Consider the following 55697-nt stretch of genomic DNA (forward strand, 5'->3'; position numbering starts at 1 on the left):
CGCGCAGGCCAGGATGTCGTCGGCTGTCGAGGAAACGTGAGTCATGGTCCCTAGCTACCTTCCAGTTGGTAGGGCGTCAAGAACGGGATGCTTCAACCATCCGTGAGTGCTAGGAGCTTGCATGACCATTCGCCCGATCGTCCGCTATCCCGACCGCCGGCTCGCGATGCCGGCTCACCCCGTCACCGCGTTCGACGATGCGCTCCGCGAGCTTGCAAATGATCTGCTCGAGACCATGCGCGCCGCGCCCGGCATCGGCATCACGGCGCCGCATTTCGGCGTGCCCTTGCGCGTCGTCGTGCTCGAGCTCGACGCCAGGGACGGTGCACAGACCTATGTCAATCCGGAGATCGAATGGGCCTCACCCGAGATGATCCTGCATCGCGAAGGCAGCGTCTCGATGCCCGGCGTCAACGACGAGGTCCAGCGCCACGCCCGCGTGCGGATCAGCTATCGGGATCTCGACGGCAGCATGCACAAAGAGGAGTCGGAAGCCTTGCGTGCTGTCTGCCACCAGCACGAGATCGACCAGCTCGACGGCATGTTCTGGATCCAGCGCCTGTCGCGGCTGAAGCGGGAGCGGCTGGTGAAGAGGTTCGAGAAGATGTCGCGCGAGTGAGCGGGCCGGCAAATATCCGGCTTGTGTGAAATCGCGCCGGCCCGTTGGGAGGGAGACGAATGACATATTCAGGTCGTTGTGCCTGCGGCGCGGTTTGTTACACCATTGCGTCCGCGCCGATCCGCGGCTTCCAATGCCAGTGCAGCGACTGTCAGCGCGATACCGGCAGCGGCCACAGCTCCATCTTCGTGTTCGCGCGCAGCGCAGTCGCGGTGACAGGCGAGGTGCGCGAAATCGAGCGCACTGCCGTCAGCGGCGCGGTCAAGCGCAAAGGGTTCTGTCCGAACTGCGGCTCGCCCATCTACAACAAGCCGGACGAGAAGCCGGACTTAATCAGCATCTATGTCGGCACGCTGGACGATGCCAGCACGTTCAAACCGTCCGTCGTGCTGTTCTGCTCGCGCGGATATGCCTGGGATCACCTCGATCCCGAGATTCCCAAACTCCCGGATGGCACCCGGGATCGCGCTGATTTCTTGCAGATTGGGGGACAGCCAATGGCGATGAGCTTCGAGCTATCGATGCTGCCCGCCGCAATCGTCTGGGGCTTTGTACAGCTTGTCGCCGCCGCGCAGGCCGCGAACCTGCAGTACGGCCTCAGATGGGCCGCCAGCCCGGGCGACACCGAGATGCCGCCGCTTAAGCCCATCCCCCGCCGGGCAAAGAACGGAAACGTCTCCATGAGGCGTGGCCGCGATGCCTTCACGCCCGCTTCCCGCTCCGCTTGCTCATTGGCGCGTTACGACGCTCGCGTTTGCCGCGCGCGATTTCCGTCGCCAGCGCATCCAGCTTCGGCTCCCAGAAATTGCGGAACTGACCGATCCATGCATCCACCGCTTGGAGGCCCGCAGCATCGACCGAATAGAGCCGTCTTTGCGCCTCCGCCCGAACCGTCGCGAAGCCGCTCTCGCGCAGCACCTTGAGGTGCTGCGACACGGCGGCCTGCGTGATCCCGAACTCCGCTCCGATCACTTCGACGACCTCGCCGGACGCCATCTCGCCGGGCGCAAGCAGCTCGAGGATGCGACGGCGGACGGGGTCGGCAAGGACCTCGAAGATTTGCATCAGCTTCCTGTGCCCGGATGCGCCACGTCGGGCGGCGTCTCGCCGCGATAGAAAGCGATGGTACGGTCCGACCGCTGTTTCGCGGACGCAGGATCCACGCCGCTTGCGACATGCGCTGCGCGCCAATACTCGCCGCTGCTCGTCATGAATTCCTTGCCCGCGGGAGAGCCCATCCATGCCTCGGCCGTCTCATGGTCGACCGATGCCCCGGTCGCAACATATCGCTCCAGCCCGGCAATGGCGAGATCCCAGCCGATCCCGACTGCCCCTGGACCGAACTGATTCCAATGATCCTCGATCATCGCGGTGTGCTCGAGCGTCAGCCGCGCCTGGCTTCGTTCTGCCGTCAGCTTGACGTCGATCCAGCTCATCGCGCCGCCGAATTCCCAGGTCGCCGCAAAATGGGTCGGCGGCGTACATGCCGTGATGGTCCCGCCTGCATTCCCCTTGAGCTGGTATTTTCCGCCGAGCCGGAGATCTCCCTCGACCGGCAAGAACCAGCGCGGAATGCGTTGCTCGCTGGTCACTGCGTCCCAGAGATCGTCGACGCTGGTCTCGTAAAGCCGCGTCAGTGTCACCGCACTGGCTGCCTTCCCGTCCTTCTCGAAATTCCTCACCGAACGCGTAACCAGCCCTAATACCCTGACGACGTCGATCTCCATGGCGCTCCTCCTTGTCGTTTCGTGCCAGGATTAATATCGGTCGAAGCTATGCATGGTTTCACGAGTACGACAGCAGCCGGGCTGCAACGCGTGGTCCGCACGCAAGCGGGGGCCGTGCGTGGCGGCCCGCGCGATGCAAGCGGCGTGATCACTGACGTGGGCGTCATCCCAATATTTCGTAACCGTCGGTGAACTCTGCGTAACATCTCTCAGATAGCGGGCGAGAGATTTGTTGTCTTCCGAAACCGCCATGGCTCCTCACGTCAAAAATCCAAGGTCGTCGGCAGGCATATCTTCAACACCATGACTGCGAGCATACGATCGCCGCTCTGGCCTGTCGTGGGACCTCGGTATAGACGGGGCCGGCGGTCATATCCATGACCACGTTCTGGCGCGCGGTGGACTTCCTCGGCCAGGCACAATTCCATCAAGATCTAGCAGACGCCGGAACGAAAAAGGGGAGCCCGCATGTCGCGGGCACCCCCTCCTGCATTCCGACGTGATGCGGCTGTTACCGGCCGGCAGGCTCCAATGCCTTTTGCACCATCGCGGTGTCGACATATTGGGTCATGCTGGCGATCTTGCCGTCCTTCACCAGATAGAGATGCGCGAAATTGGCGCGCATGGACTTGCCCGTCGCCTTGTAGGTCCCGGAGTAGACGCCGAAGGCGGCGACGCGGTCGCCGTCTTCGAGATAGGTGTGAACGTCGGCGCGGTAGCCGGTCCATTCGGTGGCGAGACGCCGGAACACGCCTGATATGATCGCGTCCGCCCCGACATAGGTGCCCGCGTATGGAAACCCTTCCGCTTCGGTCCATGCGGCATCGGGAGCGAGAGCGGCCAGCAAGTTGCGGCCGTTCTCTTCCGACGATGATCCCTCATAGGTGGCGCGGATCAGGTCGAGGTTCGCCCCCATCTCAACCCCACTTCATCTCGCCGGTGGCGACCTTGGCGCCGATGTCGAGCGCAACGCCCATGCCGAGGCCGGGGAAGCGCGCTTCCATCGCCGCCTTGAGCGCCGCCGAATCCTTGGTTTTGGCCAACTCTTCGTCGAACGCCTTGAGGTAGGCGATGGTGTGCTCGACACCGGACAGGTCGGTCTTCGCATCCGCCGACAAATGGCCGGGCACGACGATCGCCGGCTTGCGCGCCGCGATCTTTTCGAGATTGGCGATCCAGGCGGCACGCTGCTCCCTGGTCGGCGTGTCGGCGGTCCAGACATGGACGCCGGAGAAGATCAGGACGCCGCCGAACACCGCGTTGAGCGAGGGTACGAACAGATAGCGCCGGTTGGCCAGGCCGTCGGCGCTGACGATCTCGATGGTCTCGCCGTCGACGCTGAGCGTCTTGCCGTCGAACGCTTCGGGGATGACCACATCGGCCAGCACCTGCGGGCCGTTCGCCTTGAGCTGCGGGCCCCAGACGGCAAGCTTCTTTTCGACGCTGGCGTGAATGGCCGCCAATGTCGCTGGCGACGCGAGCACGCGGGCCTCGGGGAAGACAGCCTTGATCGCGCCGAGGCTGAAATAATAATCCGGGTCCGACTGGCTGATATAGATGGTGGTGAGCTTCTTGCCGGTGGCCTTGATGGCGTCGGCGACAGCCTTGCCATCGGACAGCGTGAAGCCGCCATCGATCAGCACGGCTTCGCTTGGTCCGGACACCAGAACGGGCGCCCGGAAGAAGCCGTTCTGTCCGGCCGGAAAATGCTTCCAGGCGAGCCCGCCCGCGGCATGGCCGAGGCCTGCGGGTGCGAAGACGGCGGCGGCGCCCGCGGCGAGAGTGGTTTTCATGATGGTTCTCCTTGTCGGCATGTTGGTCTCCTGGTGCTAGTCTGCGATTGGGAAATTCACACTGATCGTCGGGTCGTGTTGACCGCTGCGCTCAGGCCGCCTTCAGTCCGTCGATCAGGACGTTCAGGCCGCCGAACAGGGCGCTTGCCTGCACGAGGCGGCGGTCATCGCCGGCCCCTACGATCAGGGCCGGGACGCCGCTGACGCCGAACCGGCGCATCTCGGCACGCGCGGCCTCGAGGCGTGCGCGATACGCGGCGATCAACGCGGCGTCGGGGCTCGCCAGGCGCGCGGCAACCTCCGGCAAATTCATCGCGCGCAGCACATCCGACAGAACGGAGATGTCCGTGCTGTCGCGGCCCTCGACATAGCGGACGAGCTGGAAGGCCTTCAGCGCCGCGAACTCCCGATCAGGCGCCGTGAGCGCGACAGCCGTGAGCGCCAGTGTCGCCGGACCGGAATCGAACAGGCGCGTACGGTCGCCCAGCACATCGCGGCGATAGGCTTCGCTGAAGGGCTGGCCGCTCAAGCGCGAAATCCGCTGGTCGTTGCTCCAGGCATAAGCGGCAAAGCCGTCGTCCATCGGACGGGCGCCCTCGCCGGCGAACAGACCTGTCGGCGCAAGTTCGACAGCGAAATCCGGACGGGTCACGAGCTGTTCGAGCAGCGTGGCGGCGCCGTAGCACCAGCCGCAGAGCGGATCGAACAGGTAGGTGATTTGAATGGGCGCGGACATGGCGATCTCCTTGAACCGCAATGTGGCACGCGCACATTGGTAGATAAATATCAACAAAACAGACATAATGTATTGTATTGACTGACAATAAATCTGACCGGGCAGAACCCATGAACCTGAACCGACTGGCCTATTTCGCAGCCGTCGTGGACAGCGGATCGTTCACGCGGGCCTCCGAACGGCTCGGCATCACCAAGGCCGTGGTGAGCCAGCAGGTGGCGCAGCTGGAGCGCGATCTCGGCACCAGCCTGCTCGTGCGCACGACGCGCCGGGTTCATCCGACCGAGGCGGGCCGCATGTTTCATGCGCGCTGCGTCATGATCCTGCGCGAAGCGGAGGATGCCTTCGACGAGCTCGCTCAGGCAGCCGCCGCGCCGACCGGCACCTTGCGGATCACGGCGCCCAACGACTACGGCACCGCCGTCGTCGTCGCCGTCGTCACGGCCTACGCGGCACGCTATCCCCACTGCCGCGTGGAGTTGACGCTCGAAGATCAGACGGTCGACCTCGCCTCAGGCCAGATCGACATGGCGATCCGTGTGGGGTGGCTGGTCGATTCCAGCCTGCAGGCGCGCAAGATCGGATCGTTCCGGCAATGTCTGGTCGGCGCTCCCGCATTCGCGGATCGGATCGCCGCCGCGCGCGATCCCGACGAATTGGTGACGCTACCGTTCATCGCCAACATGGCGCTGCGCGAGCCGTTGCTGTGGCAGTTCTCGCGCGGTGATCTCGACCGACGCGCCGTGCGCCTGCAGGCGAGCATCGCCATCGACACGACGCCGGGGGTGCTCGCAGCGGTGCTCGCCGGCGGCGGCCTTTCGGTGCTGCCGGATTTCCTGGTGGCCGACGATCTCGCGGCGGGCCGCCTCATCCACATCCTGCCGCAATGGCAACTGCCCTCCGGCGGCATCCACACGGTCTACCCAGCGGCTCGCTTCCGTCCGCCCAAAGTGACGGCGTTTGTGGAGATGCTGATTGCGGCTCAGCGGCGGGCGGGTACGAGCGCATGAGCCGTATGGTTTTGCTTATTGCTTGAAACAATGCTCGCGGTGCCACTTTAAGAAGTGCGGATGTGGCCGATCTGACGCACGACGCGGCGCAAGAGCGCGCCCCGTCTTGTTGATGATCGATTGCACTCCCTCCAGATCGTTTGTCTGGCGCGAGATCAATATCTCCAGATCGTCCGCGAAGCTGATGAGACCACGATCAAACATCCAATGTGCGGTGCCCGAAAGAGCAACGCCATTGCTGATGATGTCCGGCCCGTTTGCCTCGACGGAGCGTATGTGAGCCGCCGCGACCTCCGCGCGCCCCATTCCATTGATGAGCTTGAGGCCGGTGACGGCGCAACGCTCTTCATAGGCACGCAGCACGATGCGACGGAAAACTCGATCACGCAGGACTTTCGAGATCGTTACGCTAACACGGTCGCGCTGCTGCTCAACCGCGAATGGCACCTGCGGCTGGTCGTTAAGATCGAGCGATGGAAGGTCGCCGTCGCGCCGCGGCAGCAGCGGCGCGTTCTCCGCGAAGCCAAGCTCGCATATTCTATTGAAATCGTCGGGAGAGATTGGGCGGACTGCGGACTGAGCGCGTCCTGAAATCCGCCCCTGTTCGTTAAGAACACCGCGCTCTACTGGACCCGTCGGTCCGTTGAATGGGACTGAATTGGCAAAATCGAGATAGCTTCCCGGTTCCATTAAAGCGAGATACATCCCGGAAGTACCGGGATCGGGAAGAACCTGCTGAACCCGAGCAATTGCAAAGTAACCGCGCGTTTCAGCAACCTTGCTCGGTTCGTAATATACTATCCAATCGCCGATGCAGGCTTCAACGCGATGAAGATATTGACTGGGAAATTGGTACTGCTCAGCGGGGCTGTCGTCGTAGATCGAGTCCAATCGATGGATGAATACCCCAAACCCCATGACCTAAGCGGCGCTGCCTCTCCAGGAAACAACACCCAGCGATGCTGGATCAATAGCAGTCACAACCCTACTCCCACTCGATTGTTTCGGAAGCACGATAACGCATTGATCTGTCGAGGCCAAGCTTTCCGCCCACGACCCGCCCCGCGTCACTCGCGCGCCACCGACAGCCCCGCCAGCAGCGGCGCGTACGCGGCGAGCCTGCGTGATACGAACTCCGTGAACAGCCGCACGCGCTTGGTCTTGCGCGTCTCTCCCTGCGTGAGGAGCCAGACCGTTCCGTACATGTGCAGGTCGGTCCCCGGCACCCGCACCAGCAGCGGGTCGGCATCGCCGACGAAGCACGGCAGTGTCGTGATCCCCAGCCCTTGCCGGACAGCAGCGATCTGCGCTCCGGCGTCACTGGTCCTGAATGGAACGTCCGTGGTGCGAACCTCGCCCGCGCTGGCCCAATCCGGGATGCCGTGCATGCTGATGACGATCCAGCGGAAGGGATCCGGCGCGCCCGCACGCCACGCGGCCAGTCGATCCCTGGACATGTAGACGGCGCCGAACAGCTCCGGTCCCTTCATGCCATGAAGATTTTGCGGCAGGGTTTTGCGCTCGTAGACGACGCGGATCGCGACGTCGGCCTCACGGTTGGTCAGATTTGCCAGTTCGCCGAACGACAGGACATCCATCTCGATATCGGGATGCAGACGCGCGAAATCGGCGAAATCAGGCATCAGCAAATGTGTCGCCATCGGCGGCGCCAGCGTCACCCGCAGACGCCCGCGCACGCTCTGATCGCGCCCGAACACGCGCGTCTCCAGCTGGTGTGACGAGGCTTCCATCTGGTCGGCGAATTCGAGGACCTCCTCGCCCGCAGCCGTCAGCCGGTAGCCCGAAGGCAGCTTTTCGAACATCTGGACCCCAAGGCGTTCCTCGAGCTGGGCGATGCGTCGCAGCACGGTCGCGTGGTTCACGCCGAGGTGCTCGGCGGCCGCCCGCACCGAGCCTCCCCGCGCGACGGCTAGAAAATAGCGAACATCGTCCCAGTCGATCATGGTGCAATCCCGCACCGCGCGGTGCGCCTTTCAAGCCGTATCTGATGCCTCCTACAGCAGTATGGGCGGTGATCATAGCCGGTTCCGGCCAGCAGGGCCCATTCTGAGCGACGGACACCGATCGTCGCCGTCGGCGTTAGTCGTCCGGCCGGATCGATTTCGCACCACCGATGTGCGCGCTTCCGCACTCAACGCCTAGGGCCGGCGGACCTATGTCGGGGTCCTCGGGGGCAGATGCTGCCCCGACACCACGACAGGAGACATTATGGGAAAGCTTGACGGCAAGGTTGCAGTCATCACGGGTGGCGCGACCGGCATCGGCCGCGCCGCGGCAAAGCGCTTCATCGAGGATGGCGCTTTCGTCTTCATCTTCGGCCGCCGACAGCAAGCCCTCGACGCTGCTGTCGCCGCCCTCGGGCCTAATGCACGCGCGGTGAAGGGCTCGGTCTCGGATGAGGCCGACCTCGACCGGCTCTACGCGGCGGTGAAGGCCGAGCGCGGAACCCTCGACATCGTCTTCGCCAATGCCGGCGCGGGAAGTCAGCTTGCGCTCGGCAAGATCACCGCCGCGCACATCGACGAAACCTTCGACACCAATGTGAAGGGTACGATTTTCACGGTGCAGAAGGCGCTGCCGCTGATGCGCCGGGGCGGTTCGATCATCCTGACGGGATCGAGCGCCGGCACCACGGGCGCCCCGGCCATGAGCGCCTACAGCGCGAGCAAGGCGGCCGTGCGCAACCTCGCGCGGACCTGGGCGGAGGACCTGAAAGGCAGCGGCATCCGGGTCAACGTGCTGTCGCCCGGAGCGACCGCGACCGAACTCGCGAAGGAAGCGCTGGGCGAAGAGGGACAGAAGGTGTTCGCCGCGATGACTCCGCTGCAGCGCATGGCCGATCCGGCGGAGATCGGGGCGGTGGCTGCCTTTCTCGCCTCCTCGGACAGCAGCTTCATGACCGCCAGCGAAGTCGCCGTCGACGGCGGCCTGGCGCAACTCTGATCCCGGCGCGGTCCCGCGCCTGGCCCACACACAATGAAAGATAAACATCATGAAAAAACTAGAAGGCAAGATCGCCGTCATCACCGGCGGCAGCAGCGGCATTGGATTGGCCACGGCCAAGCGCTTCGTGGACGAAGGTGCGCACGTCGTGATCACCGGGCGACGCGAGAAAGAGCTGAAGGAGGCCGCAGCCTTCATCGAGAGAAACGTGACGACGGTCGTGAGCGACGTGTCGCGCCTGGAAGATCTGGAGCGGCTCTATGCCGTCGTGAAGGAGAAACATGGTCACATCGACATTCTCTTCGCGAACGCAGGCGCGGGGACAATCGCGCCGCTCGCGCTAGCGACCAAGGCCCATTTCGACCAGACCTTCGATGTGAACGTGAAGGGCCTGTTCTTTACGGTGCAGAAAGCCCTCCCCCTCTTTAAGGACGGCGGTTCGATCATCCTGAACTCTTCGGTGTCGAACGTGAAGGGGCTGCCGGGGTTCAGCGTCTACGCCGCGAGCAAGGCGGCGGTGCGCAGCTTCTCGCGCGCTTGGACGCTGGAGCTGAAGGACCGCAAAATCCGCGTCAATACGATGAGCCCCGGGCCAACGGAGACCCCCGCCCTGGAGACGACGACGGGCTTGACCCGCGAGCAAGCCGAGCAAGCGGCCAGCCAATTTGCTTCACAGGTCCCGATGGGTCGCAGGGGCAAGCCGGAGGAAATCGCGGCTGCCGTCACGTTCCTCGCCTCCGATGAAAGTTCTTACATCACCGGCGTGGATCTCGCCGTCGATGGCGGCATGGCCCAGGTCTGACCGCGCCATCGACACAAGTTCGGAGAAACATCATGAGCTACGCAATCATCGGCTTCGGCCCTATCGGCCAAGCCCTGGCCAGCGCGTTTGCCCGCAACGGCATCGAAGTCTCCGTTGCAACCACGCGCGACCCGGAAAGCTTTACATCCGCCGCGGCCGTGATCGGACCCTCGATCATTCCCAAAAAGCTGGCGGACGCCGTCAAGGCGGAGATCGTCTTTTTGGCGGTCCGTTTCGAGTCGCACCAGGATGTCGCGAAAGCGCTGCCCACCTGGCAGGGCAAGACGATCGTCGATGTGACCAACGCCTACGGCGTGCCGCCTGAGAAACTGGGGGGACAACCTTCGTCCAAGGCCCTCGCGCAAGCCTTCACCGGCGGTCGACTGGTCAAGGGCTTCAACCATTTGGGTGCTGCCGTCCTTGCCCAGGATCCGGCCGTCCATGGTGGCAGGAGAGTCGTCGTTCCTGGCGAGCGACGATGACGCTGCCGCAGCGGCGATTGGCACGCTTGCGGAAACTCTCGGCTTCGCGCCGATCAAGCTCGGCGGGCTTTCGGAAGGCGGGCTGCTTGTGCAGGCGCGCGGAAACAGCTGGGGCCATCTGATCTTCAAGGATTTGGTCAAGTTCGACTGATGAACACGAGGACACGAAGCATGCGATCGGATCGAGCGCGATCCGATCGGAGCGAAATGGAGAAATTCCCATGAGTATCGAGACAAACATCCAGACCGTGAAGGACTTCTTCGCCGCGATCGGCCGAGGCGACAGGGAAACTCTGCTGGCGCTGATCGCCGACGACATCGAGTGGATCATCCCCGGTGAGGACTGGCCGCTGGCCGGAACGCATCGCGGGCACGACGGGGTGGCGGATTTGCTCGAGACGGCATCCAAGTCGATCGAAACGTCCACCGAACCCCGCGAGTTCGTGGCGCAAGGAGACCGGGTCCTGGTCGTCGGATTCGCAAAGGGAAAGATCAAAGCCACGAACAAGACGTTTAGGGACGACTGGGTCTTCGCCATCACCGTTCGCAACGGCAAACTGACGAACATCCGGGAGTACGTCGACACGCAGGCACTGGCACGAGCCGCGCGCGTGTCGAATGCCCAAGCCTAAAGGAAATCCAGATGTACGACCAATCCAAGCTGTCCGAGTTGATCCGGTTCGCACGTATCGATGCGGGCGCCACCGTGATCGACGTTTACCCAGGCGACGGCGACTGGACCCGTCTCTTTTCCGACATCGTGGGAAGCGAAGGACGGGTTGACAGCTTCGTGCCGGCTGAAGTCGCCCACTTCAAGAACGATCCGGTCGGCCGCATGCGGACGCTTGCGAAGGAGCCGGGCCGAGAGAACGTCGAAGCCGTCTCGGCGGACCTCCTGGCGATGCCGCAGGCCACGCAGGCAGCGGATGTGCTGTGGCTGCACCTGTTCTACCACGATCTCCACACCGCGCTGATCCAGGCCCGGGGCGCGAGGGCGGCCGACTTCAATCGCGCTGTCTACGAGCGGCTGAAGCCCGGCGGGTGCTACGTCATCGTCGACCACGCCGCCGCGCTCGGGGCGGGCACGACCGAGGCCCAATCGCTGCATCGGATTGAGCCTGCATCCGTTCGCAAGGAGGTGGAGGCGGCCGGCTTCGTGCTGGACGCGGAAAGCACCCTGCTCGCGAACAAGGACGATCCGCACACGATCAAGGTGTTCGATCCCGCGATCAAGGGAAAGACCGATCGCTTCGCCTATCGGTTCGTGAAGCCGTGACAGAGATCGTAGGGCGGATTAGCGAAGCGTAATCTGCCATCTTGCGCGCGACTCGGCGAGAGAGGCCGGATTTGCGGCTAATCCGCCCTACGCATCCGCTGCAGGTCAATTTCGGTTCTTGAGCTTTCGATGCAACCGGATCACTTTTTAGTCCTGCCGTCAGATGGCAGCTCCGCCGACCCGCCGATTTTGTTCGAGACCACGTAGATGTCGACGCCGCTCATCGAGCATTCCTCGCTTGATGCTTGGCTTTTCGTGATGACCTCGATCGTCTTGCCATCCTTGGTGTGAAACGTGATGTCGTAAACCTGCTGGTAGAGGTCTTTGCCGATCTTTTCGGATGCGAGACGAACGGCCTTGGTCTGCGCCTCGATCACTGATGGGATATCAATCAGGCCGGCGTTCTTGAGGTGCACGAGGGCCATGTTATTGGGCCAACTCGCGCAGTCCGGAGACTTCGCCAGAGCCACCGCAGCCGGCATGGCAAATATTGCGGCCATCACCACTTTCAACGCGGCGCGCATCAGCATGCCTCGGTCTCTAAAAACTACTCCCACTCAATCGTCCCAGGCGGCTTGCTGGTCACGTCATACACCACCCGGTTCACGCCCTTCACCTCGTTGATGATGCGCGTCGCGGTCTCGCCCAAGAACTTCATGTCGAACTGGTAGAAGTCCGCGGTCATGCCGTCGGTGGAGGTGACGGCGCGCAGGCCGACGACGAAGTCGTAGGTGCGGCCGTCGCCCATGACGCCCACGGTCTTCACAGGAAGCAGCACGGCAAAGGCCTGCCAGATGTCGTCGTAGAGACCGTGCTTCCTGATCTGGTCGATGTAGACCGCGTCCGCCTTGCGCAGGATCTCGAGCTTGTCGCGGGTGATCTCGCCGGGGCAGCGGATGGCGAGACCGGGGCCCGGGAACGGGTGGCGGCCGACGAAGATTTCGGGCAGGCCGAGCTCGCGGCCGAGCTTGCGCACCTCGTCCTTGAACAGCTCGCGCAGGGGCTCGACCAGCTTCATGTTCATGCGCTCGGGGAGACCGCCGACATTGTGGTGCGACTTGATCGTCACCGACGGGCCGCCGGTGAAGGAGACGCTCTCGATCACGTCAGGATAGAGCGTGCCTTGCGCCAGGAAGTCAGCGCCGCCGATCTTCTTGGCCTCCGCCTCGAACACCTCGATGAAGAGGCGACCGATGGTCTTGCGCTTCACTTCCGGGTCGGTGACGCCTTCGAGCTCGCCCAAAAACTGCTTCGAGGCATCCACGTGCACGAGCGGGATGTTGTAGTGGTGGCGGAACAGGTCGACCACGGTCTTGGCTTCGTCAAGGCGCAGCATGCCGTGATCGACGAACACGCAGGTGAGCTGCTCGCCGATGGCTTCGTGGATCAGCACGGCCGCGACGGCGGAATCGACTCCGCCGGACAGGCCGCAGAGCACCCTGCCCTTGCCGACCTGGGTGCGGATCTTCGCGATCTCCTCCTCGCGGAAGGCGCGCATGGTCCAGTCGCCGGAAAGGCCCGCGATCTTGCGAACGAAATTGCGGATCAGTTTGGCGCCGTCGGGCGTGTGCACCACTTCCGGGTGGAACATCACGCCGTAATATTTGCGCGTCTCGTCCTGGATGATGGCGAACGGCGCGTTCGGCGAGGTGCCGGCCACCGAGAAGCCCGGCGGCATCTTGGTGATGCGGTCGCCATGGCTCATCCAGACCTGGTTCTTGCCGCCTGGTAACCAGACGTCCTCGAACAGCTTGCTCGGCGCCTTCACCTCGACATCGGCGCGGCCGAATTCGCGGTGATGGCCACCCTCGACAGTGCCGCCGAGCTGCTCTGCCATCGCCATCTGGCCGTAGCAGATGCCCATCACGGGCACGCCGGAATCGAAGATCGCTTGCGGCGCGCGGGGCGAGCCCGCCTCATGCACCGATTCAGGGCCGCCGGAGAGAATCACCGCCTTCGGCTTCATCTCGTTGAAGGCTTGTTCGGCCTTGTTGAACGGGACGATCTCGCAATAGACGCCGTCCTCGCGCACGCGACGCGCAATGAGCTGCGTCACCTGGCTGCCGAAGTCGACGATGAGAATCTTGTCATGCGCCGAGGCCACGGAGGGCGTCGACGCGGAGCGGTCGGTCTGTGCTGCTGTCATGGCAAGCAGATACGCGACGGGGGCTTTTCCCGCAACCGCGCGGGCCGCGCGCCCACATTCTTCTTTGGGGTATGGACAAATCGATATAGGTAAGTATTATTGACCTATATGGCCCGATCAGGGAGAACGCCATGCCAAACCATCATCAGCCGTCATCGCTTGCAGAGCTCGGCCGCACCTGGGTCGAGGCCTGGAACGCGCGCGACCTCGAACGCGTGCTCACGCTCTATGACGAGGACGCCGTGATGACCTCGGACCGCATCCCCATGTTGGGGTTCGATGAAAGCGGCACCGTGCGCGGCAAGGATGCGTTACGCGCCTATTGGGGCAAGGCGCTCGCGCTGTTGCCGAACCTGCATTTCTCGCTGATCGAATTGTTCGTCAGCCCTGATAGCGTGGTGGTGTTCTACGAGAACGAGCGGGGAAAGCGGATCTGCGAATATCTGCGGGTGAACGCGGCCGGAAAGATCGTGCAGGGATCGGCGAATCATCCGGTGCCCTGAGTCGCGCTTCTAGCTCGAGGACGCACCAAGGCCGACGCGAATCAGCGCTTGCGCAGACCGGCCTTTCTCACCCTGGTATCGGACCATGCCAGCGGACGGCCGGCCCGCGACGGAAGCACGAGCTTCCCGACCGGCTGGCCCGTCTCGTCCACCAGGTCCGAATGGACTTCGCCGCGCGCGTAGAGATTCGCTTCGCCCCATTGGCGCAAGCTGACCACGACTGGAAACAGCTCGCGCCCCCTCTTGGTCAGCGCATATTCCCGATAGGCGCTGCCGTCGGAGGCCGGAATCAGTTCGAGCACGCCAAGCTCCACCAGCCTGTGCAGCCGCGCAGTGAGCATGCCCTTGGCGATGCCGAGGTTCTTCTGGAAATCGCCAAATCGACGCAGCCCGTCGAAGGCATCGCGCACGATCAGAAGCGACCAAATGTCCCCAACTGCGTCCAGTGCACGCGCCACCGGGCAGTCAGCCTCGGCAAAACCGGTCCGCTTCATTCGCCGCCCTCCAAATTGGTCTTAAAATAGGACTGGACAGCGCGGTGTGCAACTGGTCTTATTTTAAGACTAGATAGAACGTGCCGGAGACGACAATGACAATCCACGATGCCGCCACAGCCGGACCGACCAACGCCGACGAAAAGGCCGACGACACCGCCGGGCGCGGGCTCTCGCGCGGGATGGCGATGCTGCTGGCGCTGACCTGCGGCCTGAGCGTCGCCAATATCTACTTCGCGCAGCCGCTGCTCGATGCCATGGCGCGCGATCTCGGCATCGACCCCGCCGCGATCGGGATGGTGGTGACCTTTACCCAGATCGGCTACGCGTTCGGCTTGATCCTAATCGTGCCGCTCGGCGACCTCTGGGATCGCCGCCGCCTGATCGTCGGCCAGACCGTGCTGTCGGCGATCGGCCTCGTCATCGTCGGCACGGCGGCGCATGCCGCCGTGCTGCTTGTGGGAATGGCGCTAGTCGGCATGCTCGCCGTCGTCGTCCAGGTCCTCGTCGCCTTTGCCGCGACGCTGGCCAGACCGGACGGGCGCGGCCGCGCGATCGGCACCGTCACGAGCGGCGTCGTCGCCGGCATCCTGCTGGCGCGGTTCGCCTCGGGCGCCCTGGCCGATTTCGGCGGCTGGCGAATGGTCTACCTGGTCTCGGCCGGCCTCATGCTGGCCATGGCGGCGCTGCTCCTGCGCGTGCTGCCGCGCGGCCGGCAGTCGGCGCTGGCCCGATCCTCTTATCTGTCGCTGTTGCGCTCAACCGCCTCGCTGTTTGTCGAGGAGCCGATACTGCGCGAGCGCGCGTTGTTTGCGTTTCTGATCTTCGCCAATCTCAACGTGTTCTGGACGTCGATCGTGCTGCCGCTCTCGGCGCCTCCCTTCGCGCTGTCGCATACCACGATCGGATTGCTCGGCGTCGCCGGGTTCGCCGGAGCGCTCGCGGCGCGCAATGCCGGGCGGCTTGCCGATCTCGGATGGGCCCAGCGGACCACCGGGCTGTCACTGCTGCTGATGCTGGGTGCCTGGGCTCCGATCGCCTGCCTGCAAAGCTCGCTCTGGCTGGTCGTCGCCGGCGTGATCGTGCTGGATCTGGGACTCCAGGCCGTGCACGTGACGAGCCAGAGCCTGATCATCGCCGTGCGGCCCGATGCGGCGAGCCGACTGGTGGGCGGTTACATGGTGTTCTACTCGGTCGGAAGCGCGATTGGCGCGATCGCGTCGACGATGGTGTACGCGATGGCCGGCTGGTCCGGCGTCTGCGTGCTCGGCGCGGGAATCAGTGCCGCCGCGCTGCTGGTCTGGGTCATCATCGCAAGCAGGATGCCGGTGACGGCAGATTGCGCGCTGATGCATGGGCAAAAATAAGGGCCGAAAACAATAAGAACTGTAAAAATGAGGACTACCGCGAAAGCATCCGATAGTAACGGCACTGCCGTCGCCGCCCCAGGATCACCATCATGAAGCTGCCCACCTCCCCCTTCACCGTCACCGACTGGAGCAAGGTCGAGCCGACCGTCCATCCCGGCGAGACCGGGCAAGCCCAGTGGCGCACGCTCGACATCGGCGATCTCCGGGTGCGGATGGTCGAATATTCGCCGGGCTATCTCGCCGACCATTGGTGCGACCGCGGCCACGTGCTGTACGTGCTGCAGGGCGAGCTCGACAGCGAGCTGCGCGACGGCCGCAAGTTCAAGCTCACGGCGGGGATGAGCTACCAGGTCTCGGATTTCGGCGATGCAGCGCACCGGTCCTCGACGGCGACGGGGGCGACGCTGTTTATCGTCGATTGAGGCGCCCCGGAAGGGTTAATTTGCACCGCAAAATAGCAAAATTCGGCGACATCCCGAGCGGCGGGTGGTGCCTTGAAGTGGCCCCAAAATCTCGCTATATTGTGATCATCGATACTTGGCCGAACGACTGGGCCGCTTCGCTTCGTTGCTGACGGGCGCGCACGCTTCAGATGATTTCTCCAACATCGACTGATCAGGACTATGGGCGCAATAGTGCGTACCGGTCCGCGTGTTAACTTCTTAAGCAAAGGAAATTCCCATGGCTATGGGCACCGTGAAGTGGTTCAACAATCAAAAGGGCTTTGGTTTCATTCAGCCGGATGACGGCGACAAGGACGTGTTCGTGCACATCAGCGCCGTCGAGCGCGCTGGCCTCTCGACCCTCAACGAAGGTCAGAAGGTCTCGTTCGACATCGTCGCCGATCGTCGCAGCGGCAAGTCCTCGGCTGACAATCTCCGCGTCGGCTAAAGCCCGCGCACCGTTCTGACCACGGACGTACCGGCAGAACGTCGAGTTAGAAAACCCCGCGACCGGGTTCCGGTTCGCGGGGTTCTTGTTTGGTGAGACAGGCGTCGCGTCATCCGCGATGTCGTGGGGTGGGCTATGCCTTCTTCAAGACCGAGACGAAGAACCCGTCCGTTCCCGTCCGCCGCGGTGTCATCAGCCAGCCTTCCGGCGATTGCAGCGCGGCTTGCGCAAACTCCTCGGCCTTGTCCCAGAGCACGCTCGCGGTCTGCTCGGGCGGCACCACAGCGAACTCGGGATGGCGGGCGGTGAACGCCCTCACCTGGTCGCCGTTCTCCTCTGAGAGCACCGAGCAGGTGATGTAGGCAATGCGGCCGCCGGCCTTGAGCAGCGGAACCGCGCGATCGAGCACCGCGGTCTGGTCCCGCAAGCGGATCTCCAGCGCGCCCGGACGCATGCGCCATTTGGCATCGGGATTGCGGCGCCAGGTTCCGGTTCCCGTGCAGGGCGCGTCGATCACGACGAGGTCGGCGGTCGCGCTGATCTCCGCCAGCGGATCGGCCTCGCCCTTGGGCGTGCGCACATCGGCATTGTGGACGCCGGCGCGCGACAGGCGTTCGTGAATGGGCGCAAGTTGCCGCTTGTCGCTGTCGGTCGCGATCAGCCGGCCCTTGCCCTGCATCATCGCGGCGAGCGCCAGCGTCTTGCCGCCGGCCCCCGCACAGAGATCGATCACCTGCTCGCCGGGTTTTGCCGCGGTCAAGGCAGCCGCAAGCTGTGACCCCTCATCCTGCACTTCAATGGCACCCTTGATAAAATCCTCTTCGGCCTGGATACCGGGGTTGCGCGCATCGGCCGAAAGCTCGATGCGCAGGCCGGTTGCGGACCAACGCGTCGGTTTCGCATGAAGGTGAGCAAGCGCCCCCAGCGTCTTGTCGCGATTGGATTTTAACGTGTTGACGCGCAGGTCGAGCGGCGCCCGGCTCGCCATCGCGGCCGCCTCCGCGACGCGTTCGTCGCCGAACGCTTTTGCCAAATACGGATCCAGCCATTCCGGATAGTCACCGGCGATCGCGGCCGGGGCGCCTTCAAGCGACCGCGAGGCGAGCGCGGCCTGCTCGGGCTCGGTCAACGGCGCGGGGGCAAAGCGGCTGCCGTCGAACAGCGCGGCCATCGTCGCCGTATCCATGTTGCGCTCGAGGCGAAGCATGCCGATCAGCCGCGCACGCGCGGTATCCGAATCCATCAGGTAGGCGCTCGAGGCATAGCGGCGCAGCACGTCCCAGACGAGGCCGGCAATGGCGGCGCGGTCGCCGGATCCGGCGAAGCGGTGCGCGGTGCCCCACTCCTTCAGCGCCTTGGCCGCGGGCACGCGGTCCTTCTCGATGGTGTCGATCAGTTCGATGGCTGCGGACAGCCGGGCAGCGGGAGTCATTTGAATCTTTCAGATCAAATCCGACGGCTAACCGTCAGATCAACAAGAGCATCTTCAGTGCGAAGTAGATCCACATCGCGAGCAGCACGAGCACGCCGGCGAGCCAGATCGTGGAGCGGCGCCCGAGATTGTTGGAGGAGACGAAGATTCCGGCATGGACGAAGCGCGTCACCACGAACACCCAGGACATCAGCACGATGAAGAGATCGGCATGGCGCAACGGGAGCGCCAGCGCGATCAGGGCGTAGAACAGCACCGGCAATTCGAACTGGTTGCGGTAGCAATTGGCGATTTGTGTGGCGCCCTTGGGCCAGTTGGGCTCGCCGAGCGCAATGTCACGGCTCTTGGTCTCGCCGGAGACGAGCGCGCGCCGGCGTCCCAGCGCCATGGCGATCAGGAGCGCGAAGGTGAGACCGACCTGCACGAAGACCGGCAGCAAAACCATTTGAATGGACATCGGAATTTCCCGGGATTTCCCATCCGGCGGAGACCACAGCTAGCGTCCATTAGCGGTCACCGCTGGTCCTGACAATCAACGAGTTGAACCGGCGTTCCCGATGAGGCGACCCACTGTCGACAGTTAAAGCGATTTCCCCCTTTGGGGCGCGCAAGGCGAGAGACCGCCATGAACACCCTCTTCAGCCAGTTCGGCAGCCTGACCGGCGCTTTGACCGAGTCCGCCGACGGCCAGTTCGGCATCCTGATGTCGGCGCTGGCAGGCATCGCGACGGCGCTCGCGGTGGCGCTGGCAATGACGGTCTACTTCCGAATGAGCTATCGGACCTGGCGCGATGTCCTCAGGCATGGCCTCGCTGCGCTCGCCGCCCTCGCTCTGTTTGCGTTTGCCGCCTACGACATGCGCCATGCCGCGCTGGCCTATCTCGGCCTCAATCCCTCGAAACCCGCGGTCGAGTTCGAGATCCGCATGCCCAAGGAGACCTTGGCGGCGGCGTCCGACACCCAGATCGAGCTGCATACCGACCGCAACCAGACGCTGGCACTGGTCGAGGGCGTGCGGGAGCTCGGTGATGGCCGCTCCGTGCTGCGTGGCGCGGTACCGCTCAACCACCGCACTGCGGACCGCGTGCTGGTCGTGAACCTGCCCGGCAAGGGCACCTTCGAATTCCGCCTCCGCCTGCCGGCCGAGCCGCATCGCTCCGAACAGTCCGGCGCTCAGTTCGGCCCTCAGTTCGGCCCTTGGCACCTCGCCGACCGCATCGCCTCGCCGCTGGCAAGCCCGGTCGCCCCGCAAGACGCCTACACAATCCGCTATCGCGTGCTTTAAACTTTGTTCGATCGCCCCAAGATGGGCGGCGAGCATGAGCGCTGCCCATGGCTGCTCAAGCGACGCTTTTGAGATCCTGCTGGATCGCGGCAAGCAAGGACTGCAGCGCGTCGCTGTTCACCGGTTTGGCCCCGGTATTGGCGGGCAGAACATTGGCAGGCCGCGCGGCATTGACCGGGCGCTTGGGGAATGGCGGCGTGGGTGTGGGCATCGCGGATTGCGCGAACACGTCCTCGGTATGGACGAACTTGCCATGGATGACGTCGTCGCGACGGCCCATGACAAACATGGTCGCCCAATAACCGGCAGCCAGCAGGATTACGCAGAAAACAACAAGCTCTAACATCATCGCACCTGAAATATGCGCAATGATTCAATGCCTTCGCGAGCCCGTCAATGAACCGACGGTCACACCTGCGGCTTTTACGGGCGGGTGTGGCCGATCAGTCACTCTTTGTTAACCATACCCGGCCCCCGAGGGGGCGAGAGCGGCCGATCAAGGTTTGTCCGGCCCGACCCGCACCAGCTGCTTGCCGAAATTGGCCCCCTTGAGAAGCCCCATGAAGGCTTCGGGCGCGCTCTCCAGGCCCTCGGTGACGAACTCCTTGTACTTGACCTTGCCCTCGCGGACCCAGCCGGACATGTCGCGCAGGAAGTCGCCATGGCGGGAGGCGAAGTCGGAGACGATGAAGCCGCGGAAGGTCAGCCGCTTGGTCAGGGTCGCGCGCATCATGCTGGCGGCCCATTTCGGCGGCTTCGCTTCAGTGTCGTTGTAGTGGGCGATGAGGCCGCAGACGGGTACGCGCGCAAACGCATTGAGCAGCGGGAACACCGCCTCGAACACGGCGCCGCCGACATTCTCAAAATAGACGTCGATACCCTTCGGGCAGGCGTCCTTCAGCTTCGTCGCCAGATCGGGATCGCGGTGATCGATGCAGGCATCGAAGCCGAGCTCCTTCACGACGTAATCGCATTTGTCCTTGCCGCCTGCGATTCCAACCGCGCGTGCGCCCTTGATCTTCGCGATCTGTCCCACGGCCGAGCCGACCGCGCCGGAGGCGCCGGCGACGACGACGGTCTCGCCTTGCTGCGGCTTGCCGATATCGAGCAGGCCCGTGTAGGCGGTCATGCCGGGCATGCCCAGCACGCCGACGGCCGTCGAGATCGGCGCGAGCTTCGGGTCGATCTTGTTCAGCCCCTTGCCGTCGGAGATCGCGTGCGTCTGCCAGCCCGCGCGCGAGAGCACGATGTCACCCTTGGCAAAGTTTGGATTGTTGGAGGCTGCGACCTCGCAGACCGTACCGGCTTCCATCACACCACCGACGGGCACCGGCGTCGCGTAGGACGGACCGTCGCTCATGCGCCCGCGCATATAGGGATCGAGCGAGAGCCAGATCGTGCGCAGCAGGACTTCGCCTGCGGCAGGCGTAGGAACCGCGAATTCCTCGATGCGGAAATCGGACGGCTTTGGCTCCCCGACGGGACGCGCGGCGAGAACGATGCGTTTGCCTTGGGACATGATGGCTTCCTCCAAATTATACTTCGGCGTGGACGGAAGCGGAGGGAGGCAGCTGCGTCAATACAAAAACGGTGGAGCGTGGTGGCGCGACAGCGCCGCAAATGAAGTTTGGTACACACCAACTACGCCCTCGCTGTCATCGCCCGACTTGATCGGACGATCCAGTATTCCAGAGGCGGCCGTGATCGAGCCGAAAAGGCCGCGGCGTACTGGATGCCCCGGTCAAGCCGGGGCATGACAGCGCATGCGAGGCTAGCGCGCGAAAAACAACGCGCAGCCGAGCGGCACGAGAGCGGAGACTAACCCCCGCCCGGATAGTTCGGCGCTTCGCGCGTGATGGTGACGTCGTGGACGTGGCTTTCGCGCAGGCCCGCGCCGGTGATGCGGACGAACTGGGCCTTGTCGTGCAGGTCCTTCATGTCCTTTGCACCGACATAGCCCATCGCGGCGCGCAGGCCGCCCGCGAGCTGATGCATGACGTTGCCGACCGGGCCCTTGTAAGGCACCTGGCCTTCGATGCCTTCGGGCACGAGCTTGAGCGTGTCCTTGATGTCCTGCTGGAAGTAGCGGTCGGCCGAGCCGCGCGCCATCGCGCCGACCGAGCCCATGCCGCGATAGGCCTTGTAGGAGCGGCCCTGCCACAAGAACACTTCACCGGGCGTCTCGTCGGTGCCGGCGAGCAGTGAGCCGACCATCGCGATGTCGGCACCGGCAGCGAGCGCTTTGGCAAGGTCTCCGGAAAACTTGATGCCGCCGTCGGCAATGACGGGGATGTCCGACTTCTTCGCCGCCTCGACCGCATCCATGATCGCGGTGAGCTGCGGAACGCCGACGCCGGCGACGATGCGCGTGGTGCAGATCGAGCCCGGGCCGATGCCGACCTTGATGCAGTCCGCGCCCGCATCGATCAGCGCCTGCGCACCCTCCGAGGTCGCGACGTTGCCGGCAACGACCTGCACGGAATTGGACAGGCGCTTGATGCGGTTGACCGCATGGAGCACGTGACGGGAATGGCCGTGCGCGGTGTCGACCACGACGAGATCGACGCCGGCATCGATCAGCCGCTCGGTGCGCTCGAAGCCGCTATCGCCGACCGTGGTGGCGGCGGCGACGCGGAGGCGGCCCTGCGCGTCCTTGCAGGCCAGCGGATGGGCGACCGCCTTCTCCATGTCCTTCACGGTGACCAGGCCGACGCAGCGATACTGCTCGTCGACCACAAGCAGCTTCTCGATGCGATGCTGATGCAGCATCCGCCGCGCCTCGTCCTGGCTGACATTCTCGCGCACCGTGACGAGACCTTCATGCGTCATCAGCTCGGAGATTTTTTGCTGGCGGTCGGTGGCGAAGCGGACGTCGCGGTTGGTGAGAATGCCGACCAGCTTGCCCGGCGTGGACTTGCCCGCACCGGTGACGACGGGAATGCCGGAGATGCCGTGATCGCTCATCAGCTTGAGCGCATCGTCCAGCGTGGCGTCCGGGCTGATCGTGAGCGGGTTCACCACCATGCCCGACTCGTAGCGCTTGACCTGCCGCACCTGGGCAGCCTGCCCTTCGGGATCGAAATTGCGATGGATGACGCCGATGCCGCCGGCCTGCGCCATGGCGATCGCCATGCGGGCTTCGGTGACCGTGTCCATGGCGGAGGCCATGATCGGGATGTTGAGCGGAATGGCGCGGGTGACGCGGGAGCGGATGTCGACCTCGCCCGGCATGACGTCCGACAGGCCCGGCTTCAGCAGCACGTCGTCGAACGTGAGGGCTTCGCGAATGCCTTGTTGCACCGTGGCCATGTGCCAACTCCTTCCGCGGCCCTGCCGCAAATAGCTATGGATGAGCGCCGCCCTCGGCGTACCTTGCGGCAACGCCGGAGAATCGGAGCCCATCGGTGGGGTTGACGCGGGTCGATAGCACGGGCGGGCGACGAATCAAAGCAATTCGGACCGCCGGCCAGCCATGCACAGGCTTTTTTGGGCAAGTTCGGCGGCGGATAGCCTTCGCGGCGGCACGTACTGGCGAACGGCAGATCATCGTGATCTCCGGCGCAGGGCGCACCCGCCTGGGGTCACGCGGGATTTAGGTGCTATGCGTCGATCCGCAATGGTCGCGGCCCAGTGGCGGTGATAAGCCGCAATTCTCGCCCTTCGTTCCCGATGTCCATTACCAATCCGTCATGGTCGACAAGCAACGCATCATTCCGCTGATCGTGGCCACTGCTCTCTTCATGGAGAACATGGACTCGACGGTGATCGCCACGTCGCTGCCCGCGATTGCGGCCGACATCGGCACCAGCCCACTGACGCTCAAGCTCGCGATCACTTCCTATCTGCTGTCGCTTGCGGTCTTCATCCCGGCGAGCGGCTGGACCGCCGACCGGTTCGGCGCGCGTCTGGTGTTTGCGATTGCCGTCGGCGTGTTCATGGTCGGCTCGGTCGGCTGCGCGCTCTCGACATCGGTCACCGATTTCGTGTTCGCGCGCATCCTCCAAGGCATGGGCGGGGCAATGATGACGCCGGTCGGGCGCCTCGTGCTGCTGCGGTCGGTCGACAAGAGCGCGCTGGTCAACGCGATGGCGTGGGTGACGGTCCCTGCCCTGATCGGCCCCGTGATCGGGCCGCCGCTCGGCGGCTTCATCACCACCTACGCGTCATGGCACTGGATCTTCCTGATCAACATCCCGATCGGGCTGCTCGGCATCTTCATGGCCTTGCGCTTCATCGATCCCATCAAAAGCGAGGAACGAGAGCCGTTCGACCTCTACGGCATGGTGCTCGCGGGCCTCGGGCTCGCCGGCATCGCCTTCGGGCTGTCGGTCGCCGGACTCAATCTGCTGCCATGGAGCACGGTTGCCGCCCTGGTCGTCGGCGGATCGATCTCGATGTCGCTGTATGTCCTTCACGCGCGGCGAACGGGGTCGCCGGTGCTGGACTTTACGCTGCTGAGGCTGCCGACACTGCGCGCGGCCGTTCTCGGCGGCTTCATGTTCCGGCTCGGCATCGGCGCGCTGCCGTTCCTGCTGCCACTGCTGATGCAGATCGGATTCGGCCTCTCGCCGTTCAAGTCCGGCCTCGTCACGTTTGGCTCCTCGCTCGGCGCCATGGGCATGAAGGCGCTGGCCGCGCGCATCATCCGCGCCTTCGGCTTCCGCAACCTGATGACGGTGAACGCGATCATCAGTGCGGTTTTCCTGGCCGCCTGTGCCCTCTTCACCGTGACGACGCCCCTGCTGATCATCATGATCATCCTGGTGGTCGGCGGCTTCTTCCGTTCGCTCGAGTTCACCGCGATCAACACGGTGGCCTATGCCGAGGTCGAGCAGGCGCAGATGAGCCGCGCCACCACGCTCGTCAGCGTCAACCAGCAGCTCGCGGTCTCGGCCGGCGTCGCGGTCGGCGCCGCCTCCGTGGAGACGACGATGTGGTTCAGCCACGTCAGCGAGCTCGACGCCACCGTATTTGCGCCGGCCTTTCTCGTGATCGCCCTGACTTCGGCGGCGTCGAGCTGGTTCTTCTGGCAGATGCCCACCGATGCCGGCCACGAAGTTTCCGGCCGCAAAGCGGTGGAGATCGCGAGCCGCAAAGGTGCCGGCAAGGGCGCGGCCAAGGCGGCCGTCAAGGCGGCGACCGAGGATACGCAGGATGTGCGGGATCAGCGGCTGGGCTAGTGCTCCACCTCGTCGTTGCGAGCCCCCCGAAATCCCGTCGCGAGGACGTAGCGCTCCGAGGAATCCGCACGGCTTGCGGCCGGCTTGACGTGACGCACCGTGGCGAAATCGCGCTTGAGCTGGGCGAGCAGTTCGGCGTCGGCGCCACTCTGGAACGCCTTCGCCAGGAAGGTCCCGCCCGGCCTCAGCACATCGCAGGCGAACGCGGCAGCGGTCTCGATCAGGCCGACGATGCGAAGCTGGTCGGTCTTGCGATGACCGGTGGTGTTGGCAGCCATGTCGGACATGACAATGTCGGCGCCGCCGTCGAGCATGGCCTTGAGCTTGTCCGGCGCGTCATTGTCCATGAAGTCGAGCTGCGCGAACTCGACGCCGGCAATCTCGGGGATTTCGAGCAGGTCGATCGCGATGACCTTGCCCTTGCCGTCGACCGAGCCGACGCGCTTGGCGGCAATCTGGCTCCAGCCGCCCGGCGCGGCGCCGAGATCGACCACAGCCATGCCGTGCTTCAGCAGCCGGTATTTGTCATCGATCTCGAGCAGCTTGAACGCGGCGCGCGAGCGATAGCCCAGCGCCTTCGCCTTCACCACATAGGGATCGTTGAGCTGCCGCTCCAGCCAGAGCTTCGACGACAATTTGCGCTTGCCGTGGGTCTTGACCTGGACGTGCAAACGGCCGGTGGTGTCCTTGACCATCTCACCAGCTCCTGAGCGCGCCGTCTTCGCGCATCATCTCGACCAGCATGCCTTCGCGCAAGCCCCGGTCGGCGACGCGCAGGCGTGGCAGCGGAAAGGCGCGGCGGATCGCGTCGAGGATGGCGCAGCCGGCCAGGACGAGATCGGCGCGCTCAACGCTGATGCAGCTGTTCGCGGCGCGCTCCTCGTAGCTCATGCCAAGCAGCTTGTTGATGGTCGCGGTGACGTCGGTATCGTTCATCCAGACGCTGTCGATGCGGCGGCGGTCGTAGCGCGCGAGGTTGAGATGGATGCCGGCGAGCGTCGTCACAGTGCCTGACGTGCCGAGCAGATGCATATCAGTGAGATCGCCGCCATGCTGTTCGGCGAACGGCGCGATGTGATGGGCGACCTCGCGCTCCATCGCGGCGTAGATCTCGGGCGTCACGTCGCGGCCCCCGAACTGCTCGGCAAGCGTGACCACACCGAACGGGATCGACATCCAGGCTTTGATGCGCGGCTCCGGATTTGCGGCGTCGCGCTCGATCCGTACCAGCTCGGTCGAGCCGCCGCCGATGTCGAACAGGATTGCGCCGCGCCCCCTGGGATCGACCAGCGGCGAGCAGCCGAGCACGGCAAGCGCCGCCTCGGTCTCGCGGTCGATTACCTCGAGCTCGATCCCGGTCTCGGCAGCGACGCGGCTGCGAAAGCCTTCGGCATTCGAGGCGGCGCGGCACGCTTCGGTGGCGATCAGCCGCAGCCGCCGCGCTTTGCGCAGGTTGATCTTGTCGCGGCAGATGCCAAGCGCCACGATGGCGCGTTCGATCGCGGCCTCGCTGATGCACCCGGTTGCCGAGACGCCCTCGCCGAGCCGGATGATGCGCGAGAAGGAATCGACCACGCGAAAGCCGTCGTGGGTCGGACAGGCGATCAGGAGCCTGCAATTGTTGGTGCCGAGGTCGAGCGCCGCGTAGACGCCGGTTCCCGGCGCTTGCGCGCCGACGGCCGGTTCAGTGGCGAACGCCGCCGCCATCGACCCCAGCTCACCGTGCGGCGCAAGGCCGTCGCGGAGCCGCGTGTGGTCATTCATACAAACTGTCTTTCCGCGGCCGGTTAGGCCGATCTGGAATTGCTTTTTCGCCTGAAACATTAGCAGCGCACCAATCCTGCGCAACAACGCATCACATGGGACCATGCCCATTCGTGCGTTGTCGTGAGCGGGCCGGTGGGTTATTTTTGAGGGGTCCGGACCCCAGGCGCCCCCCAAACCGCGCATTTGCCGGCTTTTCAGGTCAATTCCATGCAAGAACACACCAAATCCTCCACGCTCGAAAACGCTATTGCACTGCAAAAATATGGCGTCGGGCAGCCGGTCCGCCGCAAGGAGGACGATACCTTGGTGCGCGGCAAGGGCCGCTACACCGACGATTTCAACCTGCCCGGCCAGGCCCATGCCGTGATCGTTCGCTCGACCCATGCCCATGGCGTCATTCGCGGCATCAACATCGATGCAGCCAGAGCAATGCCGGGCGTGCTCGGGGTGTGGACCGGCGAAGACCTCGATGCGGCCGGCTACGGCCCCTTCACCTGCGGCCTGCCGCTGAAGAGCCGTGACGGCTCGCCCCTGCTCCAGACCAACCGCCAGCCGCTCGCAACCGACAAGGTCCGCTTCGTCGGCGATCCCGTCGCCTTCGTGGTGGCGGAGACGCTGGCCCAGGCGCGCGACGCGGCCGAGGCGGTCGAACTCGACATCGAGCCGCTGCCGGCGGTGACCGATCCCGAGGAAGCCGCAAAACCCGGCGCGCCGCAACTGTACGACCACATCCCGAACAATGTCGCGCTCGACTACCACTATGGCGACACCGACAAGGTGAACGCGGCCTTCGCCAGTGCTGCTCACGTGACCAAGGTCGACATCGAGAACACCCGCGTCGCCGTGGTCTCGATGGAGCCACGCGTTGGCCTTGCCTCCTATGACAAGAAGACCGAGCGCTACACTCTTCAGGTGCCCACGCAGGGGGTGGCAGGCAACCGTGCCAATCTCGCCAAGAATCTGAAAGTGCCGAACGAAAACGTGCGCATTCTCACCGCCAATGTCGGCGGCTCCTTCGGCATGAAGAACATCAATTACCCCGAATACATGTGCATCCTGTACGCGGCGAAGACGCTGGGACGACCGGTGAAGTGGCTGGACGAGCGCTCGACCAGCTTCCTCTCCGATAGTCACGGCCGCGCGCAGAAGATTCATGCCGAGCTCGCGCTGGACGCCGAGGGGCATTTCCTCGCCGCCAAGCTCTCGGGTTACGGCAATCTCGGTGCCTACATCACCGGCGTTGCTCCCAGTCCGCTCTCGCTCAACACCAGCAAGAACTTTTCCAGCGTCTATCGCACGCCGCTGATGGCCGTCGACATCAAGACGGTGCTGACCAACACCACGTTGATGGGCGCCTATCGCGGCGCCGGCCGGCCCGAGGCCAACTACTACATGGAGCGGCTAATCGACCGCGCCGCGGACGAGATGGGCATCAACCGGCTGACCCTGCGGAAGCGCAACTTCATCAAGCAGAACCAGATGCCGTTCGCCGCGTCCTCCGGCGTCACCTATGACAGCGGCGACTTCCAGGCCGTCTTCAACAAGGCCCTCGAAATCTCCGACCACGAGAATTTTGCCAAGCGCAAGAAGGAGAGCAAGAAGTCCGGCAAGCTGCGCGGCATCGCCGTCGGCTCCTATCTGGAGGTGACCGCACCTCCCGGCGTCGAGCTCGGCAAGATCGTGTTCGATCCCGATGGCTCGGTGCAGCTCATCACCGGGACGCTCGATTACGGTCAGGGCCACGCATCCGCATTCGCGCAGGTCCTCTGCCAGCAGCTCGGCGTTCCCTTCGACAGCGTCAAGCTGGTGCAGGGCGACAGCGACATCGTCCACACCGGCAACGGCACCGGTGGCTCGCGCTCGATCACCGCGACCGGCATGGCGATCGTGGGCGCCGCCAAGCTCGTGATCGAAAAGGGCAAGCGCGCCGCCGCGCACATGCTGGAGGCCTCCGAAGCCGATATCGAATTCGAAGGCGGCAGCTTTACGATCGCCGGCACCGACCGCAGCATCGACATCATGGAGCTCGCCAAACGCCTGCACGACAGCAAGATGCCGGAGGGCGTACCCGACAGCCTCGACGTCGATCACACCAGCGAACCGGTGCCATCAGCCTTCCCGAACGGCTGCCATGTCGCCGAGGTCGAGATCGACCCTGAGACCGGCGTCGTGCAGATCGTGCGCTACAGCGCGGTCAACGATTTCGGCACGGTGATCAATCCGCTGCTGGTCGCGGGCCAGCTCCATGGCGGCGTGGTCCAGGGCATCGGCCAGGCGCTGATGGAGCACGTCCGCTACGACGAGAGCGGCCAGCCGATCACGGGCTCGCTGATGGACTACGCTCTGCCGCGCGCCGAGGACGTTCCGAACATGACGGTCGGCGACCACCCGGTGCCGGCCACGACCAATCCGCTCGGCAGCAAAGGCTGCGGCGAAGCCGGCTGCGCCGGCAGCCTGTCGACGGTCGTGAACGCGGTGATCGACGCGCTCTCCGAATACGGCATCAAGCACATCGACATGCCGCTGACGCCGGAACGCGTGTGGCGCGCGATCCAGGATGCGAAGGGGAAAGCGGCGTAAAGGGCGTTCCGTCGTCGCCACAAACTCCGCTGTCATCGTCCGCGAAAGCGGACGATCCAGTATTCCAGAGACGGTCGTGGGATACGGAGGAGCCTCGGCGTACTGGATTCCCCGCCTTCGCGGGGAATGACAGCGAGTGTGAGGACGCGCTGTGCTCCTTCCCTACGCCGCCGCCTGCTCGCGCGGCTGGTAGATCGCGATGTGCAGGCAGTGCGCCAGCGGCGTCGTGCCGTTGGCGACCACCAGCGCGTCGAGCTCGACGAAGCGGTGGCCCTTCTTCTCGTAGTTCGCGGTGACTTTTGCCCGCGCGGTGATCTCGTCGCCGGCGCGCGCGGCTGACAGCAATTGCATGCGGCTGCCGACATGGATCCAGGGGCCGAGCATCGTGTTGTCCACCAGCACGCGGTTCATGACGCGCTGGATCAGGCCGGGATGGCCGAGCCCCTCGCCCGCGAAGATCGGATCGGTCTCACGGATGTCGGCGAGATAGTCGGCGGCATCCTGCCCGGCCCAGCGGCGCGGCGTCGTGCCCAACCATTTGCCGGTCTCGAAGGTTGCTGGGCTGACCGGTTTGCGCTCGGCAACCGCGGGGACCTCGACATAGTCGCTCAACGACACCGCAGCCGCAGTCGCAGTTGCCTGCAGCGCCGCCGTGCCGGTGGCACAGAGCTCGGTGCGGCTGAACACCTCGATGGTGAGCAGGCCGTTGTGCTCGGTCGCATCGACGTCGGCGGTCTCGCCGTCATAGACCGGCTTGATGAAACGCGCCTCGATCAGCCCGCGCGACAGGAAATCGCGGCCCCAGCGCGACACCGGCACATGCATCATGTAGGCGAAGACGTCGACGCCGGGGACCAGCCCGCCGGAGAACCCGAAGCGGCGCGCCACTGCATCGTCATGCATCTTGTTTTCGGATTGCTTGGCCGTGTTGTAGGCCTCGACGCGATAGGTTTCGAGCCGGTTCGGCATGGCTTGGCTTTCCCCAATTTCTTGTTGTTTCGGCCCGATCGTAGGCCCTGAGGAACCGGGGTCAATCCCCTCGCCTTTGCGGCCCGAATGGGGTACCACGCGGCTGCTGCGGAACCGCTTCGCAAGCCCCATCTACGGACCATGACGAACCCTCAAAACACCACTCGTATCTATGTCGACGCCGATGCCTGTCCGGTGAAGGACGAGATCTATCGCGTTGCCGGCAGGCACGGCCTGCCCGTGAGCGTGGTCGCGGGCAATTTCATCCGCGTGCCCCAGGATCCACTCATCGAGCGGATCGCCGCTGGTGCCAGCATGGACGCAGCCGATGACTGGATCGCGGAACGCGCCGGGCCCGGCGATATCGTCATTACCTCGGATATTCCGCTCGCAAGCCGCTGCGTGAAGGCCGGCGCCGATGTGATCGCGTCCAACGGCAAGGCGTTCACCGAGGAATCGATCGGGATGACGCTCGCGGTCCGCAACCTGATGACCGATTTGCGCTCGGCCGGCGAAGTCACCGGCGGTCCGAAATCGTATTCACCGCGCGACCGCTCGACGTTTCTGTCGACGCTCGACCAGACCATCCGCCGCATTCAGCGCCGCCGCGCCGACCAGGCCGCAACAAGACAGGACTGAGACACCGCATGGCGCCACCGCTGATTCAACTGCGCGATATCAAGCTGACCTTTGGCGGCACGCCGCTCCTGGCGGGCGTCGAACTGTCGGTTTCGACCGGCGAGCGCGTCTGCCTGATCGGCCGCAACGGTTCCGGCAAATCGACGCTGCTCAAGATCGCCGCCGGCCTGGTCGAACCGGATGGCGGCAGCCGTTTCGTGCAGCCCGGCGCCACCATTCGCTACCTGCCGCAGGAGCCGGATTTTTCCGGTTTCTCCACCACGCTCGCTTATGTCGAGGCCGGCCTCAATGCTGGCGACGACCACTATCAGGCGCGCTATCTGGTCGAGCAGCTCGGTCTCAGCGGCGAAGAAGATCCGGCGCATGTCTCCGGCGGCGAAGCGCGCCGCGCCGCGCTGGCACGCGTGCTGGCGCCCTCGCCCGACATCCTGCTGCTGGATGAGCCGACCAACCATCTGGATCTTCCGACCATCGAATGGCTGGAGAGTGAACTGGAGAGCCGCCGCTGCGCGCTGGTGATCATCAGCCACGATCGGCGCTTCCTCGGCAATCTCTCGCGCAGCACCGCCTGGCTCGACCGCGGCCAGATCCGGCAGATCGACCGCGGCTTCAGTGCCTTCGAGGCTTGGCGCGACGAGGTGCTCGCGGAGGAAGAGCGCGACCAGCACAAGCTCGACCGCAAGATCGTCAACGAGGAGCACTGGCTGCGTTACGGCGTCTCGGGCCGCCGCAAGCGCAACGTCAAGCGACTCGGCAATCTCCACGCGCTGCGCGACCAGCGCCGCACCCATCGCGGCGCGACGGGCAACGCCAACCTGGCGGCTGCCGAGGCCGACAAGTCCGGCAAGCTCGTCATCGAGGCCAAGAATATCAGCCGGTCCTATGGCGAGCGAAAGATCGTCGACGGCTTCTCGATCCGCGTCCAGCGCGGCGATCGCATCGGCATCGTCGGCCCGAACGGCGCCGGCAAGACCACGCTGATCGAGATGCTGACCGGCGGCAGCGCACCGGACAGCGGCAGCATACGGCTCGGCGCCAACATCGAGATGGCGACGCTCGACCAGCATCGTGAAAGTCTCGATCCGAAGACGACGCTGGCCGAGGCGCTGACCGGCGGCCGCGGCGACCATGTCATGGTTGGCGGCAAGCCGAAGCATGTCGTCAGTTACATGAAGGACTTCCTGTTCGCCCAGGAACAGATGCGCACGCCGCTGGAGGTGCTGTCGGGCGGTGAGCGCGGCCGGCTGATGCTGGCGCGCGCGCTGGCAAAACCCTCCAACCTCCTGGTGCTGGACGAGCCGACCAACGACCTCGACCTGGAGACCCTCGACGTCCTCGAGGAGATGCTCAGCGACTACGAGGGCACCGTGATTCTGATCAGCCACGATCGCGATTTTCTCGACCGCGTGGTGACGTCAGTGATCGTGCCCGAGGGCAACGGACGCTGGCTCGAATATGCCGGCGGCTATACCGACATGCTGGCCCAGCGCGGCGCCGACGTGAAGCGCGCGACCGCGAAGGCCGTCGAAGAGACGAGAGAGCAGCGATCATCCGTGCCGTCCGGCGTCGCGAGACGACGCTTGACCTTCAACGAGCAACACGCGCTGGAGACGCTGCCCAAGACCATCGCCAAGCTGCAGGCCGAGATCGCCAAGCAGCAGCGCTTCCTTGACGACCCCGATCTCTTTCGCAAGGATCGCAAGCGCTTCGACCAGGCCTCCGACGCTCTGACGAAGGCGCAAAAGGAACTGGCCGAGGCCGAGGACAAATGGCTGGAGCTCGAAGTGCGGCGCGAAGAGATTGAACAGGCCTAGCGTGCATTCCGCAAAAGTGGGCACCGCTTTTGCAAACGGGATGCGCGCCAACTCAGAGACTTCCATGACAACGACCCTTGCCGCCAAGATCGCCCGCGAATACGGCACGCCCTGCGCCGTTATCGACATGGACAAGGTAGAGCGCAACATCGCGCGGATTCAGAAGGCTTGCGACGACGCCGGGATCGCCAACCGTCCCCACGTCAAGACGCACAAGAACCCCACCATCGCGAAGATGCAGATCGCGGCCGGTGCCAAGGGCATCACGTGCCAGAAGCTCGGTGAAGCCGAGATCATGGCCAATGCCGGCATCGACGATATCCTGATCAGCTACAACCTGCTCGGCGAAGAGAAGATGGCGCGGTTAGGGGCGCTGCAGGCGAAGGCCAACATGACGGTCGCCGCTGACAATTCGACCGTCGTCGCCGGCCTGCCCAAGGCCGCCGCAGCCTCAGGTCGACCGCTATCGGTCGTGGTCGAATGCGATACCGGCCGCCAGCGCGCCGGCGTCGAGACGCCCGCCGAGGCGATTGCACTGGCGCAGAAGATTGCCGCATCCAAGGGCCTGCAATTCGCCGGCTTCATGCTGTATCCGACCGAGACTGGTTGGGCGGACGCCCAAAAATTCTATGACGAAGCTCTGGCCGGCGTGCGCGCACACGGGCTGGATGCAAAAATCGTCTCGACCGGCGGCACGCCGAACCTGAAGAACCTCGGCAAGCTCAAGGGCGGCACCGAGCATCGCTTCGGCACCTACATCTATAACGACCGCATGCAGGTCGCGGCCGGCGTCGCCACCTGGGACGACTGCGCGCTGCACATCTATTCGACCGTGGTCAGCCGCGCCGCGCCTGAGCGCGGGATTCTGGACGCCGGCTCAAAGACTCTGACGACGGACACCGGCGGCCTCGACGGCCACGGCCTCATCCTGGAGCACCCCGAAGCGAAGATCGCACGCTTCGCCGAGGAGCACGGCTTCCTCGACCTCTCCCGCAGCAACACCCGGCCTAACGTCGGCGACGTCGTGCGGGTCGTGCCAAATCATGTCTGCGTCGTCGTCAACATGATGGACGAAGTGGTGATGGTGCGCGGCGAGGAGATCATCGGCACGCTGCCGGTGGCGGCACGGGGGAAGCTGAGATAGCTAGCCCCCGATCAGTGCCTGGAGTTCCCGGACCAATCCGTCGCGAAAGAGTTTGATCGGCCGCTCCAGCCGACCGGCGGGGGCGCGATGCACCACCCAAGCGCGCACGGCGGGTTTGAAGTCGCGCGCGGCGACCGGCTTGAGCCTGTCGCGAAATGCGCTACGTTTCAGGGCGATCGGGGTGACCAGCCCGACGCCGAGGCCGCGCGACACCAGCGACAGGCGGAGCTCACTGTCCAGCGCCTCGACGGCGATGTTGAACGGCAGATGCGAGGCATCGAATTTTCGCTTCAGCGTATCGCGAAATCCACAGCCGTCCTGGTTGATCACCCATGACAGTTGGGACAGCCGTTCCAGGTCGACGGTGCGCGGGATCTTCATCTCGCGTGCGACGACGAAGACGACGGGCTGCGCGCCGAGATCGTCGGCCGCCAGATCGGCGGGCGGCACTGCACCGTCGGGGAGACAAATCGCGGCTGCATCGAGCTCGTTGCGGCAGACACGCTCGAGCTGGTTCGGCGACCAACCGGAGACCACCCGCACCGCCAGCGCGGGAAATTCGGCGCGCACCGCATCGAGTGGTGCGGTCAAGCCCGCTTCCGAGAGAAACGGCGTCAGGCCGAGCCTGAACTCGCCGCGGACCATTCCGTCGCTGGCAACGCCCGACTTGAGGTCGTCCAGCATCCTGAGCAGGCGCCTGCCCTGCTCGTAGGCCTCATGCCCCGCTGCCGTCGGCTTCAGGGGCTTCGAGAGCCGATCCAGAAGCTGCGCCCCCAACATCTCCTCGAGATTCTGGATGCGTCGGGTCACGCCAGGCTGGGTGAGATTGAGACGCGCCGAAGCTGCGACAATCGATCCGGTCTCGACCACGGCGACGAAAGCGACAAGGTCATGGGTATTCATAACAAACCCCGCATATTCTTTATAGGCTTATTTGAATTGTAGCATATTGCTCGCTCCGCTTAAAGGGTCTCGCGCTACAGCTGCGAGGTCCCATGACTGTCTCCGAAACCATCAGGCCTGCGTCCCGAAACCAGCTCGCCGAGCGGCCGCTGATCTGGCTCGGCGCGATCACCGCCGGTGTCATCGTCACCAATCTGTTCGCGCCACAGATCCTGCTCGGCTTGATCGGCCGGTCAATGTCCATGCCGGCGTGGCAGGCGGGGCTGATCAGCACGCTGACCTTGCTCGGCTACGCACTCGGCCTGCTGCTGCTCGTGCCTCTTGTCGATCTGGTCGAGAACAGGCTTGTCATCCTCCGCACACTCGGCTGCGCGATCCTCGCCGCTCTCGCGACGGCGCTCGCGCCGACGCCTGCGCTTCTGCTGCTCGCCACCTTCATCCTTGGCGCCTGTTGCGCGGCGATCCAGATGATGGTTCCGCTGGTCGCATCTATGGTGGCGCCGGATCGCCGCGGTCAGGCCATCGGCGAGGTGATGGGCGGATTGATGATCGGCATCCTCTTGTCACGACCTGCGGCGAGCCTGATCGCCGATCTCTGGAGCTGGCGCGCCTACTATGTCGTTTCGGCCGCTCTGATGGCCCTGCTTGCCGGCGCACTCGCCCGTTACCTTCCAACCCTTCGACCGTCGGCACGCGCGAGTTACGCCGATTTACTGCTGTCCTTTCCAAGACTGCTGCGCGAAGAGCCGGTGCTGCGCGTGCGGGCCTGGACCGCCTCGCTTGTCATGGCCTCCTTCACGGCGTTCTGGTCGGCGGTCGCGCTGCGGCTGCCGGATGCGCCGTTCGACCTCGACGCCAAGGGAATTGCGGCTTTCGCGCTGATCGGTGTGGCGGGCGCCGCGGCGACACCGATCGCGGGACGCTGGGGCGACAAGGGCCGGGCGCGGCCGATGTTCTTTGCCGCCCATCTGCTCATCATCGGCTCGCTTGCGCTCTGTGCCTGGGCGAGCGTGCTTGAATCCCAGATCACCGGTCTGCTGGTACTGAGCCTCGGCACGATCCTGCTCGACGTCGGCATCACCACCGATCAGACGCTGGGCCGCCGCGCCATCAACCTGTTGCGCCCCGAGGCCCGCGGTCGCATGAACGGCCTGTTCGTCGCGCTGTTCTTCGTTGGCGGTGGCATCGGCGCGGCGGCGGCATCGCTGGCCTGGAGTTTTGGCGGCTGGACGATGGTCTGCGCGGTGGCGGCAAGCTTCGGCGTGCTCGGCCTCCTCACGGATCTCGCAACCCGGACCGGGACGTCATGATGCGGATGGTCAGGACGACAGTTGGACGAGCCGTCGCAACACACCCCTGCCCGCCGCAGCTCCCGTCGCGAACGAGGCCTGGAGCAAGTAGCCACCGGTCGGCGCCTCCCAGTCCAGCATCTCACCGGCCGCGAACACGCCCGGCAGTTTGCGGATCATGAAGTCCGAGTCGAGTTCGTCGAAGGAAATCCCGCCGGCGCTGGAGATCGCGCGCGCGATCGGCGCGACGCGTGTGAGCTTGACCGGCACGGCGTTGATGAGCTCCGCCAATCGCTCGGCCGATATTGCCGACAACGACTGGCCAGCACCGATGGTGGCCTCCTGCAGCAGCCCGACCGCGACCGGCGACAGCTGCGCAGCCTTGCGCAGGAAGTTGGAGAAGGATTGCTTGCCGCGCGAGGCGGACAGGCGCTTGACGAGTTCGCCATGATCGACATCCGGCCGCAACGCGACGTGCAGGACCGCTGCGCCGTTCGCTGCGATCGCCTCGCGCAGCTCGGCCGACAACGCATAGATCGTCCCGCCCTCGATCCCGCCGCTTGTGATCATGGCCTCGCCGCGGGCGCGGTGTGGGCCGAAGGAGAGCGTGATGCCCTTGAGCGGCTGGCCCTCGAAGCGCGTGCGGAAGATTTCGGACCATGCGACGGTGAAGCCGGAGTTCGCCGGCCGCAGCGGCGAGATCGCAACGCCTTTGTCGGCCAGGATCGTCGTCCAGCCGCCATCGGAGCCCAGTCGCGGCCAGCTGGCGCCGCCGAGTGCCAGCACTATCGCGTCCGCGGCGATGCCGTCTCCGCCGCCGGGTGGGTCAAAGACCAGTCGTCCGTCCCCGTCCCATCCCATCCAGCGCTGGCGAAACGCAAAGTGCACGCCGGCGGCATCGAGGCGTCGCAGCCAGGCCCGCAGCAAGGGCGAGGCCTTGAAGGCCTTCGGAAACACACGCCCGCTGGAGCCGACAAAGGTCGGCTCGCCCAGCGCCTCGCTCCAGGCGCGCAGCGCGTCAGGCGGAAACGCTTCGATCGCAGCCTGCAACCTCTGCGCCGCCTCGCGGTAGCGCGTGATGAACTGAGGCAGCGGTTCGCTGTGGGTGAGATTGAGCCCGCCGCGGCCGGCCATCAGGAATTTGCGGCCAGCGGACGGCATCGAATCGTAGACGGTGACGCGAGCACCACCCTGCACGAGCACTTCGGCCGCCATCAGACCGGCAGGGCCGGCGCCGATGACGGCGACCGCTGTCAGAGTTTTACCCCGGCGCGCGCAGCGGCTTGCGCCACGTATTTCTGCGTCTGCTCGAAAGCTCCCTGCAGCGCCTTCGCCTTTGACATGTCGCTGATCTCGGCGAAATGCGCCGCGACCGCATCCGGGGTCCACTCGGACTCCGGCAGGTTGATGCCTTCGCTCTCGACGATCTTGATCACCGCGAACGAGCCGGCGCCGGCGCCCATGATGGTGCGGGTCGGCGCGTCCTCGCTCAGCATGTACTCGACCGCGGGCGTGATCGCGTTCGGCTTCATCAACTGCAGCGCCTGCGGCGGCAGCAGCTCTTCCGTCATGCGGGTCGCTGCCGTCGGCGAGATGATGTTGACGCGGATGTCGCTCTTGCGGCCTTCTTCCGCCAGCACGTTCATCAGGCCGACCATGCCGGACTTGGCCGCTCCGTAATTGGCCTGGCCGAAATTGCCGTAGAGGCCGGAGGACGACGTCGTCAGGACGATGCGGCCATAGTTGCGATCGCGCATGCCGGCCCAGGCCGCCTTGCAGCAATAGAAGGTGCCGACGAGGTGCACGTCGAGCACCTTCTGGAAATCGGCCGCTTCCATCTTGCCGAACGACTTGTCGCGCAAAATGCCGGCATTGGCACACAAGAGGTCCACGCTGCCCCACTCCTTGGTGGCGCGCTCGACCATCGCGGTGACCTGCTCGAAATTCGAGACGTCGGCGCCGTCGGCCATGGCGGTGCCGCCCGCTTTGCGGATCTCCTCGACAACGGTCTCCGCCGGCGACAGCGAGCCGCCGCTGCCGTCGCGCGCGCCGCCGAAATCGTTGACCACGACTTTCGCGCCGCGGCTTGCCAATCCCAGCGCATGCGCGCGCCCCAAACCATTGCCCGCGCCGGTGACGATGGCGACGCGTCCGTCGAACCTGATTGCCATTGTGCTTCCTTGTGCTGTCTTCCCTTCTCCCCTTGTGGGAGAAGGTGGCGCGAAGCGCCGGATGAGGGATCTGTCTCGGCAGATGAGCGTGTGGAGAGATACCCCTCACCCGGCTTCATCTCGCTCCGCTCGATTTCGCCACCCTCTCTCGCGAGGGAGAGGGTTCGAGCGCACCGATTTGGACAACTTTTGAGCAGCGATGGGCTGCCGGGTCAAGCCCGGCAGCGACGGCCCACTCAGGCGAAATAGATCAACCCGAGCCAGTCCGCGACCAGCGCGGGCTTGTCCTCGCCTTCGATTTCCACGGTGACGTTGGTGCGCGACTGCAATTCATTCGGCTTGCGCAGCTTGGCTTCCGCCAGCACGAAACGGCCCCGAACGCGCTTGCCCGAGCGCACCGGCGAGATGAAACGCAGCTTGTCAAAACCGTAATTGACCCCCATCGTGGTGCCCGCGATGACGGGCATCACCTCGTAGGACATAATCGACAGCAGCGACATCGTCAGGAAGCCGTGCGCGATGGTGGTGCCGAACGCCGTCTCGTTCTTCGCACGCTCCGGGTCGACGTGAATGAACTGGTGATCCTCGATCACGTCGGCATAGGTGTCGATGCGGGGCTGATCGACCAGGTGCCACGACGACACGCCGATCTCCTTGCCAACCATGGCCTGATAGGCGTCCAAGGAAATCGGCGGCTTCTTCCAGACTTCGTTCACTTAGGTCTCACTCCGTGTTTTCGGCAGCTCCGGAAAGTCCTCTTCGCGGAATTCCCGGCCGCGCAGGGCATCATTGCGGTCGTCGTCACGCTCCAGCCGTCTCAGCTGAACGCGGCGGATCTTTCCCGAGATCGTCTTCGGCAGCTCCGTGACGATCTCGAGGCGCCGGATGCGCTTGAACGGTGCAAGGCGCGTGTGCAGATGCCTGAAGATGGAGAGCGCCGTCTCCGGCGAACGCTCCGCACCGGATGTCAGCAGCACATAGGCCTTGGGGATCGCGAGCCGGATCGGGTCCGGGCTCGGCACCACGGCAGCTTCCGCGACGAGCTCGTGCTCGAGCAACACGCTCTCGAGTTCGAACGGGCTGATGCGATAGTCGGAGGATTTGAATACGTCGTCGGAGCGGCCGACGAAAGTGAGATAGCCATCGTCATCCTCGAACACGACGTCACCGCTGCGATAAAGCTCGCCTTCGGCGCCGGACAGCCCACCGTCGTCGCCCTGATAGCCCTCCATCAGGCCGGCGGGGCGGTTTTCGCCGAGCACTAGAGCCACCTCGCCCTCTTTGGCCGGATGACCATCGGCGTCGCTGACCTGCACGCGATAGCCCGGTAGCGGCCGGCCCATCGAGCCGACCTTGATCTTTTGCCCCGGCGAGTTGCCGGCCAGCGCCGTGGTTTCGGTCTGGCCGTACCCGTCGCGGATGGTGAGGCCCCAGGCGGCCTGCACCTGCTCGATCACTTCAGGATTGAGGGGCTCGCCGGCGCCGCAGACCTCGCGCAAGGCCACCTTGAACGACGCAAGATTCTCCTGGATGAACAGCCGCCACACCGTCGGCGGCGCGCACAGCGTGGTGACGCCGCAGCGGCCAATGGTGGCAAGCAGCCCCTTGGCGTCGAAGCGCGGCTGGTTGACCACAAAGACGGTCGCGCCCGCATTCCACGGCGCAAAGAAACAGCTCCAGGCGTGCTTGGCCCAACCGGGCGAGGAGATGTTGAGATGGACGTCGCCGGGCTTCAACCCGATCCAATACATGGTCGAGAGATGGCCGACGGGATAACTGCGCTGGCTGTGCCGCACCAGCTTCGGCTTTGCCGTGGTGCCCGAGGTGAAATAGAGCAGCATCGGGTCGTCAGCGTTGGTCGGGCCGTCGGCTGCAAAGCTCTCCGACGCCCTTGCGGCGTCATCATAGGAAAGCCAGCCATCGGAGGCCTCGCCCACGACGATGCGGACGATATTATCGGCGCCAAGACTTGCGAACTTCGCAACCTGGTCCTGCGCGGCCACCACCGCCTTTGCCTTGCCGCGATCGAGCCGGTCGCGCAGCTCGTCGGCGGTGAGCAGCGTCGTCGCGGGAATCACGACGACGCCGAGCTTGATCGCGGCCAGCATCGTCTCCCACAGCGGAACGACATTGCCGAGCAGCAGCAGGAGATGATCGCCGCGCTTCAAGCCTTGCGCGCGGAGGAAGTTGGCGACCTGGTTGGAGCGGCGCGACAACGCCCCGAACGAGAGCTTGGTCTGCCGATCCTGCGCGGCATCGACGATCCAGAGCGCAGGACGATCCTTGCTGTCCGCATTCGCCGCTAGCTCGGCATCGAACCAGTCGAGCGCCCAGTTGAAGGGAATCGGATCCGGCCAGCGGAAGCCCTTGACCGCTGTCTCATAGTCCGTGCGGTTGTGAAGCAGAAACGCGCGCGCTTCCTGAAATGTCGTCATTAGGCTTTCCCGGCCAGCTCCCTAACGTGCTCGATAATTCCGGAAAAATCCACCCCGCCCTGGCCGGCTGCGTCAAAGGCCTGATAGATTTCCTGCGCATGCTTGCCGAGCGGCGTCGCCGCGCCGGCGGCCTTGGCGGCGTCCTGCGCCAGTGTCAGATCCTTCACCATCAGTGCCGAGGCAAAGCCCGGCTTGTAGTCGTTGTTGGCGGGCGAGGTCGGCACCGGCCCGGGCACCGGACAATAGGTCGTCAGCGACCAGCACTGGCCCGACGAGGTCGAGGCAACGTCGAACAGCGCCTGGTGCGAGAGCCCGAGCTTCTCGGCCAGCGCGAACGCCTCACTCACGGCGATCATGGAAATGCCGAGGATCATGTTGTTGCAGATTTTTGCCGCCTGGCCCGCGCCGGCACCGCCGCAATGCACGATCTTCTTGCCCATGTTCTCCAGCACGGGCTTTGCCGCTGCAAACGCGTTGTCCTCGCCGCCGCACATGAAGGTGAGCGTCGCACCCTTGGCTCCGCCGGTGCCGCCGGACACCGGCGCGTCGACCGAAAGCACGCCGTGCTTGGCCGCGAGCGCATGCGCCTGCCGCGCGCTCTCGACGTCTATGGTGGAGGAGTCGATGATCAACGCGCCCTTGGTCATCGCGGGAACGACCTCGCCCCACACGCCGAGCACATGCTTGCCGGCCGGCAGCATGGTGACGACCACATCGGCACCTTTCACGGCGCCCGCAGCGCTCTCTGCGATGCCGGCACCGTCGGCCTTGGCCTGGTTGCGGGAGGCCTCGGCGAGGTCGAAAGCGACGACCTTGTGGCCGGCCTTGACCAGATTGGCGGCCATGGGGCCGCCCATGTTGCCGAGACCGATGAATGCGATCGTGGCCATCTTGGTTTCCTCCGCTTGAAAGACGTTGTTAGTTGAACTTCAATTCGTCGGCGCCAATCTCGGCGAGATAGTGCGCAAGCATGTCCGGCGTGACGTCCTCGATTCGCGACGGCGACCAGGTCGGATTGCGGTCCTTGTCGATCACGGCGGCGCGCACGCCTTCGCGAAAGTCGTCGCTGCGGAAGACTTCCAGCGCAGCCCGATATTCGCGCACCAGGCATTCTTCCAGGCTCGACGCGGTGCGCGCGAGCCGCAGCAGCTTGAGCGTCACCACCATGCCGCGCGGCGATTTTTCGTTGAGCGCCTTCAACGTCGCCAGCGCGAACTCGGAACCGTCGCGCTTGAGCGCGGCAAAAATGTCTTGCATGCGGTCGAAGCCGAACAGTGCGTCGATCGCCGGCTCCTTTGCGGCGACCGGCCCCGCGATCTCCCCGGTCGCAAAACCGTTGATGAGCTTGCTGACATCGGCCGCGGTGACGCCCTGGCGAACTTTGGTCAGCGCGTCGCGCAACTCGGGCCATTTGGCCGCCGATACCACCGCGTCGGCAAACCTGGCATGGATCGCATCGGGGCCGTTCATGGTCTGGCCGGTCAGGCCGAAATAAGTGCCGATCTCGCCCGGCGAGCGTGACAACAGCCAAGTGCCGCCGACGTCGGGAAAGAAACCGAGCCCGACCTCGGGCATCGCAAGCCTCGTACGGTCAGTCACGATTCGATGGCTCGCATGCGCCGAGAGTCCGACGCCGCCGCCCATCACAATGCCGTCCATGAAGGCGACATAAGGTTTCGGGAATTTCTTGATCCGGGCGTTGAGGATGTACTCTTCCCGCCACAGGATCTTGCCGAGGTCACCATTGACCTTCGAACTTTCCCAGAGCGCACGGATGTCGCCGCCGGCACACAAGCCACGCTCGCCGGCACCTTCCAGCACGATCACGGCAACGGCGGGATCGGCCTCAAAACGGTCGAGCGCCTTGTCGATGTCGCGAAACATCTCCAGCGTCACGGCATTGATCGCCTTGGGGCGGTTGAGCCTGATAAATCCGGCCGAGCCTTCGACCCATGCGACCAGATCGCCTTCCTCCGCTCCACTCATCGGGCGCCCTCGATCAATTTGCGCGCCACGATCAGCCGCATGATTTCGTTGGTGCCTTCGAGAATCTGGTGCACGCGCAAATCGCGCACGATCTTCTCGATGCCGTATTCGCTGAGATAGCCGTAGCCGCCGTGCAGCTGAAGCGCCTGGTTGGCGACCTCGAAGCCGGCATCGGTGCCAAAGCGTTTGGCCATCGCGCAGAGCATCGTGGCGTCGGGATCCTTGCGGTCTAGCGCCGCCGCTGCGCGCCACAGGAACGTACGCGCGGCCTCGAGCTCGATCGCCATGTCGGCGAGACGGAACTGCAATGCCTGGAATTCGTCGAGGCGTTTTCCAAAAGCCTTGCGCTCTTTCATGTAGGAACGCGCCTTGTCGAGCGCGGTCTGCGCGCCGCCTAGTGAGCACGCTGTGATGTTGAGACGCCCGCCGTCGAGGCCTGCCATCGCGATCTTGAAACCGACGCCCTCCTCGCTCAGCCGGTTGGCGACCGGCACGCGGGCGTTCTCGAAGATCACGGCGCGGGTCGGCTGCGCGTTCCAGCCCATCTTGCGCTCGTTGGCGCCGAACGAGACGCCCGGCGTGTTGCCGTCGATGACCAGCGTCGAGATGCCGCCGGGGCCATCGCCGCCGGTGCGCACCATCGCGACCAGGAGATCGGTCCCGCCGGCGCCGGAGATGAACTGCTTCTGGCCGTTGAGAACGTAATGATCGCCGTCGCGCACGGCACGGGTGCGGAGCGCTGCCGCGTCCGAGCCGGCGCCGGGCTCGGTCAGGCAGTAGCTCGCGATCAGCTCCATGGTGCAGAGCTTGGGCAGCCATTTGTGGCGCTGGGTGTCGCTGCCGTAGGCATCGATCATCCACGACGCCATATTGTGGATGGAGATGAAGGCCGAGGTGGTCGGACAGCCCGTCGCCAGCGCTTCGAAGATCAGCGCCGCGTCGAACCGTGTCATGGCGGAGCCACCCACATCCTCGCGGATGTAGATGCCGCCCATGCCGAGCGTGGCGGCCTCGCGCATCACCTCGACGGGAAAATGCTTCTCCTCGTCCCAGCGCAGCGCGTGCGGCGCGATCTTTTCCGCCGCAAACGCCAACGCCATGTCGCGAACCGCGATCTGATCCTCGTTCAGAGCGAACTGCATCTGTTAGTTTCGCTCCAACGACGGTTACTTCATCAGCGGGATCGAGAACTCCGCGCCTTCCTTGACGCCGGACGGCCAGCGCGAGGTCACCGTCTTGGTCTTGGTGTAGAAGCGGACCGAATCCGGGCCGTGCTGGTTGAGATCGCCGAAGCCCGACTTCTTCCAGCCGCCGAAGGTGTAATACGCAATCGGCACCGGGATCGGCACGTTGATCCCGACCATGCCGACGTTGACCTTGGCCGCGAAGTCGCGCGCGGCGTCGCCGTCGCGGGTGAAGATCGCAACGCCGTTGCCGTAATCATGCTCCGACGGCAGCGCCAGCGCTTCCTTGTAATCGTGCGCGCGCACGACCGAGAGCACGGGGCCAAAAATCTCTTCCTTGTAGATCCGCATGTCCTTGGTGACGTTGTCGAACAGCGAACCGCCGAGATAGAAGCCGTTCTCGTAGCCCTGCATCTTGAAGCCGCGGCCGTCGACGGCGAGCGTCGCGCCTTCCTTGATGCCGATGTCGATATAGCCCTTGACCTTCTCGACCGCCTCGCGCGTCACCAGCGGACCGTAATCGGCGGAGGGATCGATCGAGGTGCCGATCTTGAGACTCTCGACGCGCGGGACCAGCTTTTCCATCAGGCGGTCGGCAGTGGCCTTGCCGACCGGAACCGCGACTGACACGGCCATGCAGCGTTCGCCGGCCGAACCGTAGCCGGCGCCGATCAGTGCGTCGACTGCCTGGTCCATGTCGGCATCCGGCATGATGATGGCGTGGTTCTTGGCGCCGCCAAAACATTGGCAGCGCTTGCCGGTCTGGGCGGCGCGCTCGTAGATGTATTGCGCGATCGGGGTGGAGCCGACGAAGCCGACGGCCTTGATGTCGGGATCGTCGAGGATGGCGTCGACCGCTTCCTTGTCGCCGTTGACGACATTGAGGATGCCGGACGGCAGGCCCGCCTCGATCATCAGTTCGGCAAGCATCATCGGCACGCCGGGATCGCGCTCCGACGGCTTCAGGATGAAGGCGTTGCCGCAGGCAATCGCAGGAGCGAACTTCCACATCGGAATCATCGCCGGGAAATTGAACGGCGTGATGCCGGCGACGACGCCGAGCGCCTGGCGCATCGAATAGATGTCGATGCCGGGGCCGGCGCCTTCGGTGTACTCGCCCTTCATCAGATGCGGAATGCCGCAGGCGAACTCCGCGACCTCGAGGCCGCGCTGGATGTCACCCTTGGCGTCAGGAACGGTCTTGCCATGCTCGCGGGCAAGCAGTTCGGCCAGCTTGTCGTAGTCGCGCTGCACCAGCTCGACGAACTTCATCATGACGCGAGCGCGGCGCTGCGGGTTGGTCGCGGCCCATTCCGGCTGCGCGGCGCGGGCGTTTTCCACGGCGGCGCGAACCTCGGCCTTGGACGCCAGCGCCACCTTGGCCTGAACGTCACCGGTCATCGGCTCGAAAACGTCGGCGGTGCGGCCCGAGGTGCCCTTGACCTCCTTGCCACCAATGAAATGTCCGACTGAACGCATGGAATGGTCTCCTTGAGGCGAGCTTGAACGCTTTGACAAATCCTATCGACCTGCATTTTATAGGATTCAAGTCTGAGATAATGCACCATAGATGTGCGAAAATGCTGGATCAAGGCGCTATCGACTGGGACGACTTCCGGTTCGTGCTGGCCATCGTGCGGGGCGGCTCGGTTTCGGCTGCGGCAAAACAGCTCGGCGTCGACCATGCCACCGTGATCCGCCGCGTCGACCGGCTGGAGAAGCACCTCTCGGCCAAGCTGTTTGACCGGCGCAAGACCGGCTACCTGCTGACAGAGGCCGGCCAGCGCGTCGCCGACAGCGCGGAAGCGATGGAATCGACCATCGTCGCCAACCAGGAGCAGGTCGGTGGCTCCGTGGCGCGGCTGACCGGCACGGTGCGGATCGGCGCGCCGGACGGTTTTGGCACCGCCTTCCTGGCGCCGCGACTGGCGCCGTTCGCGGACCGGTATCCCGATCTCGACCTGCAACTGGTGGCCACCGCGCGGCTGTTCAGCCTCTCCAAGCGCGAGGCCGATATCGCCATCAGCCTGACCATGCCGAAGGAAGGCCGCATCGTCGGCCGCAAGCTGCTCGACTACCGGCTCGGACTCTATGCCGCGCCCGCCTATCTCGACCGCTTCCCGAAAATCACCTCGCGCGAGGTCCTGCCGCAGCATCGATTCGTCGGCTATATCGAGGAGCTCTTGTTCACGCCCGAGCTCGACTATCTGCCGCAGGTCTCGCCGAAGATCTCCGCGCGCTTGCGCAGCGCCAATCTGATCGCACAACTCAACGCCACGCTCGCCGGCTTCGGTATTGCGGTGCTGCCGCACTTCATGGCGGCCGACTATCCGCAGCTGATTGCGGTGCTGCCGGAAGAGGTCTCGATCACCCGCACCTTCTGGATGCTGATGCACGCCGACAGCAAGGACCTCGCACGCATCCGCGCGGTGGCGGATTATATTTCCGAGATTGTGGAGCGCGAGCGGGCGTTGTTTGCGGGGCTCTGAAGCCTAGCTCTGCTTCGCCTTTTTCGCCGCCGCAGCCTTCGGCTCACGCCGCGCGCCGTCCAGCGCGCTGTCCTTGCCCGTCTTCAGCACCTCATCCGACAGCTCGCTCGAGCCGGCAATGCGCGCGAGCAACATGGTGCCGGCCATGGTCGCCAGCGTCGCGATCGCCTGCTTGCGCGCGGCCTTGCGCGGCAGATTCGGGATGAAGTCCGTGATCATCTCGATCATCTCGTCGAGCTTGCCGGCAAAGGCCTTTCGCGTCTTCGGGCTCTCTCGGGCGATCTCGGCGCCGAGCGCGGGGATCGAGCAGCCGTGACCGGGGTTGTCGCGATGCACCGCGGAGAGATAGGTCTCAACGATCTGACTGAGCTGCTTCTCCGGCGTGACCTGATCGGATTGCTTGCGCCAGTGCTCCATCGAGCGATCCATAGCGTAGCCAAACGCCTCGATCACCAGCGCCTCGCGGGAATCGAAATGGGCGTAGAAGCCGCCATGGGTCAGGCCCGCTTCCTTCATGAGGTCGGCGACACCGATGCCGTGGGCGCCCTTTTCGCGCAGCCGCACGGAAGCCTTCTTCACGATGCGGTCGTGGGTTTCCTGCTTGTGTTCCCGGGAATAGCGCATGCGGATCTCATTGGATGTCGGGGGTCATCTAATAACACGGATATCGGCCGGACGGCGCATTAATTCCCGGTAAAATTGTTGCCGATCATGGAAAAGGTCGCCGTTGCGTGCACCGCAAGCGCCCCCTTACCGTCGCGGACAAATCCCTCGGCGTAGCTGGTCTGGCGTCCCAGCTTGATCACCTTGCCTTCGGCGGAGATCAACCCGGACCGGACCGAGAGCGGACGCAGGAAGGTCATTTTCAGATCGAGGGTGACGGAGCCCTGCCCGGGCTCCAGCCGGGTCGAGATCGCACACCCCATGGCGGTGTCGAGCAGCGCGGCGGCTGTGGCCCCGTGCAGGAGGCCTATGGTGTTTTCGAGATCCTCGCGCGGCTCGAGTTCCATGACGATCCGGCCCGGCTCGACCACGGCCATGATGAAGCCGATCAGCTTGGCAAAGGGTGGCGGCGGCAGCCTTCCGTCGCGGATGCCCAGCATCGCATCCATGCCTGACAGGCCCATCGCCACTTTCGCAACCGGCGCAGGCACCTGCCATTCAACCACCCGCTCGCGCCGGCCCGCAGGCGAAAACAGGTCGAGTTGATCGATGTCGGTCATCGCGGCCTCTTTTGTATGATTTTCATCATACTATGCTGCGGACTTAGCGCTGGCAACTCCCTCCCCGCCGGCTTGACAAGCAATGCGTTTCGGCCCGGAAGTGTGACCTGACCGGCGTATTCGCACGTCTACGAAGCTCAGAGATCCTCTCATGGAAATGCTCAACAACCACTGCGGCGTGACGCGCGATGCGCGCGGCGTCGTTCATGTCGCGATCTGCAATGCCGGCTCGCTGAACATTTTGAGCTCGCCCGTCACCGATGCGGTGCGCGAAGGCCTGCAGCAGCTCTCGTCCGACCGCAGCATCCGGGTCGTGGTGCTGCGCGGCCAGAGCGAGAAGAGCATGATCGGCGGCGCCGACATCAAGGAGATGGCCAAGCTCGACCAGAAGTCCGCCGAGGCCTTCATCAGCCGCCTGCGCGACCTCTGCGAGGCCGTGCGCGCCTTCCCGGCCCCTATGATCGCGCGCATGCCCGGCTGGTGCCTCGGCGGCGGGCTCGAAGTCGCCGCGGCCTGCGATTTCCGGATCGCCGCCCGTGATGCGCATTTCGGCATGCCGGAGGTGCGGGTCGGCATTCCCTCGGTGATCCATGCCGCGCTGCTGCCGCGCCTGATCGGGTGGGCCCGCGCGCGCTGGCTGGTGATGACCGCTGAGAACATCGACGCGCCGACGGCGCTGGCCTGGGGGTTGGTCGACAAGGTCGCGCCGGAGGGTGGGCTCGATGCCGAGGTCGAGCACCTCGTGAAGGCCCTGCTCGAATGCGGCCCCGAGGCGCTGCGGTCGCAGAAGGCATTGCTGCGGCAATGGGAGGAGCTGCCGCTGACCGAGTCGGTAAATTTGAGCGTCAAAGTCTTCGGCGAGTCGTTCCTGACGGACGAGCCGACGCGGCTGATGGGCGCGTTTGTGAATCGGAAGCGGTAGGCGCTCTCCACCTCGTCCGATCGAACGAGCAAATCTCATCCGACCTACGACAATTTCTCATGCCCCGCGCAGTTGCATTTTTTGCGCCGCATCATATGATGACCGTAATCTTACATAGTTGGCATCTCACGGAGTCTCACCCATGGCCGAAGCCGCCGATCCCGTCGTCATCGTCTCCGCCGTCCGGACACCGCTCGGCCGCTTCATGGGCGAGCTTTCGCCGCTGGCCGCGCACAAGCTCGGATCGCACGTGATCGGCGTGGCACTGGAGCGTGCCAAGCTTGCGCCGGAGAAAATCGACGAGGTTTTCATGGGCTGCGTCCTTCCCGCCGGCCAGGGCCAGGCCCCCGCGCGCCAGGCGGCGCGGGCCGCCGGCCTACCCGATCCCACCGGCGCGACTACTGTCAACAAGGTCTGCGGCTCCGGCATGAAAGCGACCATGCTGGCGCACGACATCATTTGCGCCGGCTCGGCCGAGATCGTCGTCTCCGGCGGCATGGAAAGCATGAGCAACGCGCCGTATCTGCTCGCCAAGGCGCGTGGCGGCTATCGCGCCGGCCATGATCGCATCATCGACCATATGATGATGGACGGCCTCGAAGACGCCTACGAGACCGGCCGCTCCATGGGCGATTTCGGCGAGGCCACCGCAGAAGCCTATCAGTTCACCCGCAAGGACCAGGACGCCTTTGCGATGGAAACGCTCAGCCGCGCACGCAAGGCGGTCGAGGGCGGTGCGTTCAAGGCCGAGATCGCGCCGATCACGCTGAGTGAGAAGGCCGGCCCCCGCATCGTCGCCAATGACGAACATCCGCTCAAGGTCGATCCCGCAAAGATCCCCGGGCTGAAGCCGGCGTTCCGCGCCAACGGCACCATCACGCCGGCGGCCTCCTCCGCCAACGCCGACGGCGCCGCTGCGCTGGTTCTGACGAAGCGCTCGCTCGCCGATCGCAGCGGCCTGCCGGCTCTCGCCGTGATCAAAGGCCACACCACCCACAGCCAGGAGCCGCAATGGTTCACTACGGCCCCGATCCCGGCGATCCGCAAGCTCTTGGACAAAGTCGGCTGGAATGCCGGCGATGTCGATCTGTTCGAGATCAACGAAGCCTTCGCCGTGGTGGCGATGGCGGCCCAGCGCGATCTCGGCATTCCCCGCGACAAGCTCAACATCAACGGCGGCGCCTGCGCGCTCGGCCATCCCATCGGCGCCACCGGCGCACGGCTGATCGTGACGCTGCTGCATGCGCTCGAGGCGCGAAACCTCAAGCGTGGCGTCGCCGCGCTCTGCATCGGCGGCGGCGAAGCTACTGCGATCGCGGTAGAGCGCCTGACGCACTGACGAGAACGTCCGGAAATGAGGGAACTCCGTCATTTCCGACAGACGCGTCCCGTGCCATTCTGAAAACTTGCGCAGGCTCTCGCCTGCCCATCAAGATTGAGGCCCAATGATCTCGAACTGGCTCGCGGCAACACTCGGCCGCCGCAATATCCACTACGGCTGGGTGATGGTCGGCGTGACCTTCCTCACCGCGCTGATCAGCGCCGGCACGGTCGGCGCGCCCGGCGTTTTCATTGTTCCGCTTCAGAAGGAATTCGGCTGGAGCACGGCGGAGATCTCGTCGGCGTTGTCGATTCGCTTCATCCTGTTCGGGCTGATGGCGCCGTTCGCGGCGGCCCTGCTCAACCGCTACGGCCTGCGAAATGTCACGCTGACCGCGCAGCTCATCGTGGTCTCGGCGCTGGTGCTCTCGCTCGGCATGACGGAGGTCTGGCAGCTCGTCGCGCTGTGGGGCGTCGTGATCGGGATCGGCACCGGCATGACCGCGCTGGTGCTGGGCGCTACCATCGCGACGCGCTGGTTCGCGGCGCGGCGCGGCCTCGTCGTCGGCATCATGACCGCGAGCGTCGCCACCGGTCAGCTCGTGTTCCTGCCGCTGCTGGCAAGCCTCACCGAACGCTTCGGCTGGCGGCTTGCGCTCGGCTTCGTCTGCATCGCACTTGGTGTTTCCGCCCTCGCGGTCCTGCTCGCGATGCGCGACCGTCCGAGCGATTTGGGCCTGCGCCCGTTCGGCGACGAAGGCACCACACCCCTGCCAGCGCCGCCCGTCAGCCATGGCTCGATCACCGGCGTCGCACTCGGCACGCTGCGCGAGGCCTCGAAGAGCGGCGCGTTCTGGGTCCTGTTTGCGACGTTCTTCGTCTGCGGCGCATCCACAAACGGCCTCGTGCAGGTGCATCTGATTCCGATGTGCCTCGATTTCGGCATCCCGCAGGTGCAGGCCGCGGGCTTGCTGGCTGCAATGGGCATCTTCGACTTCTTCGGCACCATCATGTCGGGATGGCTTTCGGACCGCTACGACAACCGCTATTTGCTGTTCTGGTATTACGGCCTGCGCGGGCTCTCGCTGATCTTCCTCCCCTTCAGCGATTTCTCGTTCTATGGGCTCTCGATCTTCGCGATGTTCTACGGGCTCGACTGGATTGCAACTGTGCCGCCCACGGTGCGCCTGACCGCGCAGAAATTCGGACCTGAGCGCGCCAATCTGGTGTTCGGCTGGATCTTTGCAGGCCACCAGCTCGGCGCGGGCACCGCTGCCTTCGGCGCCGGTCTCTCGCGGACGGTCTATCAGAGCTACCTGCCCGCCTTCTTCATCGCCGGCGCGCTCTGCGTGTTCGCCTCGCTGATCGTGCTGACGCTGTCGCGACAACCGAAGCCGAAGCCGCAAGCGGCGATGGCTTAGTATCTGATGGTGCCGGTGACGCCGTAAAATGCGGCGTCACCGATCCGCCCGACACGAGGCGGGTCGTCCGGGTTCGGGGTGCCGCTCGATTGCGGAAGACGTACCTGAAGGTAAAGCGCGACCAGCCGTCGCAGATCGAAAATCAGCAAGGCGAACCTGCCGTAACCGTCAACAGACGCCTTGCGGATGTTCATGTGTCGCAATTATGTCGGCTGGCCGCTCAGGCGAGGGACCCCCCGCGCGGGTTGACGATCGTATAGCCACGCAATGAACGCGCATGCATTCGCGTCGCGTGTCCGCCCGAGTTGGCATCGTACGCCATCCAGATGTCCCCTTCCAAATGCTGCTCGAGGACGAATACATGTCCACGTCGCGCTGCGACCATTCCCGGTGCGGGTGATGTCCGCGGGAAGCGCAGCCAATTGGCCGCAAGATTCAATTCCGGCACGATACGGCCGAACACGCGCAGAGCCGCGCCGCAGCCGCAGAAGGAGGAAGGACACCCTGCCGGACGACTGCCGACGATGCGGGCGCTGGAGATGCTCGTCGTCGGGGCGCCGCCCGCGTCGGTCACTGTCAATTGCGTCGCGCGATAGGCTTGTAGCGAGGACCTGGGATTCAGTGGGGACCGGGAAGCCCGCTCACGGCGCGGTTGCGCATATGAGAAGTCGCAGGGCATCGTGACGTTGCATTCAGGTACTTGATGAATGCGATAAGTCCGTGCTTCGGAAGCGACGGAGCTGAGGGCAACCAAGAGACACGCAGAAAGAACCGCCTTGAACATTGCAGGGCTCCAAATTGAAGATCCCTGCCCCGGCAATGAGAAACCAATAACAGTTTGGCTGAAATCGGCTAAAAGAACGGCCAAAAGTGGCTTCATTTGCAGGCCGATTTCTGCAGTCCTCATAGCCCAGACGTAGCGGCGGAGATAGATAACTCGCAGAGAACGAACGCGTGTCGTCGCAACCGAAACGCGATCGCATGTGCACGCGCCGCTCACCGATGGGCGTCGACCGGCCCGAGCGCACAATTGCGCAGGGTACCCCTCGAGCCATAAACCCGGCCGGTGATTGTTGCGCGCTTGGTCAACCCCGAGTCGTCGCCAAACCCGCTCCTGTGGCTATCGCAAAGTCCGATTTTGCAGCGCCGAGCGCTGCGGCGAGCTCGTCGATGTGGTAAGGCTTCGATAGGATCCGGATCCCGGCCTGCTCGGCGTCGTGAACCGCGGCTTCGGCGTATCCGCTCGTCAGCAGGACCGGAATGTCGCTTCGCCTTCTGATCTCGCGCGCGAGTTCGACACCGTTCATGCCGCCCGGCATCATGATATCGGAAAACACCAGATCGACGGAGCGGCCGTCCGCTAGGGCACCGAGAGCCGCCGCAGCGCTGGCCGCCCGCGTGACCTGGTAACCGAGCTGCGCAAGCATCTCGCTGACGAGCGCGGCGACCTCGTCGTCGTCTTCGACGAGGAGGATTCGCCCCTGATTGGCCTTCTTGGGCCGCGCCCTGTTCAGGTCGATGAGGTGCCGTTCACCCGAAGGGATATTCCTGGATCGCGGCAAATAGAGCTCGATGCTGGTGCCCTCGTCGACGATCGATTTTATTCGAACCATCCCGCGTGATTGCGTGGCAAATCCGTGGACCTGAGCAAGCCCCAGGCCCGAGCCTTTCCCGACATCCTTGGTCGTGAAGAACGGTTCGAAGACCCGCGCCAGGATCTCGGGGCTCATTCCAACACCCCTGTCGACCACGGATAGGCGAACGTAATCGCCCGCGATCTCGTTCTCGTTCAGGCCGGCCAGGTTCTCGCCACGGACAACGATCGTACCGCCGTTCGGCATCGCATCGCGGGCGTTGACCGCCAGATTGAGAATGACCAGTTCGAGCTCTCCCGGATCGACCTCAACCGGCCAAAGCCCCTCCGGAAAATCGAACTCGACGTGAACGTCGCCTCTCAGGCTCCGATCGAGCAATTCGCGCATGCCGCCGATCTGCGCGGGGATGTCGACGGCCTCGGGCCGGAGCTTCTGCCGCCGTGAAAAAGCCAGAAGCTGCCTGGTCAGGCCCGCACCACGCTGCGCCGCCTGAACCATTCCTTCCAACAGCCGACGCCGCCGATCAGGATCGGTCTGTCGGTCGAGCATGTCCAATCCACCGGAGATCACCATCAGCAGATTATTGAAATCGTGAGCTACTCCGCCGGTCAATTGCCCAATGGCCTCGATCTTCTGGGCCTGACGAAGGGTCTCCTCGACGCGGGCGCGCTCTTCCATTTCGGCCCGCAGATGCTTGTTGGCCTCCTCGAGGGCACGGGTGCGCTCGACCACGAGCTTCTCGAGCTCCTGGGCCGTCCGCTCGCGCGCCTGCAGCAAGGTCCGAATTTCATATTGCCGCCGGCGGGCCCGCATTGCGGATTGAATTGCGCTCGTCAGCGTGATCGGCTGAACCGGGCGCTCGAGCAGCGAAACGTTGCGGAGTGTCTCGACGATGCTGCGGCGCCAGGCAACCACCGCCGGCTGCTCCCGGTGGCTGGTAAGAATGACAAAGGGCAGGTCGGACCAGGGCGGCTGCCGCTCGATCCAATGTGCCAGCGGCTGGGTATCCTTTCCGAACAAGCCCTCCTCGGCGAGAAGCACCGCGCCCACGCCAGCCGACATCTCGTTGACCAGTTCAGGCAGACCTCGACAATTGATTGCCACGAGATTCGAACTGCGGAGAAGCTCGACCGATGCCGGTCCATCGCGGCCAATCGGAGCAAACACGAGGACGCAATGATCGCGGTCGGCGCTCATTCCGACAGCCCCTCCGGTATCTCCGTGCCCGAGTAACGCGGATTCCCGGAAAAGATGCCGCTGAATCCGGTCAGCGGAGGACCGACCGTAATGCCGGCACTGCCAAGACGAAACTCGCGGATGGAATTTTCATGATTGCCGCTGCGCTTCTTCACGACCGAGAGGGCGCGCCGCACCGTTCCGCCGACCTCGAAATAGCGCAGCATGAGCACGGCATCGCTCAAATAACTGATATCGAGGGCCGTTTCCATCGGGCCGACCAGCCCATGCTGAGCGAGGATAAGGACGGTCAGCACGCCTTTCTGCCCGAGATAGCTCAAGAGCTCGTGCATCTGGAGGATGAGAAATCGCTCATCCGGCATTGCGTTGAGGTAGCCGTTCAGACTGTCGATGACAACAATTCGGGCGTTGTCCTTTTCGACGCTGTTGCGCACATTGGCGGCGAATTCGCCGGGGGACATTTCGGCGGGATCGATCTGTTTAAATCGGATGAGTCCCGATTGCAGATGGCTTTCAAGCGGCAGGCCCAGCGTTCGAGCCCGGGCCTCCACTGTACCGCGACCTTCATCGAAGGCAAAGAACACCGCATGCTCACCGCGATCTGCCGCCGCGATCGCATAGGTCAGCGCGAGAGACGACTTGCCGACACCGGCGGCGCCCAAGAGCAGCGCACTGGTGCCGCGCTCGAGCCCTCCTCCCAGTAGCTGGTCGAGGTGTGCATTGCCGCTGGGCGTCAACTCACCGATAAACGAGGTGTGATGTTCCGCCGCCACCAGACGGGGGAATATCCGCACCCCTCCCGCTTCGATCGTGAAATCGTGGAAACCGCCGCGAAATCGAATGCCGCGCATCTTGATCACGCGAAGCCGCCGGCGCTCTGCCCCATAATCAATGGCGAGCTGTTCGAGCATCACGACGCCATGCGCGATCGAATGGAGTTGCAGATCGTCCTGGGAGGACGAGAGATCGTCGAGGAGGATGACCGTGCAGTTGCGGTTGGTGAAAAAGTGCTTCAGGGCCAGAACCTGGCGCCGGTACCGCAGCGGGTTCTGCGCAAGGAGGCGGAGCTCGGACAGGCTGTCCAGCACCACGCGCGCGGGATTGATCCGTTCGACCTCCTTGAATATCAGGCCCGTGGTTTCGCTCAGCTCCATCTCGGCGGGGTGGAAGACGGTGAGCTCGCGCTCCGGATCGAGCGTCGTCTCAGGCGGCACCAGTTCGAAGATGTCGACTCCTTGCAACGACCAGCCGTGCCGCTGTGCAACCAGCGTCAGCTCACGCTTGGTTTCCGACAAGGAGATATAGAGCACGCGTTCACCGGAGCGGGCGCCCTCGAGAAGGAATTGAAGCGCCATCGTGGTCTTGCCCGAGCCGGGCCGACCCTCGTAGAGGTACATGCGATTGGGATCGAGCCCGCCGTAGAGGATATCGTCGAGGCCATCACTGCCGGTCGAAATCCTGGGCAACTCTCCGGGGTCGCTGGTTTGCGCCCGGCTCGATGAATTGATCATTGAACCCCCGTGAAGCTCCATCGCCAAAAGTGCGCTCCGGCCCCGAGATGGACGCGCGGTCAGCGGTCCGGCCCCGGCCGTAAGGCGAAATTTGGCAAAGAACGCCCAAGCCGGGTTCCAAGTTCCGCCTTCAGATGCATGTCCGCCAGACCGTCTGCCGCGGAACCGTTCTCGCCCCCTATTTTAGCTTTTGCGGTCTGACTGGCGGTCCCAGCCGGTCAGCGTCGACAAGCCAGTTCGCGCCCCGAAAGCCGCGCCAGCTCACTGCATCATCGCGGCCGAGATCTTCTCCGCCGACATCAGGACTGGAAAATTGGTGTTGGCGCACGGCACCACCGGGAAGATGGAGGCATCGACGACGCGCAGGCCCTGCACGCCTTTGACGCGCCCCTCTGGATCGACCACCGCCATCGGATCATCGGTCCGGC

General features: G+C 64.5%; 55 protein-coding genes and 3 pseudogenes (2 of these 58 cut by a window edge). 23 read left to right on the forward strand and 35 right to left on the reverse strand.

The genetic code is table 11. The features are described from left to right. A protein-coding gene (locus IVB54_RS22655; protein WP_085352877.1) for a TetR/AcrR family transcriptional regulator crosses the window boundary here: on the reverse strand, positions 1-45 show its 5' end (the start). 540 nt of this gene lie to the left of the window's left edge; the window shows 45 of its 585 coding nt (coding positions 1-45); its start codon is at positions 43-45; its stop codon lies off the left edge, out of view. A 76-nt stretch (positions 46-121) separates the two neighbouring features. Here IVB54_RS22655 and IVB54_RS22660 point away from each other — a divergent pair, with 76 nt between their 5' ends. Both IVB54_RS22660 and IVB54_RS22665 read left to right on the forward strand, forming a co-directional pair. Next, on the forward strand, positions 122-619 hold the full coding sequence (locus IVB54_RS22660; RefSeq protein WP_018459174.1) for a peptide deformylase: 498 nt from the start codon (positions 122-124) through the stop codon (positions 617-619). Between the two features lie 59 nt (positions 620-678). Then, positions 679-960, forward strand: a pseudogene (locus IVB54_RS22665) (GFA family protein); the annotation flags it as partial. Between the two features lie 361 nt (positions 961-1321). On the opposite strand, the gene IVB54_RS22670 reads toward IVB54_RS22665, so the two are convergent. The 5 genes from IVB54_RS22670 to IVB54_RS22690 form a co-directional block, all read right to left on the reverse strand. After that, entirely contained in the window at positions 1322-1684 is a 363-nt protein-coding gene (locus tag IVB54_RS22670) for a metalloregulator ArsR/SmtB family transcription factor (protein WP_018459176.1), read from the reverse strand. Continuing rightward, positions 1684-2346 (reverse strand): SRPBCC family protein, encoded by a 663-nt coding sequence (locus tag IVB54_RS22675; protein WP_018459177.1) that lies wholly within the window; start codon positions 2344-2346, stop codon positions 1684-1686. The genes IVB54_RS22670 and IVB54_RS22675 overlap by 1 nt, the downstream gene beginning before the upstream one ends. 511 nt (positions 2347-2857) lie before the next feature. Next, complete coding sequence (locus IVB54_RS22680; protein WP_085352867.1) at positions 2858-3262, reverse strand: nuclear transport factor 2 family protein; 405 nt, start codon at positions 3260-3262, stop codon at positions 2858-2860. A gap of 1 nt (position 3263) precedes the next feature. Continuing rightward, positions 3264-4160 (reverse strand): MBL fold metallo-hydrolase, encoded by an 897-nt coding sequence (locus IVB54_RS22685; protein ID WP_026233752.1) that lies wholly within the window; start codon positions 4158-4160, stop codon positions 3264-3266. Between the two features lie 70 nt (positions 4161-4230). Beyond that, positions 4231-4875 carry a DsbA family protein gene (locus IVB54_RS22690; RefSeq protein WP_039800702.1) on the reverse strand — a complete coding sequence of 215 codons (645 nt, stop codon included), beginning with the start codon at positions 4873-4875 and terminating at the stop codon, positions 4231-4233. A 110-nt stretch (positions 4876-4985) separates the two neighbouring features. On the opposite strand from IVB54_RS22690, the gene IVB54_RS22695 reads away from it, so the two are divergent. Beyond that, positions 4986-5885: a LysR family transcriptional regulator gene (locus IVB54_RS22695; RefSeq protein WP_018459181.1), complete on the forward strand. Its 900-nt coding sequence runs from the start codon at positions 4986-4988 to the stop codon at positions 5883-5885. Between the two features lie 15 nt (positions 5886-5900). On the opposite strand, the gene IVB54_RS22700 is transcribed toward IVB54_RS22695, so the two are convergent. Continuing rightward, positions 5901-6803: an HNH endonuclease gene (locus tag IVB54_RS22700; protein WP_039800641.1), complete on the reverse strand. Its 903-nt coding sequence runs from the start codon at positions 6801-6803 to the stop codon at positions 5901-5903. 149 nt (positions 6804-6952) lie between these two features. Beyond that, complete coding sequence (locus IVB54_RS22705) at positions 6953-7849, reverse strand: LysR family transcriptional regulator (protein ID WP_018459184.1); 897 nt, start codon at positions 7847-7849, stop codon at positions 6953-6955. A 265-nt stretch (positions 7850-8114) separates the two neighbouring features. Here IVB54_RS22705 and IVB54_RS22710 point away from each other — a divergent pair, with 265 nt between their 5' ends. The 5 genes and pseudogenes from IVB54_RS22710 to IVB54_RS22730 all read left to right on the forward strand — a co-directional run bounded on the left by IVB54_RS22710 (position 8115) and on the right by IVB54_RS22730 (position 11409). Next, positions 8115-8849 carry an SDR family oxidoreductase gene (locus tag IVB54_RS22710; protein ID WP_018459185.1) on the forward strand — a complete coding sequence of 245 codons (735 nt, stop codon included), beginning with the start codon at positions 8115-8117 and terminating at the stop codon, positions 8847-8849. Positions 8850-8898: 49 nt separating this feature from the next. Further along, positions 8899-9651 carry a glucose 1-dehydrogenase gene (locus tag IVB54_RS22715; RefSeq protein WP_018459186.1) on the forward strand — a complete coding sequence of 251 codons (753 nt, stop codon included), beginning with the start codon at positions 8899-8901 and terminating at the stop codon, positions 9649-9651. 32 nt (positions 9652-9683) lie between these two features. Further along, positions 9684-10284, forward strand: a pseudogene (locus tag IVB54_RS22720) (NAD(P)-binding domain-containing protein). Between the two features lie 70 nt (positions 10285-10354). Continuing rightward, positions 10355-10765 (forward strand): nuclear transport factor 2 family protein, encoded by a 411-nt coding sequence (locus tag IVB54_RS22725; protein WP_018459187.1) that lies wholly within the window; start codon positions 10355-10357, stop codon positions 10763-10765. 11 nt (positions 10766-10776) lie between these two features. Continuing rightward, positions 10777-11409, forward strand: coding sequence for a class I SAM-dependent methyltransferase (locus tag IVB54_RS22730; RefSeq protein ID WP_018459188.1), 633 nt, complete (start codon positions 10777-10779; stop codon positions 11407-11409). Between the two features lie 140 nt (positions 11410-11549). Here the strand turns inward: IVB54_RS22730 and IVB54_RS22735 are convergent, their stop codons facing one another. Both IVB54_RS22735 and guaA read right to left on the reverse strand, forming a co-directional pair. After that, a complete protein-coding gene (locus tag IVB54_RS22735; protein WP_018459189.1) occupies positions 11550-11939 on the reverse strand; it encodes a hypothetical protein in 390 nt (129 codons plus the stop codon). Between the two features lie 17 nt (positions 11940-11956). Next, positions 11957-13555 carry a glutamine-hydrolyzing GMP synthase gene (gene guaA / locus IVB54_RS22740; protein ID WP_247363249.1) on the reverse strand — a complete coding sequence of 533 codons (1599 nt, stop codon included), beginning with the start codon at positions 13553-13555 and terminating at the stop codon, positions 11957-11959. Between the two features lie 131 nt (positions 13556-13686). Here guaA and IVB54_RS22745 point away from each other — a divergent pair, with 131 nt between their 5' ends. Next, complete coding sequence (locus IVB54_RS22745; protein WP_018459191.1) at positions 13687-14058, forward strand: nuclear transport factor 2 family protein; 372 nt, start codon at positions 13687-13689, stop codon at positions 14056-14058. Positions 14059-14099: 41 nt separating this feature from the next. Here the strand turns inward: IVB54_RS22745 and IVB54_RS22750 are convergent, their stop codons facing one another. Further along, on the reverse strand, positions 14100-14552 hold the full coding sequence (locus IVB54_RS22750; protein ID WP_018459192.1) for a helix-turn-helix domain-containing protein: 453 nt from the start codon (positions 14550-14552) through the stop codon (positions 14100-14102). Positions 14553-14734: 182 nt separating this feature from the next. Between IVB54_RS22750 and IVB54_RS22755 the strand changes: the two genes are divergently transcribed. The 3 genes from IVB54_RS22755 to IVB54_RS22765 all read left to right on the forward strand — a co-directional run bounded on the left by IVB54_RS22755 (position 14735) and on the right by IVB54_RS22765 (position 16813). Continuing rightward, entirely contained in the window at positions 14735-15919 is a 1185-nt protein-coding gene (locus tag IVB54_RS22755; protein ID WP_245288535.1) for an MFS transporter, read from the forward strand. A 92-nt stretch (positions 15920-16011) separates the two neighbouring features. Beyond that, the gene (locus tag IVB54_RS22760; protein ID WP_018459194.1) at positions 16012-16344 is read left to right on the forward strand and encodes a DHCW motif cupin fold protein; all 333 of its coding nucleotides are present in this window, start codon (positions 16012-16014) and stop codon (positions 16342-16344) included. A gap of 259 nt (positions 16345-16603) precedes the next feature. Continuing rightward, the gene (locus IVB54_RS22765; protein ID WP_007592195.1) at positions 16604-16813 is read left to right on the forward strand and encodes a cold-shock protein; all 210 of its coding nucleotides are present in this window, start codon (positions 16604-16606) and stop codon (positions 16811-16813) included. A 133-nt stretch (positions 16814-16946) separates the two neighbouring features. Here IVB54_RS22765 and IVB54_RS22770 read toward each other — a convergent pair whose 3' ends face one another. After that, positions 16947-18245 (reverse strand): RsmB/NOP family class I SAM-dependent RNA methyltransferase, encoded by a 1299-nt coding sequence (locus tag IVB54_RS22770; protein WP_018459195.1) that lies wholly within the window; start codon positions 18243-18245, stop codon positions 16947-16949. 34 nt (positions 18246-18279) lie between these two features. Beyond that, positions 18280-18702: an MAPEG family protein gene (locus IVB54_RS22775; RefSeq protein WP_026233755.1), complete on the reverse strand. Its 423-nt coding sequence runs from the start codon at positions 18700-18702 to the stop codon at positions 18280-18282. A gap of 168 nt (positions 18703-18870) precedes the next feature. Between IVB54_RS22775 and IVB54_RS22780 the strand changes: the two genes are divergently transcribed. Then, complete coding sequence (locus tag IVB54_RS22780) at positions 18871-19530, forward strand: hypothetical protein (RefSeq protein WP_018459197.1); 660 nt, start codon at positions 18871-18873, stop codon at positions 19528-19530. Positions 19531-19585: 55 nt separating this feature from the next. Here the strand turns inward: IVB54_RS22780 and IVB54_RS22785 are convergent, their stop codons facing one another. The 3 genes from IVB54_RS22785 to guaB all read right to left on the reverse strand — a co-directional run bounded on the left by IVB54_RS22785 (position 19586) and on the right by guaB (position 22839). Continuing rightward, positions 19586-19876, reverse strand: coding sequence for a hypothetical protein (locus IVB54_RS22785; protein WP_026233756.1), 291 nt, complete (start codon positions 19874-19876; stop codon positions 19586-19588). Positions 19877-20026: 150 nt separating this feature from the next. Then, positions 20027-21049: an NADP-dependent oxidoreductase gene (locus tag IVB54_RS22790; protein WP_247776449.1), complete on the reverse strand. Its 1023-nt coding sequence runs from the start codon at positions 21047-21049 to the stop codon at positions 20027-20029. Positions 21050-21348: 299 nt separating this feature from the next. Beyond that, a complete protein-coding gene (guaB, locus tag IVB54_RS22795) occupies positions 21349-22839 on the reverse strand; it encodes an IMP dehydrogenase (RefSeq protein ID WP_007609139.1) in 1491 nt (496 codons plus the stop codon). Between the two features lie 380 nt (positions 22840-23219). Here guaB and IVB54_RS22800 point away from each other — a divergent pair, with 380 nt between their 5' ends. Beyond that, positions 23220-24710, forward strand: a complete 1491-nt coding sequence (locus IVB54_RS22800) for an MFS transporter (protein ID WP_018459200.1) — start codon at positions 23220-23222, stop codon at positions 24708-24710. Here IVB54_RS22800 and IVB54_RS22805 read toward each other — a convergent pair. Both IVB54_RS22805 and IVB54_RS22810 read right to left on the reverse strand, forming a co-directional pair. Then, on the reverse strand, positions 24707-25405 hold the full coding sequence (locus IVB54_RS22805) for an RlmE family RNA methyltransferase (protein ID WP_018459201.1): 699 nt from the start codon (positions 25403-25405) through the stop codon (positions 24707-24709). The two genes, IVB54_RS22800 and IVB54_RS22805, sit on opposite strands and share 4 nt — an antisense overlap. 1 nt (position 25406) lies before the next feature. Further along, positions 25407-26474, reverse strand: a complete 1068-nt coding sequence (locus IVB54_RS22810) for a Ppx/GppA phosphatase family protein (RefSeq protein ID WP_026233757.1) — start codon at positions 26472-26474, stop codon at positions 25407-25409. Positions 26475-26684: 210 nt separating this feature from the next. On the opposite strand from IVB54_RS22810, the gene IVB54_RS22815 reads away from it, so the two are divergent. After that, a complete protein-coding gene (locus tag IVB54_RS22815; RefSeq protein ID WP_018459203.1) occupies positions 26685-29057 on the forward strand; it encodes a xanthine dehydrogenase family protein molybdopterin-binding subunit in 2373 nt (790 codons plus the stop codon). A 162-nt stretch (positions 29058-29219) separates the two neighbouring features. Here the strand turns inward: IVB54_RS22815 and IVB54_RS22820 are convergent, their stop codons facing one another. Next, positions 29220-30026 (reverse strand): hypothetical protein, encoded by an 807-nt coding sequence (locus IVB54_RS22820; RefSeq protein ID WP_247776450.1) that lies wholly within the window; start codon positions 30024-30026, stop codon positions 29220-29222. A gap of 141 nt (positions 30027-30167) precedes the next feature. Between IVB54_RS22820 and IVB54_RS22825 the strand changes: the two genes are divergently transcribed. The 3 genes from IVB54_RS22825 (at position 30168) to IVB54_RS22835 (ending at position 33623) form a co-directional block, all read left to right on the forward strand. Next, positions 30168-30665, forward strand: coding sequence for a YaiI/YqxD family protein (locus tag IVB54_RS22825; protein WP_018459205.1), 498 nt, complete (start codon positions 30168-30170; stop codon positions 30663-30665). An 8-nt stretch (positions 30666-30673) separates the two neighbouring features. Continuing rightward, on the forward strand, positions 30674-32479 hold the full coding sequence (locus tag IVB54_RS22830; protein WP_247776451.1) for an ATP-binding cassette domain-containing protein: 1806 nt from the start codon (positions 30674-30676) through the stop codon (positions 32477-32479). A 64-nt stretch (positions 32480-32543) separates the two neighbouring features. Next, positions 32544-33623: an alanine racemase gene (locus tag IVB54_RS22835; protein WP_026233758.1), complete on the forward strand. Its 1080-nt coding sequence runs from the start codon at positions 32544-32546 to the stop codon at positions 33621-33623. On the opposite strand, the gene IVB54_RS22840 is transcribed toward IVB54_RS22835, so the two are convergent. Continuing rightward, on the reverse strand, positions 33624-34526 hold the full coding sequence (locus IVB54_RS22840; protein ID WP_204510951.1) for a LysR family transcriptional regulator: 903 nt from the start codon (positions 34524-34526) through the stop codon (positions 33624-33626). It abuts the gene before it with no gap. 92 nt (positions 34527-34618) lie between these two features. Here IVB54_RS22840 and IVB54_RS22845 point away from each other — a divergent pair, with 92 nt between their 5' ends. After that, positions 34619-35836, forward strand: a complete 1218-nt coding sequence (locus IVB54_RS22845) for an MFS transporter (RefSeq protein WP_018459209.1) — start codon at positions 34619-34621, stop codon at positions 35834-35836. Between the two features lie 9 nt (positions 35837-35845). Here the strand turns inward: IVB54_RS22845 and IVB54_RS22850 are convergent, their stop codons facing one another. From IVB54_RS22850 to IVB54_RS22885, 8 genes and pseudogenes are all read right to left on the reverse strand, one after another. Further along, positions 35846-37072, reverse strand: a complete 1227-nt coding sequence (locus IVB54_RS22850; RefSeq protein WP_083926554.1) for a TIGR03862 family flavoprotein — start codon at positions 37070-37072, stop codon at positions 35846-35848. After that, entirely contained in the window at positions 37069-37986 is a 918-nt protein-coding gene (locus IVB54_RS22855) for an SDR family NAD(P)-dependent oxidoreductase (RefSeq protein WP_018459211.1), read from the reverse strand. The genes IVB54_RS22850 and IVB54_RS22855 overlap by 4 nt, the downstream gene beginning before the upstream one ends. Before the next feature lie 236 nt (positions 37987-38222). After that, the gene (locus tag IVB54_RS22860; RefSeq protein WP_018459212.1) at positions 38223-38702 is read right to left on the reverse strand and encodes a MaoC family dehydratase; all 480 of its coding nucleotides are present in this window, start codon (positions 38700-38702) and stop codon (positions 38223-38225) included. After that, positions 38703-40421, reverse strand: coding sequence for an AMP-binding protein (locus tag IVB54_RS22865; RefSeq protein WP_247776452.1), 1719 nt, complete (start codon positions 40419-40421; stop codon positions 38703-38705). After that, positions 40421-41326, reverse strand: a pseudogene (mmsB, locus tag IVB54_RS22870) (3-hydroxyisobutyrate dehydrogenase); the annotation flags it as partial. The gene IVB54_RS22865 and the pseudogene mmsB, both read right to left, overlap by 1 nt. A gap of 13 nt (positions 41327-41339) precedes the next feature. Beyond that, positions 41340-42407 carry an enoyl-CoA hydratase/isomerase family protein gene (locus IVB54_RS22875; protein WP_018459215.1) on the reverse strand — a complete coding sequence of 356 codons (1068 nt, stop codon included), beginning with the start codon at positions 42405-42407 and terminating at the stop codon, positions 41340-41342. Further along, positions 42404-43549 (reverse strand): isobutyryl-CoA dehydrogenase, encoded by a 1146-nt coding sequence (locus IVB54_RS22880; protein ID WP_018459216.1) that lies wholly within the window; start codon positions 43547-43549, stop codon positions 42404-42406. Before IVB54_RS22880 ends, IVB54_RS22875 begins: the two co-directional genes overlap by 4 nt. A gap of 24 nt (positions 43550-43573) precedes the next feature. After that, entirely contained in the window at positions 43574-45070 is a 1497-nt protein-coding gene (locus tag IVB54_RS22885; RefSeq protein ID WP_018459217.1) for a CoA-acylating methylmalonate-semialdehyde dehydrogenase, read from the reverse strand. Between the two features lie 101 nt (positions 45071-45171). On the opposite strand from IVB54_RS22885, the gene IVB54_RS22890 reads away from it, so the two are divergent. After that, positions 45172-46080, forward strand: a complete 909-nt coding sequence (locus tag IVB54_RS22890) for a LysR family transcriptional regulator (RefSeq protein ID WP_247776453.1) — start codon at positions 45172-45174, stop codon at positions 46078-46080. Between the two features lie 3 nt (positions 46081-46083). Here the strand turns inward: IVB54_RS22890 and IVB54_RS22895 are convergent, their stop codons facing one another. Together IVB54_RS22895 and IVB54_RS22900 are read right to left on the reverse strand one after the other, a co-directional pair. Next, complete coding sequence (locus IVB54_RS22895) at positions 46084-46704, reverse strand: TetR/AcrR family transcriptional regulator (protein ID WP_018459219.1); 621 nt, start codon at positions 46702-46704, stop codon at positions 46084-46086. A 59-nt stretch (positions 46705-46763) separates the two neighbouring features. After that, the gene (locus tag IVB54_RS22900) at positions 46764-47303 is read right to left on the reverse strand and encodes a PaaI family thioesterase (protein WP_018459220.1); all 540 of its coding nucleotides are present in this window, start codon (positions 47301-47303) and stop codon (positions 46764-46766) included. Between the two features lie 151 nt (positions 47304-47454). Between IVB54_RS22900 and IVB54_RS22905 the strand changes: the two genes are divergently transcribed. From IVB54_RS22905 to IVB54_RS22915, 3 genes are all read left to right on the forward strand, one after another. Beyond that, positions 47455-48225, forward strand: coding sequence for an enoyl-CoA hydratase (locus IVB54_RS22905; protein WP_018459221.1), 771 nt, complete (start codon positions 47455-47457; stop codon positions 48223-48225). 142 nt (positions 48226-48367) lie between these two features. Beyond that, a complete protein-coding gene (locus IVB54_RS22910) occupies positions 48368-49564 on the forward strand; it encodes an acetyl-CoA C-acyltransferase (RefSeq protein ID WP_247776454.1) in 1197 nt (398 codons plus the stop codon). 106 nt (positions 49565-49670) lie between these two features. After that, positions 49671-50966: an MFS transporter gene (locus tag IVB54_RS22915; protein WP_018459223.1), complete on the forward strand. Its 1296-nt coding sequence runs from the start codon at positions 49671-49673 to the stop codon at positions 50964-50966. Here the strand turns inward: IVB54_RS22915 and IVB54_RS22920 are convergent. The 5 genes from IVB54_RS22920 to IVB54_RS22940 all read right to left on the reverse strand — a co-directional run. Further along, positions 50963-51160, reverse strand: a complete 198-nt coding sequence (locus IVB54_RS22920; RefSeq protein WP_018459224.1) for a hypothetical protein — start codon at positions 51158-51160, stop codon at positions 50963-50965. The two genes, IVB54_RS22915 and IVB54_RS22920, sit on opposite strands and share 4 nt — an antisense overlap. A gap of 26 nt (positions 51161-51186) precedes the next feature. After that, on the reverse strand, positions 51187-51873 hold the full coding sequence (locus tag IVB54_RS22925) for a hypothetical protein (protein ID WP_245288529.1): 687 nt from the start codon (positions 51871-51873) through the stop codon (positions 51187-51189). 178 nt (positions 51874-52051) lie between these two features. Beyond that, on the reverse strand, positions 52052-53758 hold the full coding sequence (locus IVB54_RS22930) for a response regulator (RefSeq protein ID WP_247776455.1): 1707 nt from the start codon (positions 53756-53758) through the stop codon (positions 52052-52054). Beyond that, positions 53755-55269 carry an ATPase domain-containing protein gene (locus tag IVB54_RS22935; protein WP_018459227.1) on the reverse strand — a complete coding sequence of 505 codons (1515 nt, stop codon included), beginning with the start codon at positions 55267-55269 and terminating at the stop codon, positions 53755-53757. Before IVB54_RS22935 ends, IVB54_RS22930 begins: the two co-directional genes overlap by 4 nt. 261 nt (positions 55270-55530) lie before the next feature. Continuing rightward, positions 55531-55697, reverse strand: partial view of a GMC oxidoreductase gene (locus IVB54_RS22940; protein WP_018459228.1) — the final stretch only. Its footprint extends 1531 nt past the window's final position; only the last 167 of its 1698 coding nucleotides appear in the window; the start codon falls outside the window, past its right edge — the gene reads right to left on this strand; its stop codon occupies positions 55531-55533.

Origin of the sequence: Bradyrhizobium sp. CW1, assembly GCF_023100665.1 — a bacterium.
GTDB lineage: Bacteria > Pseudomonadota > Alphaproteobacteria > Rhizobiales > Xanthobacteraceae > Bradyrhizobium > Bradyrhizobium canariense_D.

Bases quoted from the DNA above. Each gene is read 5' to 3' on its own strand.
- IVB54_RS22660 (WP_018459174.1), top strand. From the start codon at position 122: ATGACCATTCGCCCGATCGTCCGCTATCCCGACCGCCGGCTCGCGATG.
- IVB54_RS22670 (WP_018459176.1), bottom strand. From the start codon at position 1,684: ATGCAAATCTTCGAGGTCCTTGCCGACCCCGTCCGCCGTCGCATCCTC.
- IVB54_RS22675 (WP_018459177.1), bottom strand. From the start codon at position 2,346: ATGGAGATCGACGTCGTCAGGGTATTAGGGCTGGTTACGCGTTCGGTG.
- IVB54_RS22680 (WP_085352867.1), bottom strand. From the start codon at position 3,262: ATGGGGGCGAACCTCGACCTGATCCGCGCCACCTATGAGGGATCATCG.
- IVB54_RS22685 (WP_026233752.1), bottom strand. From the start codon at position 4,160: ATGCCGACAAGGAGAACCATCATGAAAACCACTCTCGCCGCGGGCGCC.
- IVB54_RS22690 (WP_039800702.1), bottom strand. From the start codon at position 4,875: ATGTCCGCGCCCATTCAAATCACCTACCTGTTCGATCCGCTCTGCGGC.
- IVB54_RS22695 (WP_018459181.1), top strand. From the start codon at position 4,986: ATGAACCTGAACCGACTGGCCTATTTCGCAGCCGTCGTGGACAGCGGA.
- IVB54_RS22700 (WP_039800641.1), bottom strand. From the start codon at position 6,803: ATGGGGTTTGGGGTATTCATCCATCGATTGGACTCGATCTACGACGAC.
- IVB54_RS22705 (WP_018459184.1), bottom strand. From the start codon at position 7,849: ATGATCGACTGGGACGATGTTCGCTATTTTCTAGCCGTCGCGCGGGGA.
- IVB54_RS22710 (WP_018459185.1), top strand. From the start codon at position 8,115: ATGGGAAAGCTTGACGGCAAGGTTGCAGTCATCACGGGTGGCGCGACC.
- IVB54_RS22715 (WP_018459186.1), top strand. From the start codon at position 8,899: ATGAAAAAACTAGAAGGCAAGATCGCCGTCATCACCGGCGGCAGCAGC.
- IVB54_RS22725 (WP_018459187.1), top strand. From the start codon at position 10,355: ATGAGTATCGAGACAAACATCCAGACCGTGAAGGACTTCTTCGCCGCG.
- IVB54_RS22730 (WP_018459188.1), top strand. From the start codon at position 10,777: ATGTACGACCAATCCAAGCTGTCCGAGTTGATCCGGTTCGCACGTATC.
- IVB54_RS22735 (WP_018459189.1), bottom strand. From the start codon at position 11,939: ATGCTGATGCGCGCCGCGTTGAAAGTGGTGATGGCCGCAATATTTGCC.
- guaA (WP_247363249.1), bottom strand. From the start codon at position 13,555: ATGACAGCAGCACAGACCGACCGCTCCGCGTCGACGCCCTCCGTGGCC.
- IVB54_RS22745 (WP_018459191.1), top strand. From the start codon at position 13,687: ATGCCAAACCATCATCAGCCGTCATCGCTTGCAGAGCTCGGCCGCACC.
- IVB54_RS22750 (WP_018459192.1), bottom strand. From the start codon at position 14,552: ATGAAGCGGACCGGTTTTGCCGAGGCTGACTGCCCGGTGGCGCGTGCA.
- IVB54_RS22755 (WP_245288535.1), top strand. From the start codon at position 14,735: ATGGCGATGCTGCTGGCGCTGACCTGCGGCCTGAGCGTCGCCAATATC.
- IVB54_RS22760 (WP_018459194.1), top strand. From the start codon at position 16,012: ATGAAGCTGCCCACCTCCCCCTTCACCGTCACCGACTGGAGCAAGGTC.
- IVB54_RS22765 (WP_007592195.1), top strand. From the start codon at position 16,604: ATGGCTATGGGCACCGTGAAGTGGTTCAACAATCAAAAGGGCTTTGGT.
- IVB54_RS22770 (WP_018459195.1), bottom strand. From the start codon at position 18,245: ATGACTCCCGCTGCCCGGCTGTCCGCAGCCATCGAACTGATCGACACC.
- IVB54_RS22775 (WP_026233755.1), bottom strand. From the start codon at position 18,702: ATGTCCATTCAAATGGTTTTGCTGCCGGTCTTCGTGCAGGTCGGTCTC.
- IVB54_RS22780 (WP_018459197.1), top strand. From the start codon at position 18,871: ATGAACACCCTCTTCAGCCAGTTCGGCAGCCTGACCGGCGCTTTGACC.
- IVB54_RS22785 (WP_026233756.1), bottom strand. From the start codon at position 19,876: ATGTTAGAGCTTGTTGTTTTCTGCGTAATCCTGCTGGCTGCCGGTTAT.
- IVB54_RS22790 (WP_247776449.1), bottom strand. From the start codon at position 21,049: ATGTCCCAAGGCAAACGCATCGTTCTCGCCGCGCGTCCCGTCGGGGAG.
- guaB (WP_007609139.1), bottom strand. From the start codon at position 22,839: ATGGCCACGGTGCAACAAGGCATTCGCGAAGCCCTCACGTTCGACGAC.
- IVB54_RS22800 (WP_018459200.1), top strand. From the start codon at position 23,220: ATGGTCGACAAGCAACGCATCATTCCGCTGATCGTGGCCACTGCTCTC.
- IVB54_RS22805 (WP_018459201.1), bottom strand. From the start codon at position 25,405: ATGGTCAAGGACACCACCGGCCGTTTGCACGTCCAGGTCAAGACCCAC.
- IVB54_RS22810 (WP_026233757.1), bottom strand. From the start codon at position 26,474: ATGAATGACCACACGCGGCTCCGCGACGGCCTTGCGCCGCACGGTGAG.
- IVB54_RS22815 (WP_018459203.1), top strand. From the start codon at position 26,685: ATGCAAGAACACACCAAATCCTCCACGCTCGAAAACGCTATTGCACTG.
- IVB54_RS22820 (WP_247776450.1), bottom strand. From the start codon at position 30,026: ATGCCGAACCGGCTCGAAACCTATCGCGTCGAGGCCTACAACACGGCC.
- IVB54_RS22825 (WP_018459205.1), top strand. From the start codon at position 30,168: ATGACGAACCCTCAAAACACCACTCGTATCTATGTCGACGCCGATGCC.
- IVB54_RS22830 (WP_247776451.1), top strand. From the start codon at position 30,674: ATGGCGCCACCGCTGATTCAACTGCGCGATATCAAGCTGACCTTTGGC.
- IVB54_RS22835 (WP_026233758.1), top strand. From the start codon at position 32,544: ATGACAACGACCCTTGCCGCCAAGATCGCCCGCGAATACGGCACGCCC.
- IVB54_RS22840 (WP_204510951.1), bottom strand. From the start codon at position 34,526: ATGAATACCCATGACCTTGTCGCTTTCGTCGCCGTGGTCGAGACCGGA.
- IVB54_RS22845 (WP_018459209.1), top strand. From the start codon at position 34,619: ATGACTGTCTCCGAAACCATCAGGCCTGCGTCCCGAAACCAGCTCGCC.
- IVB54_RS22855 (WP_018459211.1), bottom strand. From the start codon at position 37,986: ATGGCAATCAGGTTCGACGGACGCGTCGCCATCGTCACCGGCGCGGGC.
- IVB54_RS22865 (WP_247776452.1), bottom strand. From the start codon at position 40,421: ATGACGACATTTCAGGAAGCGCGCGCGTTTCTGCTTCACAACCGCACG.
- IVB54_RS22875 (WP_018459215.1), bottom strand. From the start codon at position 42,407: ATGAGTGGAGCGGAGGAAGGCGATCTGGTCGCATGGGTCGAAGGCTCG.
- IVB54_RS22880 (WP_018459216.1), bottom strand. From the start codon at position 43,549: ATGCAGTTCGCTCTGAACGAGGATCAGATCGCGGTTCGCGACATGGCG.
- IVB54_RS22885 (WP_018459217.1), bottom strand. From the start codon at position 45,070: ATGCGTTCAGTCGGACATTTCATTGGTGGCAAGGAGGTCAAGGGCACC.
- IVB54_RS22890 (WP_247776453.1), top strand. From the start codon at position 45,172: ATGCTGGATCAAGGCGCTATCGACTGGGACGACTTCCGGTTCGTGCTG.
- IVB54_RS22895 (WP_018459219.1), bottom strand. From the start codon at position 46,704: ATGCGCTATTCCCGGGAACACAAGCAGGAAACCCACGACCGCATCGTG.
- IVB54_RS22900 (WP_018459220.1), bottom strand. From the start codon at position 47,303: ATGACCGACATCGATCAACTCGACCTGTTTTCGCCTGCGGGCCGGCGC.
- IVB54_RS22905 (WP_018459221.1), top strand. From the start codon at position 47,455: ATGGAAATGCTCAACAACCACTGCGGCGTGACGCGCGATGCGCGCGGC.
- IVB54_RS22910 (WP_247776454.1), top strand. From the start codon at position 48,368: ATGGCCGAAGCCGCCGATCCCGTCGTCATCGTCTCCGCCGTCCGGACA.
- IVB54_RS22915 (WP_018459223.1), top strand. From the start codon at position 49,671: ATGATCTCGAACTGGCTCGCGGCAACACTCGGCCGCCGCAATATCCAC.
- IVB54_RS22920 (WP_018459224.1), bottom strand. From the start codon at position 51,160: ATGAACATCCGCAAGGCGTCTGTTGACGGTTACGGCAGGTTCGCCTTG.
- IVB54_RS22925 (WP_245288529.1), bottom strand. From the start codon at position 51,873: ATGAGGACTGCAGAAATCGGCCTGCAAATGAAGCCACTTTTGGCCGTT.
- IVB54_RS22930 (WP_247776455.1), bottom strand. From the start codon at position 53,758: ATGAGCGCCGACCGCGATCATTGCGTCCTCGTGTTTGCTCCGATTGGC.
- IVB54_RS22935 (WP_018459227.1), bottom strand. From the start codon at position 55,269: ATGATCAATTCATCGAGCCGGGCGCAAACCAGCGACCCCGGAGAGTTG.